This window comes from Bacillus sp. FAU18, from assembly GCF_056033885.1.
In genome coordinates this window covers 92672-149558 of record NZ_JBVYHZ010000004.1, presented here as the reverse complement: position 1 = coordinate 149558, position 56887 = coordinate 92672, and the positions used below count along the sequence as shown (strand labels likewise).

The window sequence follows — 56887 nt, the reverse complement described above, 5'->3', positions numbered from 1 at the left end:
GTTTGCCAAGCGTGATCATTTTTTCAACTACAGAGCGAAGTTCTTTCGCACGTGTTTCAGTTGTTTCGATTCTTTCGTTGATGATCAAATCAGTTGTAAGATCACGAAGCATAGCTTTACGCTGTGCACTCGTACGTCCTAGTTTTCTGTATGACATGTGATGTCCCCTCCTTTATTGGAATGCTGTTTCTGAATAAAAAACACACGAAAATCCTAGTTCACAAGGGAAACTAGTCAATCGTCTTTGCGAAGTCCGAGTCCAAGTTCTTCTAGTTTCGCTTTCACTTCTTCAAGTGATTTGCGTCCTAGATTTCGAACTTTCATCATATCTTCTTCCGTCTTGTTCGCAAGCTCTTGAACCGTGTTAATACCCGCACGCTTTAAGCAGTTGTAAGAACGAACAGAAAGATCCAATTCTTCAATTGTCATTTCAAGAACTTTCTCTTTTTGATCTTCTTCTTTTTCAACCATGATTTCAGCATGTTGAGCTTCGTCAGTTAAACCAACGAATATATTAAGGTGTTCAGTTAAAATCTTTGAACCAAGCGCAATTGCTTCTTTCGGTCCAGTGCTTCCATCAGTCCAAACATCAAGTGTAAGTTTATCATAGTTTGCAACTTGGCCTACACGAGTGTTCTCTACCTGATAAGATACACGAGAAACTGGCGTATAGATAGAATCGATCGGAATCACGCCGATTGGCTGATCGTCTCTCTTGTTTGCGTCAGCAGGCGTATACCCACGTCCTCTTTGAGCAGTAAGGCGAACTCGGAAACTCGCATTCTCACCAAGAGTCGCGATATGAAGATCAGGATTTAAGATCTCTACATCACTATCGTGTGTAATATCAGCTGCCGTTACAGTTCCTTCACCCTGTACATCAATTTCTAGCGTCTTCTCTTCATCAGAGTAGATTTTCAATGCAAGCTTTTTAATGTGTAAGATAATCGTTGTAACATCTTCCACAACGCCTTCAATTGTCGAGAATTCGTGCAGTACACCATCTATCTGGATTGATGTTACAGCGGCACCAGGGAGTGAGGATAAGAGGATACGACGTAAGGAGTTACCCAGAGTTGTACCATATCCACGCTCAAGTGGCTCTACGACAAACTTACCAAATTTGGCATCGTCGCTGATTTCAACCGTTTCGATTTTTGGTTTTTCAATCTCGATCATTACTTAAAACCCTCCTTCAAAACGTCGAAACCTCGAATAGAATCATATGAGATTCCATCCGAAATTCCCCATTGTTTAGTCCCGTATGTGCTCAGGCAACGAGTCGGTGCATTCGTTTCATAAATAACTGTATCATAACCCATTATTGACAGGGACACAAAATCTATACAAACAAATTACACGCGGCGACGTTTTGGTGGACGGCATCCGTTATGAGGAACAGGAGTTACGTCTCTGATAGCAGTGACTTCTAGTCCAGCAGCTTGAAGTGCACGGATTGCAGCTTCACGGCCTGAACCAGGTCCTTTAACAGTAACCTCTAGAGTTTTAAGACCATGTTCGATTGAACCTTTAGCAGCTGTTTCTGCAGCCATTTGCGCAGCAAAAGGAGTAGATTTACGAGAACCTCTGAATCCTAAAGCTCCGGCACTAGACCAAGAAATAGCATTACCATGAGTGTCAGTGATCGTAACGATCGTGTTATTGAAAGTTGAACGAATATGAGCAATTCCAGACTCAATATTCTTTTTCACGCGACGTTTACGCGTGTTAGATTTACGAGCAGCAGCCATTGTTTAAGAACCTCCCTTACTTATTTTTTCTTGTTAGCTACAGTACGACGCGGACCTTTACGAGTACGCGCGTTGTTTTTAGAGTTTTGTCCGCGAACAGGTAATCCTCTGCGATGACGGATTCCGCGGTAGCTTCCGATTTCGATCAGACGTTTGATATTAAGAGAAACTTCACGGCGAAGGTCACCTTCTACTTTCAGTTTGTCAATAATATCACGGATTTTACCAAGTTCTTCTTCAGTAAGATCGCGCACACGAGTATCTTCTGAAACTCCAGCTTCTTTTAAAACTTGCTGAGCCGTTGTGCGGCCAATTCCGAAGATGTATGTTAAAGAAATAACAACACGTTTGTCACGTGGGATATCTACACCAGCAATACGAGCCATTCTCTGGGCACCTCCTTATAAATTATCCTTGTTTTTGTTTATGCTTTGGATTTTCACAGATCACCATTACTTTTCCTTTTCTGCGAATAACTTTACATTTTTCGCAGATTGGTTTAACTGATGGTCTCACTTTCATGTGTTTCCAACCTCCTTCAGTTTCCGGAGTGCTTTATTTGTAACGGTACGTAATCCTGCCACGAGTTAAGTCATATGGAGATAATTCTACCGTAACTTTGTCTCCAGGTAAAATGCGAATGAAGTGCATGCGGATTTTACCAGATACATGAGCCAAAACAGTGTGGCCATTTTCAAGTTCAACTTTGAACATCGCGTTTGGCAGTGTTTCGACTATAGTACCTTCCACTTCAATTACATCGTCTTTCGCCATTCAAGTGTTCTCCCTTCTTCAAATCAGTAACTTGCTTTCTGACAAATTTCAAAAGAAGTTTGTCACACGCCCTGTTTCGTTTATACTGTTCTGAACTTCCGGAGATACGCAATCATAAAGGGTTAAATGATTGATATTCTTTTTCTTAGGAGAATGAAATGTACGCTTTTCTCCGTCTGCTGTTAGTACATTGATGATGGTTAAAATTCCAACGACAAGCAGCAAGATGAATTCGGTCTTGCCAATGTTCCCCCAAGCTTTCTGCCCTATCAAGCTTGAAAAACATCTGTCTTCGGAATTATTTTCATCATCTAGACTCTCGTCAGTATATCAAAACCCGTTTCCGTAATCGCAATCGTATGTTCAAAATGAGCACACTTTTTCCCATCTACCGTAACAACCGTCCAGTTATCAGCCAATGTTTTCACGTAGCGGCTGCCAGCGTTCACCATAGGTTCAATAGCGAGAACCATGCCAGGTTTAAGCCGTGGTCCTTTGTTGGGCGGACCGTAATGAGGAATTTGCGGGTCCTCATGCAAGTCTTGACCAACACCATGTCCGACATACTCCCTAACAACTGAAAACTGCTCATTTTCGACATACGTTTGTATTGCGTGGGAAATATTCGACAAACGTTCACCTGGTTTTGCTTCCTGCAAGCCTTTATATAAAGACTCCTCTGTCACTTCCAGAAGTTTTTTGTCATCATCGCTGATGTTTCCTACCGGATATGTCCATGCAGAGTCACCATGATAACCATTTAATTTAGCACCGATATCAATACTGATGATGTCACCGTCCTTCAGCACCCTGCTGCCAGGTATGCCGTGAACCAGTTCTTCATTAACTGATACGCAAATGCTCCCGCGAAACCCATTATACCCCTTAAAAGATGGGATTGCACCCTGCTTCTTAATAAAACGTTCGGCAATTTGATCCAATTCTTTTGTCGAGATTCCTGGTTTAATGTGCCTTTTTAACTCTTCATGAGTTAAAGCCACGATTCGCCCTGCTTCCCGCATGATACCAAGTTCACGTGGGGTTTTACAGATAATCATTTTTTTAATCCTCCAAGAAGATCCTTCACATCTGCATAAACGTCTTGAATGTCCTGTTGGCCATTCACGTTTGCAAGATAACCTTTCTCTGAATAGAAATCGAGTAAAGGCTGAGTTTGCTTCATGTTTACCTCAAGCCGTTTAGAGACGGTTTCCTCATTATCATCTGCCCGTTGATAGAGTTCGCCTCCGTCTTTATCACAAATACCCGGCGTTTTCGGCGGATTAAAGACTAAATGATAGGTTGTGCCGCAAACACTGCAAATTCTGCGTCCAGTCAGACGTTCCATAAGAGCGTCTTTGTCGACTTCAATGTTAATGACATAATCAATCGGCTTGCCGTATTCCTCAAGAATTTCTTCAAGAGCTTCGGCTTGAGCGACTGTTCGCGGAAATCCGTCCAGAAGAAAACCTCTTTCACAATCATCTTTGCCAAGTCTCTCTTTTACAATTCCGATTGTGACTTCGTCAGGTACGAGCTCTCCCTTATCAATATAAGATTTTGCTTCGAGTCCGAGTGGTGTTTCTTCTTTCATAGCAGCACGGAACATATCTCCTGTTGAGATATGAGGAATCCCATAATCCTCAACAATTCGTTCGCCCTGTGTGCCTTTACCGGCACCAGGAAGCCCCATTAAGACTAAGTTCATTCGGATTTCCCCCGTCCTCTCTTTATTAAGAGGGAATGGATAAATCCATTTCCTCTAGTTTTTCATAAATCCACGGTAGTTTCGTTTCACCAACTGGCTTTCTAGTTGTTTCATTGTCTCCAAGGCTACCCCGACAACAATTAACAAAGATGTTCCGCCAATTTGTGCACTTTGAGGCAATCCAGCGAATTGAATGAAAAAGATAGGAAGAATGGAAATCACGGCTAAGAATATAGAACCCACAAACGTAAGTCGATACAAAATGCTCGTAATTCTATCTTGAGTCATTTTCCCTGGACGAACCCCCGGGATATAGCCACCCTGTTTTTTAAGGTTATCAGCCATTTGTTCAGGGTTTACCTGTACAAAAGCATAAAAGTACGTAAAGGCAATAATCAACGCAACATATATCGCCATACCCACCGGATGCGTATTATCAAAGTTGTTTTGAATCCACTTTGTCACATCGTTTGTTCCAAAGAATGACGCGATCGTCCGCGGCGTTATCAAAAACGCAACCGCAAAGATTACCGGAATAACCCCTGCAGGATTCACTTTCAATGGAAGGTGTGTAGACTGACCTCCGCCAGCAGGTGAACGACCTGTGCCTTTAGCATATTGAATCGCAATTTTCCGTACGGCTTGCTGAATGAAAATAACTCCAACAATAACTGCTAAAATCGCAATCACAAGAAGTGCGATTTTCACAATATGAATAAACAACTGATCGTTGCTACCGACAAATTGAGTCTCATATATTTGCCCAATTGTTTTTGGAATACTAGACACAATCCCCGCGAAGATAATGATCGATATTCCGTTGCCTACTCCATGAGAAGTAATTTGTTCCCCAAGCCACATTAAAAAGGCAGTTCCGCCAGTGAGCACTAAAGCAATGATAAGATATGTCGATACACCGGATTTTTCGATCAGCATACCGTTTGCCAGATTGTTGAATCCATATGACATACCTAACGCTTGGATGAAACCAAGCACAATCGTAAAGTACCTTGTGAACTGAGCTAATTTACGGCGGCCAACTTCACCTTGCTTAGACCACTCGGTAAACTTCGGTACAACATCCATCTGAAGCAGCTGAATGATGATCGAAGCCGTGATATAAGGAGTAATTCCCATTGCGAAAATGGAAAATTGGTAAAGCGCACCGCCGCCAAATGTATTAAGGAGATCAAAAACACCCATTTGAGACTGCGCCTGTAACGCTTCAGCGTTAACATAAGGCACAGGAATAAACGCACCTATGCGAAAGACGATAAGCATGAGTAAAGTGAATATGATTTTATTCCTGATATCACTCACACGCATAAAGTTGGAGATTGTTTTAAACAAGTTAGATCACCTCAGCTGTACCGCCAGCAGCTTCAACAGCTTCTTTCGCAGAAGCAGAGAATTTATTGGCTTTTACAGTTAATTTTTTCTCTAATTTACCGTTGCCAAGAATCTTTACTCCTGCATTAAGTTTGCTAATAACACCAGTCTCTAGAAGAAGTTCAGGAGTGACTTCCGTTCCTTCTGCAAAACCGTTCAATTTGTCTAGGTTGACTACAGCGTATTCCTTGCGGTTGATGTTAGTGAAACCGCGTTTAGGAAGACGTTGGAATAAAGGCATTTGTCCCCCCTCGAATCCAGGGCGTACACCGCCGCCAGAACGAGCGTTTTGACCTTTGTGACCTTTACCAGCTGTTTTACCGTTGCCAGAACCAATACCACGACCTACGCGATTACGCGTTTTGCGTGAACCTTCTGAAGGTTTTAATTCATGAAGTTTCATTAGGACACCTCCTTATCCGATCAAATATTTTTATTGTTCTTTAACAGAAACTAAATGAGATACTTTATTAATCATACCACGGATCGCAGCGTTGTCTTCATGAACAACAGTTTGGTTTGTTTTCTTTAAACCAAGTGTTCTTACAGTAACGCGTTGGTCTTCCGGGCGACCGATTACACTTCGTTTGAGGGTAATTTCTAATTTAGCCATTAATGTTCCCTCCTTATCCTAACAGTTCTTCTACAGATTTTCCACGAAGCTTCGCAACGTCTTCAGCACGTTTAAGTTCACTTAAACCTTGAAGTGTTGCACGAATCATGTTGATCGGTGTGTTAGAACCTAAAGACTTAGAAAGGATATCAGCTACACCAGCTAGCTCAAGTACCGCACGTACAGGGCCTCCAGCGATAACTCCAGTACCTTCAGAAGCAGGTTTTAACAAGATGTTACCTGCACCGAAACGTCCGATGATTTCGTGTGGAATTGTAGTTCCAACCATTGGTACTTCAATCAAATTCTTTTTCGCATCTTCAACAGCTTTGCGGATCGCTTCTGGTACTTCTTGTGCTTTACCAGTACCGAATCCTACGTGTCCGTTTTTGTCACCGACAACGACTAGAGCTGCGAAGCGGAAACGACGACCACCTTTAACAACTTTCGCTACGCGGTTAACCGTAACTAAGCGTTCTTCTAACTCTAATTTGCTTGGGTCAATACGACGCATAATCATGTGTCCCTCCTTCTTTTATTAAAATTTAAGTCCAGCTTCACGAGCGGCATCAGCCAAAGCTTTTACACGTCCATGGTATAAGTATCCGCCACGGTCAAATACTACGTCAGAAATGCCTTTTTCAGCAGCGCGTTTTGCAACTAATTCTCCAACTTTAGTAGCAGCAGAAGTATCTCCAGTGCTTTCAACGTTCAAGTCTTTATCGAGAGTAGATGCACTAGCAAGTGTTACACCATTTACATCATCGATGATTTGAGCGTAAATGTGCTTGTTAGAACGGAAAACGTTCAGGCGCGGTCTTTCAGCAGTACCGGAAAGTTTAGCGCGAACACGAGCGTGTCTTTTAAGACGAGCAGCATTTTTGCTAGTTTTCGTAATCATCTAGGTCACTCCTTTCTTCACTTTAAGCGATCTTACTTAGCAGATTTACCTTCTTTACGGCGAACAACTTCACCTTCGTAGCGGATTCCTTTACCTTTGTAAGGCTCTGGAGAACGTACAGCGCGGATGTTAGCAGCAATAGCTCCTACGCGTTCTTTGTCTGTACCTTTTACAACTACTTTTGTTTGAGAAGGAACTTCGATTTCGATGCCTTCTTCAGGAACGATCTCAACAGGATGAGAGTATCCAACGTTTAAAACAAGTTTATTTCCGGATTTAGAAGCACGGTAACCGACACCGACTAATTCCAAACCTCTTTCAAATCCTTTAGATACACCTTCAACCATGTTGCCAAGCAGACTGCGAGTCGTACCATGCAGGGCACGGTGCTCTTTTTGATCAGAAGGACGAGCGACTGTAAGCACATTGTCCTCTACTTTAATCTCCATATCAGGGTGAAACGTACGAGTTAATTCTCCTTTTGGTCCTTTCACAGCTACAGTGTTGTTATCATTTAACGTTACTGTAACATCAGAAGGAATCTCAAGTAGCTTCTTACCTACACGAGACATACCAAACACCTCCATTCATGTTAAACTTCTTACCAAACGTATGCTAGAACTTCTCCACCAGCTTGTTTTGCACGGGCTTCTTTGTCCGTTAAAACACCTTGTGATGTAGAAATAATCGCGATTCCAAGACCGTTAAGTACGCGAGGTACTTCATTAGATTTAGCATAAACACGCAAACCAGGCTTGCTGATTCTTTTAAGACCAGTGATAACGCGCTCGTTGTTTTGTCCGTATTTCAAGAAAACGCGGATGATACCTTGTTTGCTGTCTTCTACGAACTCAACGTCACGAATGAAACCTTCACGCTTTAAAATTTCAGCAATTTCTCTTTTCAATTTAGAAGCAGGAATTTCAAGCTTCTCATGACGTACCATGTTTGCATTGCGAATACGAGTTAGCATATCTGCAATTGGATCTGTCATAACCATTATATAATTACCTCCTTCCCTTTCTTGGGGATTACCAGCTGGCTTTTTTCACGCCAGGAATTTGTCCTTTATATGCAAGCTCACGGAAACAAATACGGCAAAGTTTAAATTTACGAATGACTGAATGCGGACGTCCGCAGCGTTCACAGCGTGTGTACTCTTGTACTTTAAACTTTGGTGTACGTTGTTGTTTCGCAATCATAGACTTTTTAGCCACGATTTCGCCTCCCTTTCATTGATTATTTCTGGAACGGCATACCTACTTGAGTTAATAGCTCACGAGCTTCTTCGTCAGTATTAGCAGTTGTTACGATAACGATGTCCATTCCGCGAACCTTTGTTACTTTATCGTAGTCAATTTCAGGGAAGATTAACTGTTCTTTGATACCAAGTGTGTAGTTACCGCGACCGTCGAAAGATTTTTTAGAAACCCCGCGGAAGTCACGTACACGCGGTAAAGATACAGAAATAAGTTTATCAAGGAAATCATACATGCGCTCTCCGCGAAGAGTTACTTTCGCACCGATAGGCATTCCCTCACGAAGACGGAATCCAGCAATTGATTTCTTCGCACGAGTAACGACAGGTTTTTGACCTGCGATAAACGTTAATTCTTCAACAGCACTGTCGATTGCTTTGGCGTTTTGAACAGCGTCACCAACACCCATGTTGATTACGATTTTTTCGATTTTAGGCACTTGCATGACTGAATCATAGTTGAACTTAGTCATTAAAGCAGGTGCAATTTCTTTATTGTACTTTTCTTTAAGGCGGTTCATGAGATAGACCTCCCTTCCTTTTAATACTATTTATCTAGAACTTGCCCAGATTTTTTTGCTACACGAACTTTTTTGCCATCTTCCACTTTGTATCCTACGCGAGTCACTTCACCTGTTTTAGGATCGAGCGGCATAACGTTTGATACATGAATTGGCGCCTCTTGATTAGAAATACCGCCTTGAGGGTTAGCTTGAGTTGGTTTAGAGTGTTTCTTTACCATGTTAACACCTTCAACTAAAACGCGGTCCTTTTTAGGGAAAGCAGCAAGGATTGTTCCTTGTTTGCCTTTATCTTTACCAGAGATAACCATAACTTTATCGCCTTTTTTTACATGCATCCTGATCGCACCTCCTTGAGTAAGGCATTTATTTCATTAGATAACTTCTGGAGCTAGAGAAACAATTTTCATAAAGTTGTTTTCACGCAATTCACGAGCAACTGGTCCGAAGATACGAGTTCCGCGTGGGCTCTTGTCGTCACGGATGATAACACATGCATTCTCATCGAAGCTGATGTATGAACCGTCACTTCTGCGCGCTCCGCTTTTAGTGCGAACGATAACAGCTTTTACGACTTCACCTTTTTTGACAACGCCTCCTGGTGTTGCTTGTTTAACCGTGCAAACAATTACATCACCAATGTTAGCTGTTTTGCGTCCAGAACCACCAAGAACTTTAATAGTAAGTACTTCACGTGCGCCAGAGTTGTCAGCTACTTTTAAACGAGTCTCTTGTTGAATCATTATTTGTTACCTCCCTTCGGAAAAAGAATTCCGAACTTTATTAGATAATAACAGCTTCTTCGACAACTTCAACTAGACGGAAACGCTTAGTTGCAGACAATGGACGAGTTTCCATGATCTTAACGATGTCACCGATTTTAGCTTGATTATTTTCATCATGTGCTTTGAATTTTTTTGAGTATTTTACGCGTTTACCGTAAAGTGTATGTTTTTTGTATGTCTCAACAACAACAGTAATGGTTTTATCCATTTTGTCAGAAACAACACGGCCTTGGTAAACTTTGCGTTGGTTACGTTCGCTCATGCTCACGACCTCCCCTCAGTGATTATTTATTAGCAGCAATTTCTCTTTCACGAATCACAGTTTTCATGCGCGCGATAGCTTTGCGCACTTCACGAATGCGAGCAGTATTTTCAAGTTGTCCTGTCGCTAATTGAAAGCGAAGATTGAAAAGTTCTTCTTTAAGAGACTTTACTTTTTGTTCAATTTCAGCAGTGGTAAGGTCACGAATTTCATTAGCTTTCATTTGATTCACCACCAATTTCTTCACGTTTTACGAACTTCGTTTTAATTGGCAATTTGTGAGATGCAAGGCGAAGCGCTTCACGAGCAACCTCTTCAGACACACCAGAAATTTCAAATAAAACTTTGCCCGGTTTTACAACAGCTACCCAACCTTCAGGAGCCCCTTTACCGGATCCCATACGTACCTCAAGTGGTTTAGCAGTGTAAGGTTTAGAAGGGAAAATTTTGATCCAAACTTTACCGCCACGTTTCATGTAACGAGTCATCGCAATACGTGCAGCTTCGATTTGACGGTTAGTAATCCAAGAAGCTTCAAGAGCTTGGATACCGAATTCACCGAAATGTACTTCAGTACCGCCTTTCGCACGGCCACGCATTTTTCCGCGATGCTCTCTGCGATATTTAACGCGTTTTGGTAATAACATATTATTTTCCTCCTTCCTCAGTTTTCTTCTTAGTAGGAAGAACCTCTCCACGATAGATCCAGACTTTCACACCAAGCTTACCGTAAGTAGTATCAGCTTCAGATGTTGCATAGTCAATGTCCGCACGTAATGTGTGCAATGGAACAGTTCCTTCACTGTAGTATTCAGAACGAGCGATATCTGCACCGCCAAGACGACCAGAAACCATTGTTTTCACACCTTGTGCTCCAGCACGCATAGTACGTTGGATTTGTTGTTTCTGCGCACGGCGGAAAGAAACACGGTTTTCTAATTGACGAGCGATGTTGTCAGCAACTAACTGTGCATCAAGATCTGCTCTTTTGATTTCAAGAATGTTAATGTGTACACGCTTGCCAGTAAGGCTGTTAAGGGCTTTGCGAAGTGCTTCGACTTCAGAACCGCCTTTACCGATAACCATACCAGGCTTAGCTGTGTGGATCGTAATGTTAACGCGGTTTGCTGCACGCTCGATTTCTACTTTAGAAACAGAAGCGTCAGAAAGGCGTTTGCTAATGTATTCACGAATTTTTAAATCTTCGTGCAGGAAGTCAGCGTAATCTTTACCAGCGTACCACTTAGATTCCCAATCACGAATGACTCCGATACGAAGACCGACTGGATTTACCTTTTGACCCACTACTTATCCCTCCTTCTTTTCTGATACAACGATTGTAATGTGGCTCGTACGTTTGTTGATTTGGCTCGCACGTCCCATAGCACGTGGGCGAAATCTTTTTAACGTAGGGCCTTCGTCAACGAATGCTTGAGAAATAACCAGGTTGTTAGCGTCCATTTCATAGTTATGCTCAGCATTTGCAATAGCGGATTTTAATACTTTCTCGATAATTGGAGAAGCAGCTCTTGGTGTAAGGTTCAAGATTGATACTGCCTCACCTACTTGCTTGCCTCGAATCAGGTCCATTACTAGACGTGCTTTACGAGGAGCAATACGGACTGTTCTTGCAACAGCTTTAGCTTGCATTTAAAAGCCTCCTCTCTTAGCGTCTTGTTTTTTTGTCATCACTAGCATGACCTTTGTACGTACGAGTTGGAGCGAATTCACCCAACTTGTGCCCTACCATATCTTCAGAAATGAATACAGGCACGTGTTTACGTCCGTCATAGACTGCGATTGTGTGACCAATAAACTGTGGGAAAATAGTAGAACGACGAGACCAAGTTTTTACGACTTGTTTCTTGTCTGTTTCATTTAATTTCTCGATTTTAGTCATCAAGTGTCCATCGACAAATGGTCCTTTTTTTAAGCTGCGAGCCATTTTGGAACCTCCCTTCGTGATTGCACTACGGTCCGAAAAGAACCGTAGACAACCCCGTTATTTATTTTTACGACGACGTACGATAAATTTATCGGATTTGTTCTTTTTCTTACGAGTCTTGAATCCAAGAGTTGGTTTGCCCCATGGAGACATTGGTGATTTACGTCCGATTGGCGCACGTCCTTCACCACCACCGTGTGGGTGATCGTTAGGGTTCATTACAGAACCACGAACTGTAGGACGGATGCCTTTCCAGCGAGAACGTCCAGCTTTACCAATGTTGATAAGTTCGTGCTGTTCGTTACCTACTTGACCGATAGAAGCACGGCAAGCAGAAAGGATCATGCGAACTTCACCAGAGTTAAGACGTACAAGAACGTATTTACCTTCTTTACCAAGAACCTGAGCAGATGTACCAGCTGAACGTACAAGCTGTCCGCCTTTACCAGGTTTTAATTCAATGTTATGCACAACTGTACCAACAGGGATGTTGATAAGTGGAAGTGCATTACCTACTTTAATGTCAGCTTCAGGACCTGACATGATTTCAGTACCTACTTGAATTCCTTTAGGAGCAAGAATGTAACGTTTTTCTCCGTCTGCATAGTTGATTAGAGCGATGTTAGCTGAACGGTTTGGATCGTATTCAACTGTAGCAACGCGTCCAGGTATACCATCTTTATCGCGTTTGAAGTCGATAACACGGTATTGGCGTTTATGTCCGCCACCTTGGTGACGTACAGTCAATTTACCTTGGTTGTTACGTCCGCCTTTTTTGTGAAGGGGAGCAAGCAAGGATTTTTCCGGCTTGTCAGTCGTGATTTCAGCAAAATCTGAAGTTGTCATGCCACGACGTCCATTAGAGGTCGGTTTATACTTTTTAATCGCCATTTTGAATTTCCCTCCTTCTTTTTACAGATAATTAAGCTTCAAAAATTTCGATTTCTTTGCTGTCTGCAGTAAGTTTTACGATCGCTTTTCTGCGACGGCTAGTCATACCAGTGTAGCGTCCAACACGTTTTGATTTGCCTTTGTAGTTCATGATGTTGACTTTGTCAACTTTCACTCCAAAGATGCTTTCAACCGCGTCTTTCACTTCTGTTTTGTTAGCTCTTACATCAACTTCAAAAGTATATTTTTTTTCAGTCATTAAATCAGCAGAACGTTCAGTAATGACGGGGCGCTTTAGAACATCACGAGGATCTTTCATTATGCAAGCACCTCCTCTACTTTTTCAACCGCTGCTTTTGTAATCAGAAGCTTCTCGTGGTTGACAACGTCTAAAACGTTGATTCCGTTAGCTTCAACAACAGTAACTCCAGGAATGTTACGAGCAGATAATGCTACTGCTTCGTTTGCATCCGCAGTTACAATTAAAGCTTTTTTCTCAACAGATAATCCTTTAAGGATAGCTGCCATTTCTTTTGTTTTAGCCGTATCAAGAGTAAGATCTTCAAGAACGATGATGTTGTTGTCGATCACTTTAGAAGACAATACTGATTTGATTGCCAAGCGGCGAACTTTTTTAGGTAATTTATAAGAATAGCTGCGTGGTGTTGGGCCGAAAACGACACCACCTCCGCGCCATTGCGGTGAACGGATTGAACCTTGACGGGCACGTCCAGTACCTTTTTGACGCCATGGTTTACGACCTCCGCCGCGTACTTCAGAACGATTTTTTACTTTGTGAGTTCCTTGACGTAAGGAAGCTCTTTGCATAAGAATAGCGTCGAATACAACACTCTCATTTGGTTCGATACCAAATACAGAAGCGTTTAATTCGATGTCACCAGCAGTAGAACCGTTTTGGTTGTATAATGCTACTTTTGGCATAATCAATTTCCTCCTTTCCTAAGAGAATTATTTAGATTTAACAGCACTTTTAACAGTGATTAAAGATTTCTTCGCACCAGGTACGTTACCTTTGATCAAAAGAAGATTGCGTTCTGCATCAACTTTTACGATTTCAAGGTTTTGAACAGTGATTTGCTCTCCGCCCATACGTCCAGGTAATAATTTACCTTTGAATACACGGTTAGGATCTACAGGTCCCATTGAACCAGGACGACGGTGGTAGCGTGAACCGTGAGACATAGGTCCGCGAGATTGTCCGTGGCGCTTGATCGCACCTTGGAAACCTTTACCTTTAGATACTCCTGTTACATCTACGATTTCTCCAGCAGAGAAAATTTCAACCTTGACTTCCTGACCAACTTCATACGCATCCATTTCCACTCCGCGTAATTCTTTAACGAAGCGCTTAGGAGCAGTTTCCGCTTTTGCAACGTGTCCTTTTTCAGGTTTGTTAGAAAGCTTTTCACGCTTGTCGTCAAAACCAAGCTGGATTGCTTCGTAACCGTCGTTTTCAGCTGTTTTCTTTTGAAGAACAACGTTTGGAGCAGCCTCGATAACAGTTACCGGAATAAGATCACCATTCTCAGCGAATACTTGCGTCATACCAATTTTTCTTCCTAAGATTCCTTTGGTCATTCGTCACACCTCCTATTAAGATCATTCTATATTTTAGAATTAAAGTTTAATTTCGATATCGACACCAGATGGTAAGTCTAATCGCATAAGAGCATCAACAGTTTGTGGTGTTGGGTTCACAATGTCGATTAAACGTTTATGTGTACGCATTTCAAATTGCTCACGAGAATCTTTGTATTTGTGCACCGCACGAAGGATTGTGTAAACTGATTTTTCAGTTGGCAACGGAATCGGACCAGATACGCTGGCACCAGAACGTTTTGCCGTTTCAACAATCTTCTCTGCAGATTGATCAAGGATTCTATGATCATATGCTTTCAAACGAATACGAATTTTTTGTTTTGCCATTATTTTCCCTCCTTTTCGCCTACATCACGTTAGACAGTTCTCCGTGAGAAAAACCTGAACACCTTGCCATGGCAAAGCGGCCGGGTGTGTCAGCAACCTCTCACTTCATCGCAGTCAAAGACCAACATACACCATTATACAGAAAATAGGCGCATGTTGCAAGACTTATTTAAAATATGCATGGTTTGCACACTTTTTTTATTATACAGGGGTTTTTCTTATTTATCAAGGATCTATCATAAATGGTGTCGTGCATGTCGACTTAATATGTTCGCGAATAATGACGGCTCCTCAATATGCGGGGTGTGAGCTGAGTTCTCAAATTGAAACCAGCCCTTTTCGGGTGCCTCAAGTTCTTGATAATACTGTTTCGATATTTCAGCAGGAACAATTAAGTCATGTTTCCCTGAAATGAAAACACACGGTACTTTAATAGAAGGAACTGATGTAAAAGCATTAAACCGGTACAACTCATCAGTTAAATGTTTTTTACTGAAGCGCAATCCATTGAGGAAGCTGTGCATGTTCCGCACTCCATACTCATTGCCAGTAAGCATTTGAAATAATACAGCTAGAGATTGACGATGACGGCGAGTGAATCCTCCCCTGCTTAGCTCGACACAAAACCGATAGATAAGGTGCTGGATATCCTGCTTCCAAGGCGGAGCACCAATGAAACGTGTGAGGAAAGATAACATGCTGGCTTTTTTTGATTCAGAAATTTCACGAATATGTTGATAAGCAGTTGATTCTTCATCGTGAGGGTTAACAACCTGGCTGATTCCATAATACGCGTAAAATAAATCAGGACACTGCTGCAGCACATGAAGCGCCAATATTGACCCCCAAGAATGACCGGCTAGGTAAAGTTTTGATTTTGAAAAATGAGCTAAAAGCCATTGAGTGACTTGGATTGTATCTTTAATGAAGTGATTTATTGTCATAGAGTGATGCGAAATTCGCTTAGAATAAGAAAGCCCCGATCCTCTCTGATCCCAATGAACTACTGTAAAATACTGTTCCAGCTCTTTTTGATAATGTCTAACATATCCGATTTGCGGCGTTCCCGGCCCGCCATGTAAAAAAAGCAGCAATGGATTTTTCTCGTCAACTCCATTAATCATCAGCATTTGCTTTGTATTTCCAATGCTTAATTCTTTCATGATTGCGATTGATTTCTTTTCAGGAATCATAAATATTAACCCCTCGAATATGATAGATCCTATTATACAAGAAAAAGATAAGCAAACAAAAAACGAGACCCGCAGGGGTCTCGTTTAAAATCATACTATTACTCAGTGATTGTAGAAACAACGCCTGAACCAACAGTACGTCCGCCTTCACGAATAGAGAAACGAGTTCCTTCTTCGATAGCGATTGTAGAAATAAGTTCAACGTTCATTTCAGTGTTATCTCCAGGCATAACCATTTCTACGCCTTCTGGAAGATGGATGATACCAGTTACGTCAGTTGTACGGAAGTAGAACTGAGGACGGTAGTTAGAGAAGAATGGAGTATGACGTCCACCCTCTTCTTTAGAAAGAACGTAAACTTCAGCTTTGAATTTGCTGTGTGGAGTGATTGTACCTGGTTTAGCAAGTACTTGACCACGTTGGATTTCTTCACGAGATACACCGCGAAGAAGGGCACCAATGTTGTCACCAGCTTCAGCGTAATCAAGAAGCTTACGGAACATTTCAACACCTGTAACAGTTGTTTTCTTGTTCTCTTCTTGAAGACCGATGATTTCAACTTCGTCACCGACTTTAACTTGTCCGCGTTCTACACGGCCAGTAGCAACTGTACCACGACCAGTGATTGAGAATACGTCCTCAACTGGCATCATGAATGGTTTTTCAGTGTCGCGTTCTGGAGTTGGGATGTACTCATCAACCGCATCCATAAGTTCGAAGATTTTAGCTTCCCACTCAGCGTCTCCTTCAAGAGCTTTAAGAGCAGAACCTTTAACAACTGGTACATCATCACCAGGGAAGTCGTATTCGCTAAGAAGATCGCGAACTTCCATTTCAACTAGTTCAAGAAGCTCTTCGTCGTCTACCATGTCGCATTTGTTTAAGAATACAACGATGTATGGTACACCAACGTTTTTAGAAAGAAGGATGTGCTCACGAGTTTGTGGCATTGGGCCATCAGCAGCAGATACTACAAGGATAGCTCCGTCCATTTGCGCAGCACCAGTGATCATGTTTTTAACATAGTCAGCGTGTCCTGGGCAGTCAACGTGTGCATAGTGACGAGTTTCAGTTTCGTACTCAACGTGTGCAGTAGAGATTGTGATACCGCGCTCACGTTCTTCTGGAGCACCATCAATTTGATCGTACGCCATAGCTGTACCTTTACCAGATTTCTTATGAAGTACTGTTGTGATAGCAGCAGTTAAAGTTGTTTTACCATGGTCAACGTGTCCAATTGTACCAATATTGGCATGTGATTTGGAACGGTCGAATTTTTCTTTAGCCATTCTAAAATCCTCCTTAAGAGCTTTTAATTAGTAATGTATAGAGTGATAGGAAGTGAAAGAAAGCTTTCACTTCCTCATCTTACAATAGTAGTTATACTTGAGTTAAGCGGCAAAATCAATTATTCGCCTTTATTTTTTTTGATAATTTCTTCTGCGACGCTCTTCGGCACTTCTTCGTAGTGATCCATGTGCATAGTGAACGTACCGCGACCTTGCGTATTAGAACGAAGTGCAGTAGCGTAACCGAACATTTCAGCAAGAGGAACCATAGCGCGAACAACTTGAGCGTTACCGCGTGCTTCCATACCTTCTACGCGTCCGCGACGTGAAGTGATATCACCCATGATATCTCCCATGTATTCTTCTGGAATAACCACTTCTACTTTCATGATTGGTTCAAGAAGAACTGGGTTACATTTGCTGACTGCATTTTTCAATGCCATAGAAGCAGCAACTTTAAATGCCATTTCGTTTGAGTCAACATCATGGTAAGAACCGTCGAAAAGTTTAGCTTTAATGTCGATAAGCGGGAAGCCTGCTAGTACACCATTTTCAAGTGCATCTTCCAGACCTGCTTGAACAGCTGGGATGTATTCACGAGGAACAACCCCACCGACAATCGCATTTTCAAATTCAAAGCCAGCGCCTTCTTCGTTTGGTTCGAATTCGATCCAAACGTGTCCGAACTGACCGCGTCCACCAGACTGACGTACGAATTTACCTTCAACTTTTGCACCGGTACGGAATGTTTCACGGTACGCAACTTGAGGAGCACCAACATTGGCTTCTACTTTAAATTCGCGTTTCATACGGTCAACAATGATATCAAGGTGAAGTTCACCCATACCAGAGATGATCGTTTGGCCAGTTTCTGGGTTTGTTTGAGTACGGAATGTAGGATCTTCTTCAGCAAGTTTCGCTAAAGCGATACCCATTTTATCTTGGTCAGCTTTTGATTTAGGCTCAATAGCAACGTCGATAACTGGTTCTGGGAATTCCATTGACTCAAGGATAACAAGATCCTTCTCATCACATAGAGTATCTCCAGTAGTTGTATCTTTTAGACCTACAGCAGCTGCGATATCCCCTGCGTATACAGTAGAGATTTCTTCACGGCTGTTAGCGTGCATTTGAAGAATACGTCCAACACGCTCACGTTTGCCTTTAGTAGAGTTTTTCACGTATGAACCAGAATCAAGTGTTCCAGAGTACACACGGAAGAACGTCAACTTACCAACGTAAGGGTCAGTCATAACCTTAAATGCTAATGCAGAGAATGGCTCTTCGTCAGAAGAATGACGCTCAATCTCTTCATTTGTATCAGGACGTGTACCTTTGATTGCAGCAACATCAGTTGGTGCAGGAAGGTAGTCAAGAACAGCATCAAGTACTAGTTGAACACCTTTGTTTTTGAAGGCAGAACCAACAAGAACAGGGTAGAATTCAACATTTAATGTACCTTTACGAATTCCTGCTTTTAACTCGTCAATTGTGATTTCTTCACCCTCAAGGTACTTATCCATAAGCTCTTCATCAAGCTCACATACAGCTTCAATAAGGCTGTTGCGAAGCTCTTCAGCTTGCTCTTTGTACTCTTCAGGGATTTCTTTTGCATCAGAACGAGTTCCGAGGTCATCTTCGTAGAAATACGCAACGTTTTCTACAAGGTCAATGATACCTTCGAAGTTATCTTCAGCACCGATCGGCAATTGAATTGCATGAGCGTTTGCTTGAAGACGGTCTCTTAAAGTTCCTACAGAGTAAAGGAAGTCTGCACCGATTTTGTCCATTTTGTTAACAAAAACGATACGCGGTACTCCATAAGTTGTTGCCTGACGCCAAACAGTTTCTGTTTGAGGCTCAACGCCTGATTGCGCGTCAAGTACAGCAACAGCACCATCAAGTACACGAAGAGAACGTTCAACTTCAACTGTGAAGTCTACGTGTCCTGGAGTATCGATGATGTTTACGCGGTATCCTTTCCACTGAGCAGTTGTCGCAGCGGAAGTGATTGTGATACCACGTTCTTGTTCCTGCTCCATCCAGTCCATTTGTGAAGCTCCTTCATGAGTTTCACCAATTTTGTGGATACGACCAGTATAGAACAAGATACGTTCTGTAGTAGTCGTTTTACCGGCATCGATGTGAGCCATGATACCGATATTACGAGTTTTTTCTAAGGAGAACTCTCTTGCCATTGGGTAATTTCTCCTTCCTTATTAGGAAATTGTGTTTTGTTAATCTATAAATCCTACCAGCGATAGTGAGCAAATGCTTTGTTTGCTTCAGCCATCTTATGAGTGTCTTCACGTTTCTTAACAGCAGCACCAGTGTTGTTAGCTGCGTCAAGGATTTCGTTAGCTAAACGCTCTTCCATCGTTTTTTCTCCGCGAAGACGAGCGTAGTTAACTAACCAGCGAAGTCCAAGAGTCGTACGACGTTCAGGACGAACTTCTACAGGAACTTGGTAGTTCGCACCACCTACACGGCGTGCTTTTACTTCAAGTACAGGCATGATGTTTTTCAATGCTTGTTCGAAAACCTCCATTGCATCATTGCCAGTACGTTCTTTAATGATATCGAATGACTTGTATAGGATTGTTTGAGACTTACCTTTTTTACCATCGATCATCATTTTGTTGATTAGACGAGATACAAGCTTAGAGTTGTAAATCGGATCAGGTAAAACATCTCTTTTTGCTACAGGACCTTTACGTGGCATCTGAATATCCTCCCTTCATCAATTATGCGTATTTTCGTATATTATTTTGCTTTAGGTTTTTTCGTACCGTATTTAGAACGGCCTTGTGCACGGTTTTCAACTCCAGCAGTATCAAGCGCACCACGAACGATGTGGTAACGTACCCCTGGTAAGTCTTTTACACGTCCGCCGCGGATAAGTACAACACTGTGCTCTTGCAGGTTGTGACCGATACCAGGAATGTAAGCAGTAACCTCGATTCCGTTAGTCAAACGAACACGAGCATATTTACGAAGTGCTGAGTTCGGTTTTTTCGGTGTCATTGTACCAACACGAGTACATACCCCGCGTTTTTGTGGAGAAGATACGTTAGTGTGCTCTTTTTTAAAGCTGTTGTATCCTTTGTTAAGTGCAGGAGACTTTGAGTTTTCTACTTTACTCACGCGTCCTTTGCGAATTAGCTGATTAATTGTAGGCATGAATTTTTCCTCCCTTCATTACGTTTTATAACCCACATACCCAGGTGGTTCATCAAAAGGCAAAAAACAATGTCTTTACACAAGATGGAATCTTACGCAAAAACAAAAGTACGTTATAAAATAATGGCAACAGCGGCTGCTCCTACCTCAATTCCGCAGGCTTTGCCGAGCTTTTTCATGGATTCAACCATTGAGACAGAGATACCTTGATCTTCAGCAAGTGAAACAACACTTGACGTGAGTATCGGATCTGCGTCTTTTGCAACGACTACTTCCTTTACTGAACCTCGCTTTAGAGCTTTCACTGTTTGCTTCGTACCAATAATAATTGATTTGGCCTGTGATACTTTATCATAAGACATAAACATATCCTCCAAAGTAACAGGTTTATTTCGAGCACCTTGGTTATATTATCATTCTAGGAGACGAATGTCAACAAGGTATGACATTTTTTAGTTTCTATCTTCTCATAGAGTGACTTTTTCATAAATATATCTGCTGAAAGACCGCAAAAACAGTCTTTCAGCAGAATGAAATCAGTTATTCAACCGGAACCATATCGTCAGTCGGCTGAACATTTGATACTGGTTTTACTTTACGGTATTTCATCATTCCTGTACCAGCTGGAACAAGCTTACCGATGATAACATTCTCTTTCAAGCCGAGAAGCTCGTCACGCTTACCTTTGATCGCTGCATCTGTAAGGACACGTGTTGTTTCCTGGAAGGAAGCAGCAGATAAGAATGAATCAGTTTCAAGAGATGCTTTTGTAATACCGAGTAAGACAGGACGGCCTGTAGCAGGTCGATTGCCTTCAAGCAATACCTTTTTGTTCGCTTCAGTAAATTGGTGAATATCAAGCAATGTACCTGGAAGCACATCAGTGTCACCAGCATCAATTACGCGTACTTTGCGAAGCATCTGGCGAACCATTACTTCTACGTGTTTATCACCGATTTCAACACCCTGCATACGGTAAACCTTTTGAACCTCATGGAGAAGATACTCTTGAACAGTCGTCAGGTCAGTCACTTTAAGAAGTTCTTTCGGATCGATTGAACCTTCTGTCAGTACTTGGCCTCGAGTAATTTTATCTCCTTCCGCTACTTTCAGGCGGGAGTTGTAAGGTGCCGTATAAGAACGTGTTTCCACTGCGCCTTGAACCACAATTTCCTGTTGCTTATCACGAACTTCATTGATCTCAACGACTGTACCGTCGATTTCTGTAATTGTTGCCTGACCTTTCGGATTACGCGCTTCGAAAAGCTCTTGGATACGCGGAAGACCCTGTGTGATATCGTCTCCGGCAACCCCGCCTGTATGGAATGTACGCATTGTTAACTGTGTACCAGGCTCACCGATTGATTGGGCAGCAATGATTCCGACAGCTTCACCGACTTCAACATCGGAGCCAGTTGCAAGATTTCGGCCATAGCATCGTTTACATACACCATGAGGCGTATTACATGTGAAGGCAGAACGGATCCACACTTCTTCAATGCCGGCTTCGACAATCTCCAGTGCTTTATCTTCATCAATCAGTTCGTTTTCATTCACAAGCACTTCACCTGTTTCAGGGTGCTTCACTTGTTTTCTTGCAAAACGTCCGATTAAGCGTTCTTCTAAGCGCTCAATTGTTTCGGTTCCTTCTTTAAGAGGCTTAGCAAGAATGCCTCGGTCAGTTCCGCAATCAGTTTCACGAATGATAACATCCTGCGCAACGTCAACGAGACGGCGTGTAAGGTAACCTGAGTCAGCAGTTTTAAGAGCGGTATCGGCAAGACCTTTACGCGCACCGTGTGTGGAGATAAAGTACTCCAATACTGTCAGACCTTCACGGAAACTTGATTTGATCGGCAACTCAATGATACGTCCAGCCGGGTTAGCCATCAGGCCGCGCATTCCGGCAAGCTGCGTAAAGTTAGATGCGTTACCACGGGCACCAGAGTCACTCATCATGTAGATCGGGTTGAGTTCATCAAGTGATTTCATCAGTTTGCCTTGAATAACGTCTTTTGCAGCACTCCAGATAGAGATGACTCTCTCATAGCGTTCTTCTTCAGTGATAAGACCGCGGCGGAACTGCTTCATAACGTTGTCAACTTTGCTTTGCGCTTCTTCAAGAATTTCTTGTTTATCATCGAGTACGACGATGTCAGAAACCCCAACTGTAATACCAGCTTTTGTTGAATATTTGAAACCTAGGTTTTTCATGCGGTCAAGCATTTTAGACGTTTCCGTAATATGGAATCGTTTAAAGATTTCCGCGATGATTTTACCCAGAATGCCTTTTTTAAACGGCGCATTGATTGGCTGCTGTGCGATAACAGCTTTAACGTCAGCACCTTTTTCTAAGAAGAAACGATCAGGTGTTTTCTCTTCAATGTTGCTCTTCGTTGGTTCATTCATGTAAGGGAATGATTCCGGAAGAATTTCATTGAAGACAAGCTTACCGACAGTTGTAATTAACAATTTTGAGCGCTGTTCTTCGGTAAATGTCACATTCTTAAGTGAGTTAGCTGCAACAGCTACTCTCGTATGAAGGTGAACATATCCGTTTTGATAAGCAAGAAGCGCTTCGTCTGTATTCTTGAAGACCATACCTTCGCCGACAGCACCGGCACGCTCAAGTGTCAGATAATAGTTACCTAGTACCATATCCTGAGACGGTGTTACAACCGGTTTACCATCTTTAGGGTTCAAGATGTTTTGAGCAGCAAGCATCAAGATGCGTGCTTCAGCTTGTGCTTCAGCAGATAATGGTACGTGAACCGCCATTTGGTCACCGTCAAAGTCAGCGTTGTAAGCTGTACATACGAGCGGGTGAAGACGGATTGCGCGTCCTTCAACAAGCGTTGGTTCAAACGCCTGGATACCTAATCTGTGAAGTGTAGGGGCACGGTTCAGCAGTACCGGGTGCTCCTTAATAACTGATTCTAGTACATCCCAAACTTCAGGCTGTACGCGCTCAATTTTGCGTTTCGCACTCTTAATGTTGTGAGCAAGACCTTTTTCAACAAGTTCTTTCATAACGAAAGGTTTGAAAAGTTCAAGCGCCATTTCCTTCGGTAATCCGCATTGGTACATTTTCAAATGAGGACCAACAACGATTACAGAACGTCCGGAGTAATCGACACGTTTACCAAGAAGGTTTTGACGGAAACGGCCTTGCTTCCCTTTCAGCATGTGAGAAAGAGATTTTAACGGTCTGTTACCAGGACCTGTTACAGGGCGTCCGCGGCGGCCGTTGTCAATTAGAGCATCGACAGCCTCTTGAAGCATACGCTTTTCGTTTTGAACGATGATGCTAGGCGCACCAAGGTCCAAAAGGCGTTTCAAACGATTGTTACGGTTGATGACACGACGATAAAGGTCATTCAAATCAGAAGTCGCAAAACGTCCGCCATCTAGCTGAACCATCGGTCTAAGCTCCGGAGGAATAACAGGAAGCACATCAAGGATCATCCAAGAAGGCTTGTTTCCTGAGTTACGGAAGGCTTCTAAAACTTCAAGACGTTTGATCGCACGAGTACGGCGTTGTCCTTGTGAAGTTTTCAGCTCTTCTTTTAACATATCAACTTCTTTTACAAGATCGATATCTTGAAGAAGTTTATGAATTGCTTCAGCACCCATAGATGCTTGGAATTTATTACCGTATTTATCAAGATAAGCACGATATTCTTTCTCAGACAGAAGCTGTTTCTTTTCAAGCGGTGTATTCGCCGGATCAGTTACAACGTAAGAAGCAAAGTAAATGACTTCTTCTAAAGCACGAGGTGACATATCCAGCACAAGACCCATACGGCTTGGAATACCTTTGAAATACCAAATGTGGGAAACTGGGGCAGCCAGTTCAATGTGCCCCATTCTCTCACGACGGACTTTAGCCCGTGTTACTTCGACTCCGCAGCGGTCACAAACTACGCCTTTATAACGAACTCGCTTGTACTTCCCGCAATGACATTCCCAGTCCTTAGTCGGTCCGAAAATGCGTTCGCAGAATAGACCGTCCTTTTCAGGTTTTAACGTACGATAGTTTATCGTTTCAGGCTTTTTCACTTCACCAAAAGACCATGAACGGATTTTATCTGGTGAAGCAAGACCGATGTTCATATACTCAAAATTGTTCACATCTAGCAAGGGGCCTACCTCCCTTTTTATCTTCGGATTAACCGATGTCACTTGCCTTTATAACTAGAGATTATTCTTTTGTTACTACATCGCGTTCAACGTCTGCAGATGCTGTTTCTTCCGGCTCTTCATCACCTGATAATGCCAGGCCGTCAGCTTGTTTCGCATCTTCTTCGTCTTCTAAATCTCTCATTTCTATTTCTTCTTCATCACCAGAAAGGATTTTGACATCCATACCTAAGCTTTGAAGTTCTTTGATTAATACTTTGAATGATTCCGGAACACCTGGTTCAGGAACATTGTCGCCTTTAACGATGGCTTCGTATGTTTTCACACGTCCAACCACGTCATCAGACTTAACAGTCAGAATTTCTTGAAGAGTGTAAGCCGCACCGTAAGCTTCAAGTGCCCAAACCTCCATCTCACCAAAACGCTGTCCGCCAAATTGCGCTTTACCGCCAAGAGGCTGCTGCGTAACAAGTGAGTAAGGGCCTGTAGAGCGTGCATGAAGTTTATCGTCAACCATGTGAGCTAGTTTGATCATGTACATGATACCGACAGATACACGGTTATCAAACGGCTCTCCAGTACGTCCGTCGTAAAGCACTGTTTTGGCGTCACGAGACATGCCGGCTTCTTCAAGTGTTTCCCAGACATCCTCTTCTCGCGCTCCGTCAAATACAGGAGATGCAATGTGAATGCCAAGGTAACGAGCGGCCATACCCATGTGAAGTTCCAATACCTGCCCGATGTTCATACGTGATGGTACGCCCAGCGGGTTAAGCATGATATCAATTGGTGTGCCGTCAGGAAGGTAAGGCATATCTTCTTCAGGAAGAATCTTAGAGATAACACCTTTGTTACCGTGACGACCGGCCATTTTATCCCCTTCAGAAATCTTACGTTTCTGAACGATATATACGCGTACTAACTGGTTAACACCTGGAGGAAGTTCGTCTCCGTCTTCACGGTTGAAGACTTTAACGTCATGGATAATTCCGCCGCCGCCATGAGGCACACGAAGAGAAGTATCACGAACCTCGCGGGCTTTCTCGCCAAAGATGGCGTGAAGAAGGCGTTCTTCTGCAGTCAGTTCAGTTACGCCTTTAGGCGTTACTTTACCAACAAGAAGATCTCCGTCTTTTACTTCTGCCCCAATACGGATGATTCCGCGGTCATCAAGATTGCGAAGCGCATCTTCACCGACGTTTGGAATATCGCGAGTGATTTCTTCAGGTCCAAGTTTCGTATCACGTGCTTCTGATTCGTATTCTTCAATGTGGATAGATGTATAAACATCATCCTTCACTAGGCGTTCACTCATGATGATGGCATCCTCATAGTTGTAGCCATCCCATGTCATGAAGCCGACCATTACGTTACGGCCAAGTGCAAGTTCACCAAGCTCCATAGAAGGACCGTCAGCAAGGATTTCTCCTTTTACCACTTCATCGCCGACACTTACGATCGGACGCTGGTTGTAGCACGTACCTTGGTTAGAGCGGACAAATTTCAGCAGGCTGTATTTATCCAGGTTTCCTTTTACTTTTTGACCGTCTACTTCTTCATAACGGCGAACCCAAACGTTTTTCGCTTCTACGCGTTCAACGATACCAGGGTGTTTACAAATAACAGCGGCACCAGAGTCTTTTCCTGATACGTATTCCATACCAGTTCCAACAAATGGCGCTTCCGGCTGCATCAAAGGCACAGCCTGACGCTGCATGTTCGCTCCCATGAGGGCACGGTTGGAGTCATCGTTTTCTAAGAACGGGATACATGCTGTCGCAGCAGATACAACCTGCTTAGGCGATACATCCATGTAGTCTACACGATTTCTGGAAACAACAGTGTTCTCCCCGCGGAAACGAGCTACGATGCTGTCATCAATAAAGGCGCCTTCGTCATCAAGACGAGCATTCGCTTGAGCGACAACATAGTTATCCTCTTCATCAGCAGTTAAGTAATCGATTCTGCCCGTTACCTTCCCTGTTTCAGGGTCAACGCGGCGATATGGCGTTTCAATAAAGCCAAAACGGTTTACTTTTGCATAAGATGATAGTGAGTTGATCAAACCGATGTTCGGGCCCTCAGGCGTTTCAATCGGACACATACGGCCATAGTGGGAGTAGTGAACGTCACGCACTTCCATTCCGGCACGCTCACGTGTCAATCCGCCCGGTCCTAATGCTGACAGACGACGCTTGTGCGTTAATTCAGCAAGCGGGTTCGTCTGATCCATGAATTGAGAAAGCTGTGAGCTTCCAAAGAACTCTTTAATGGACGCAATAACAGGACGAATATTGATCAGTTGCTGAGGCGTAATTGTATTCGTATCTTGAATTGACATTCTCTCACGAACCACACGCTCCATACGGCTTAAACCGATACGGAATTGGTTCTGGAGAAGCTCGCCTACAGAACGTAAACGGCGGTTTCCAAGATGATCGATATCATCTGTGTCGCCTACTCCGTGCAGCAGGTTGAAGAAGTAGCTGATTGAAGAAATAATATCAGCAGGCGTGATGTTTTTAATCTCTTCTTCGATGTAAGCATTGCCGATTACATTAATAACCTGTTCTCCTTCTTGATCAGTCGGAGCAAAGATTTTAATTGATTGAAGAGTCACTTCATCTTCAACAACGCCGCCATTCGGATACAGCTTTCTGAAACCGATTCCGTTTTCTAAGTATGGCAGTACTTTATCAAGTGTTCTTCTATCAAGAATCTGGCCTTTTTCAGCAAGGATTTCTCCTGTTTCAGGATCAACAAGCGTTTCAGCAAGTCTCTGATTGAAGAGGCGATTCTTAATATGAAGTTTTTTATTAATTTTATAGCGTCCTACATTGGCAAGATCGTATCGTTTCGGATCAAAGAAACGAGAATCAAGCAAGCTTTTCGCATTTTCTACTGTAGGCGGCTCTCCAGGACGGAGACGCTCGTAAATTTCCAGCAACGCTTTGTCGCTGTTTTCTGTGTTATCTTTATCAAGCGTATTTCGTAAGTATTCGTTTTCTCCTATGAGATCAAGAATCTCTTGATCGGAGCCGAAGCCGAGAGCACGCAAAAGAACCGTAACCGGCAACTTACGTGTGCGATCAATGCGGACATAAACAACATCTTTCGCATCAGTTTCGTATTCTAACCATGCGCCACGGTTTGGAATGACAGTTGCGGTAAAACCTTTTTTACCGTTTTTGTCTACTTTACCACTGAAATATACACTTGGAGACCGAACAAGCTGGGAAACGATAACACGTTCCGCACCGTTAATGATAAAAGTACCTGTATCTGTCATAATAGGGAAATCACCCATGAAGACATCTTGGTCTTTTACCTCTCCAGTTTCTTTGTTAATTAAACGAACCTTCACTCTTAGCGGAGCTGAGTAAGTCACATCACGTTCTTTTGATTCCTCTACAGGATATTTAGGCTCACCTAAACTATAATCAATGAACTCAAGAGAGAGGTTACCAGTGAAATCCTCAATTGGTGATATGTCTTGAAACATCTCTCTAAGACCCTCATCAAGAAACCACTGATAAGAAGAGGTTTGAATTTCAATGAGATTTGGTAATTCTAACACTTCGCTAATGCGAGCATAGCTTCTGCGCTGGCGGTGTCGTCCATACTGAACTAGTTGACCTGTCAACTGATTCACCCCTCAAATCATGCGTATTATATGTGTAATAAGCATTTCTTCCAAAGAAAGAAAATACTTTTACAAGACAAAAGAAAAAAGGGTTTCTAATTAAGAAAACCACATCCAAAAACAAATACCGATTTTATTAGCATTTCCATACTTGTATAATTTATACATAGATATTGACAATTCATCATATCAAGCAAAATATATACATTGGCATTTTACAATATTAACATAGTTAAAATACCGAGTCAAACTTTTTTTGCTTTTATGATATAATAGCCTTTCTTTTTTTGAACGACAGAAACTTCATCGAACAGTTCCTCGAGCTTTTCAATGGCAGAAGGCGCGCCTTGCTTTTTCTGTATGACGATCCACAATTCACCTGAAGCTTTTAAGTGTTCAGCGCTTTTCTCAAAGATAGCATGGACAACTTTTTTTCCGGCTCGGATTGGGGGATTTGTAAGAATAGAAGCAAATGTTTGAGCAGAATCAACGTTTGAAAACAAATCGCTTTGATAAATCTTAACGTTTGTTATTCCGTTCTGTTCCGCATTTTCATTTGATAGTTCTACGGCTCTCTCATTAACGTCAATCATGTGGATAGTCCGGTCTTTAAAGTCGCTGGCGAGCGATAAACCAATCGGGCCGTATCCGCAGCCTACATCCAAAATGCCGCCCTCAACCTCAGGCTCTTCAAAAGAATCAATCAGCAGGCGGGAACCGAAATCAACTTCTTTTTTAGAAAAAACCCCGCTGTCGCTGGTAAACGTGAAATCTTTATTCCGAAGCCTAAAAGACCAGGTTTGCTTGTTGCTTTTCACTGAAGGTTTTTCTGAATAATAGTGCTCACTCATTATTAGAACCTCCTTTTTTCATGGCTTAAAGAATGGCAAAGAAAAAGCTCGCCTCATAAAAGCGAGCTTCCCCTACAGGTAAGTGAAGATTACTTAACTTCTACAGAAGCGCCAACTTCTTCAAGTTTAGCTTTAAGCTCTTCAGCTTCTTCTTTAGCAATACCTTCTTTAAGTGGTTTTGGAGTGTTGTCAACAAGTTCTTTAGCTTCTTTCAAGCCAAGACCAGTGATTTCACGTACAACTTTGATAACTTTGATTTTTTGAGATCCTGCACCAGCAAGGATAAGATCGAATTCGCTTTGCTCTTCAGCAGCTCCGCCTGCAGCAGCTCCGCCAGCTACAGCTACAGGAGCAGCAGCAGTTACGCCAAATTCTTCTTCGATTGCTTTTACTAGGTCGTTCAATTCAAGTACAGTTGCTTCTTTAACGGAAGCAATGATTTCTTCGATATTTAAAGCCATTTGTAATTCCTCCATTTTGTTTTAATTTATGAAAAACTGATTAGATTAAGCGCCTTGTTCTTCCTTTTGTTCTGCCACAGCTTTTGCAGCAAGAGCAAGGTTGCGAACTGGAGCTTGAAGTACGCTAAGCAACATAGAAAGCAAGCCTTCGCGTGATGGAAGTTCAGCAAGAGCTTTCACTTCTTCAACAGTAGAAACTTTACCTTCGATAACGCCAGCTTTGATTTCAAGAGCTTCGTGATTTTTAGCGAAGTCATTAAGAACTTTAGCCGGAGCGACAACATCTTCAGTGCTGAATGCGATCGCGTTCGGTCCAGTTAAGAAATCATTCAAACCATTAAGTTCAGCTTGTTCAACCGCACGGCGAGTCATCGTATTTTTGTAAACTTTGAACTCAACGTTAGCTTCGCGAAGCTGTTTACGAAGTTCAGTTACTTCAGAAACGTTAAGTCCGCGATAGTCAACGATGATCGTTGATTTACTTTCTTTCAGTTTAGAAGCAATTTCTTCAACAACAACTTTTTTTGTTTCAATTGCGCTGCTCATGGTTACACCTCCTGTAGATTCTTGTGTAACACTTATACCGTTAGGTGATCACGACTGAGACGACGGATTCCATATAAAAAGCCTCCATGAGACATGGAGGCTGTATATACAAGCATACGTAACGTAATAGCTGTGATAATATACACCTCGGTAGGATAATTAAGCGGTTAGGCCCCTACTGTCTACGGTATAAATGATATTCTATTTTACAACATTTTGAATAATATCAGAATGTTGATGTCATGTCAATATTATTTTACGTTAAAAGTTGAAGAGTCTACTTTGACACCAGGTCCCATAGTAGAAGTTACAGCAACGTTTTTCACGTAAACGCCTTTAGCTGCAGCAGGTTTAGCTTTAAGGATTGTATCGTACATTGTTGTGAAGTTCTCAACAAGTTTTTCATCCTCGAAAGAAACTTTACCGATAGGAACATGAATGTTTCCAGCTTTATCAACGCGGTATTCAACTTTACCAGCTTTGATTTCGCCGATCGCTTTTTCAACTTCGAAAGTAACTGTACCAGTTTTAGGGTTTGGCATTAAACCTTTTGGTCCAAGTACACGACCGATTTTACCAACTTCACCCATCATGTCAGGTGTAGCTACGATAACATCGAAATCGAACCAGCCTTGTTGAATTTTGTTGATGTAGTCAGTATCGCCTACGAAATCTGCACCAGCAGCTTCAGCTTCTTTCGCTTTTTCGCCTTTTGCGAAAACGAGAACGCGCTGAGTTTTACCAGTTCCGTTTGGAAGCACAACTGCTCCACGGATTTGCTGGTCGTTTTTACGAGGGTCAACCCCTAAACGGAAAGCCACTTCAACTGTAGCGTCGAATTTAGCTGTGTTTGTTTTTTTAACGAGAGCTACTGCTTCAGAGACGTCGTAAGCTTTAGAACGGTCTACAAGCTTAGCAGCTTCAACGTACTTTTTACCTTTTTTAGCCATTTTAAAATTTCCTCCTTATGTGGTTATAGCGGAATAACCTCCCACGAATAAGGGTTGCGAACTTGTTAAAACTCGCAACCCGACAAGAAACAAATTAATCCTCGATTACAATACCCATACTGCGGGCAGTACCTTCAACCATGCGCATTGCCGCTTCAACGTCTGCTGCGTTTAAGTCAGGCATTTTCGTTTCAGCGATTTCGCGTACTTTATCGCGCTTAACGGTTGCCACTTTATTACGGTTTGGTTCACCAGAACCAGACTCAATTCCAGCTGCTTTTTTAAGCAATACTGCAGCAGGTGGAGTTTTTGTAATAAATGTAAATGAACGGTCTTCGTAAACCGAAATTTCAACAGGAATGATTAAACCAGCTTGGTCAGCTGTACGAGCGTTAAACTCCTTACAGAATCCCATGATGTTAACACCGGCTTGACCAAGTGCAGGTCCAACTGGTGGTGCTGGGTTAGCTTTTCCAGCAGGAATTTGCAATTTTACAACTTTAACTACTTTTTTAGCCACGAGACACACCTCCTTAAGTCCGTGATGTGGTAATAGGGTAAACCCTCCCACTCAAGGTTTCATTCTTTATATGAATGACGAAATATCATGCTAGTTGCCTTGGATAAGTCCAAGACGTACCTTTGCTATATTATCATTTATATATAGCAATTTCAAGTTTTTTCACATTACAATTTATCGATTTGGGTAAATTCCAGCTCAACCGGCGTTTCACGGCCAAACATATTAACGAAAACTTTGACCTTGCTTTTATCATAATCAATCTCTTCAATTGATCCTGTAAAGTTAGCAAAAGGTCCGTCTATTACTTTCACTGTCTCTTTCAGTTCAAAGTCAATATCAGTTTTGCGTTCATCCATGCCCATTCTCTTCAGAATGGTTTCTGCTTCGCCCGGAAGAAGCGGCGTCGGTTTTGAACCTGATCCGGCGGATCCTACGAATCCCGTAACGCCCGGTGTGTTGCGGACAACATACCAAGAGTCGTCTGTCATTACAATTTCAACAAGCACATAACCAGGGAATACTTTCTTTTTCACAACTTTTTTCTTGCCGTTTTTGATATCCGTTTCTTCTTCTTCGGGTACGACTACACGGAAAATTTTATCCTGCATCCCCATTGATTCAACACGTTTTTCCAAGTTGGCTTTTACTTTATTCTCATAACCAGAGTACGTGTGAACAACATACCAATTCTTTTCCATTCTATTCAGGACTGTCCAGTCCTTCCCTCCCCGCATTTGGTTTTAATGAATTACCATAACGCTTCAAAAAATAGGCGGCAAGCCTATGATAACTATCATTTTAAGCCACAATAAAAAACCCGCTGAACGGGTTTTGGCAAGTAATATTATGATCTATTATAGCACGTATTGCTGATCATTATTCAACTATTAAACGAATTAATTGAGAAATTCCTGTGTCAAGGAGGGCAAAAAAGATAACAAAAAAGATAACTGTTGAAATTACCGTAATGGTATAACGCGTTAACTCTTTTCCTTTAGGCCAGCTTACCTTTTTCATTTCTTTCCCAACATCTTTAAAGAATTTCATAATACGCATGTAAAAGACCTCCACAATTTAAAAGCGCAAAAACTATTTTGTTTCAAGATGAGCTGTATGTGAATTGCAAGTACTGCAGTATTTCTTTACTTCTAATCGCTCAGCCGCTGATGCAGAGCTCTTCATTGTCGTATAATTACGGTTTCCGCATGTCTTGCATGCTAACGTAATCTTTTTTCTCATGTCATTACACCTTTTTCTAAATAGACATTAGTTCTTATCTTTAGTAACATATCATAGTCAGAAAAATACTGTCAATATAGCATAAATTCCTATTACAAACTGATTTCGCGAATTTCCAAGTACTTCTCCAGCTTGCGTTTCACACGCTGAAGGGCATTGTCGATCGATTTCACATGTCGGTTCAGTTCATCAGAAATCTCTTGGTAACTTCTCCCGTCGAGATATAAGACGAGTACTTTTCTCTCTAAATCACTTAATAGTTCTCCCATTTTCATTTCAATATCATCAAATTCTTCCTGATTAATGATCATTTCCTCAGGATTTAAGGTTTTCGCTCCTGAAATGACATCCAGCAGCGTTCGGTCTGATTCTTCATCAAAAATCGGTTTATCTAATGAGACGTAGGAATTCAAAGGAATGTGTTTCTGGCGAGTAGCTGTCTTTATTGCGGTAATAATTTGGCGGGTAATACATAATTCTGCGAAAGCTTTGAATGAGGTAAGCTTGTCCTCTTTGAAGTCACGAATAGACTTATAGAGGCCTATCATGCCTTCCTGAACAATATCCTCTCTGTCCGCCCCTATTAAGAAATAGGATCTTGCTTTTGCCCGAACAAAGTTTCGGTACTTCGTAATCAAGTAATCTAACGCATCACTGTCCCCAACATGAACCTTTTCAATGACCTGCTCGTCCTCCAACTGGCAAAACTGCTCTTTGTTGAATTTTCCCTTGTTGTTCTGTAGATTCACTCCGATCCCCCCGGCGCACGTAGATAGAAATATTATACAGTATTGGGCAAAAAAGCGTCAACTTAATCTAAGTCTCCCCGCCTCCACTTTTCAAACGTTTTCAAAACCTCTTCCGATAAAGCAATTTTACCCGCCGGCTTTTCGGAAGTGATTTTTCTTACCCGTCTCTCTATTCGCCTTTCAATCGTTTCTACCTCTCTCAAAAGCTCCCGGGCCGATTTCCGCAATGCCCCCTGTCCGAAAATCGCCCACTGCTCAGTATAGTCAGAGGTCGCAACGTGAATTTGAGTCGCAATATTATTCAAAGCCTGAGCGAGCTTTTCTATCCGCTCATCAGCCGTCTCATTTTCTTTTGTAAAAATTACTTCAACTCGATGGTTGGTCTGTTTTTTCTCAAGCCCTTTTACGAGATGCGCGTCAAAAACAACAATAACCCTGTTTCCTGTATACGATTGATATTCCGCCATTTTCTGAATCAGTACGTCTCTCGCCTCTTCAAAACTGTTCGCTTTTAAATCCTTCAGCTGCGGCCAGGCTCCAATCATGTTGTACCCGTCTACTAACAGGATATCCATGGGTCTTTATTCTCCCAGAGGGTTTCGTTTCCGGTAGACTTCATACATCAAAAGACCAGCCGCGACAGATGCATTTAGTGAAGTTACCTTTCCGGCCATCGGGAGTTTAATGAGAAAATCGCACTTTTCCTTCACAAGGCGGCCCATCCCTTTTCCTTCACTTCCGATGACTAGAGCCAAAGGCATATTGCCGTCCATATTGCGGTAATCCTCACGCGCGGACGCATCCGTTCCGACAACCCAGATTCCCCGCTCTTTCATCTCTTCTAACGTCCGTGCCAAATTGGTGACTCTTGCTACAGGAATGTGCTCAATTGCTCCTGTTGAAGCTTTTGCTACTGTTGTTGTCAGCCCGACAGCTCTCCGTTTTGGAATAACGATGCCATGAGCGCCGACCGCATCTGCTGTCCTCATAATGGAACCCAGATTATGAGGGTCTTCAAGCTCGTCCAGAATGAGGAAGAAAGGCTGTTCATTTTTTTCTTCAGCTGCTTTATATAAATCGTCCAGTTCTGCATATTCATACGCTGCAACCTGTGCCACTACGCCCTGATGCTGTCCTGTCACCATTTGATCGAGTTTTTTTCTCGGGACGTATTGAATCGTGATTCCCTGCTTTTTGGCAAGCTCAATCACTTGCTGTGCTTGTCCCTTTACGGTGTTTTCCGCCATCCACAGCTTATACAGCTTCCGATCAGATTTTAACGTCTCGATCACTGCATTTTTCCCTATGACGTAATCATGTTGCTGACTCATTTGTTTTCCTCCCTGACGTCCCGAATTGTATAGCTTCGGCTACGAGCTGACTAAGTCGTTCCTCTTTTTTCTCTAGAAAAAGGTAGCCCAGAAGCGCTTCAAATGCTGTACTGTAGCGGTACGTCTGAACATCTGTATTTTTAGGTGTTGTCCCTGACTTGGCATTTCTGCCTCTTTTCAGCACCGCTTCCTCTTCTTCCGTAAAAAATGATTGATTCTGCAGAAAAAATAGGATCTCAGCCTGTGACTTTGCTGAAACAATCCGGCTTGATTTCTTATGAAGATCATTTGGTTTGGTAAAGCCCTGCTTAAGCAGGTGATGCCTGACATACACTTCAAAAATGGCATCACCTATATAAGCAAGCGCAAGACCGTTAAGCTGCTTAGAATCTTTTATCGTATCAAATTCAAGCATCTGTTATTCTCCCCGTTTCCAGCGAGTGCCTTGAGCCGTATCTTCAAGAATGATATTCATGCTTTTCAGCTGGTCGCGGATCTGGTCTGACAATGCAAAATCGCGATTCCGGCGCGCTTCATTTCGCTTTTCGATTAAGTCTTCAATCTCTTGATCGAGAAGTTCCTGCTCACCCAACGAAAAACCGAGGACAGAAACAATGCGGTCAAACATCTCAATAAACGCCGTAATCACATGATCAGCCGTATGATCTTTCTGAAGATAATAATTGGCGTGTTTCGCTAAGTCAAACAAGACTGAAATGGCATTCGCCGTATTAAAATCATCGTCCATCGCTTCTTCGAATGCTTTGCGGTGTTCTTCAACTTTTTCAATCCATTGATCGTCATCTTCGGTTAAATTCGTACTGCTGTTCAGACGGTGCTGAAGATTGCTGTACGCTGTTTTTAAGCGGTTGAACGCGCTTTTCGTATTCTCCAGAAGCTCTTCTGAATAGTTAATCGGATGGCGATAATGAACAGATAGCATAAAGAATCTTAAAAGCTGCGGATCATGCTGTTTAATGATGTCATGGACAAGCACAAAGTTGCCTAGTGATTTTGACATTTTTTCATTATCAATATTGATATAACCATTATGAAGCCAGTACTTCGCAAACGTTTTGCCTGTCAGCGCCTCAGATTGCGCAATTTCGTTTTCATGGTGAGGGAATGTTAAATCCTGTCCGCCCGCATGGATATCAATCTGGTCACCGAGATACTTTTTCACCATTGCTGAGCATTCAATGTGCCAGCCCGGACGTCCTTTCCCCCAAGGGCTATCCCAAGAGATTTCTCCTTCTTTTGCCGCTTTCCACAGTGCGAAATCAAGAGCATCTTCTTTTTTCTCGCCGACTCGGATGCGTGCACCTGATCTAAGTTCATCAATTGATTGCTGAGAAAGCTTTCCGTACCCTTCAAATGCTCTGGTTTTGAAATATACGTCACCTTCTGATTCATATGCGTAGCCCTTTTTCACGAGCTGATCTACGAATTCGATAATGGCATCCATGTTCTCCATTACTCGCGGATGAAGGTCGGCTTTTCGGCAGCCGAGCGCACCTACGTCTTCAAAGTATGCTTTAATAAAACGCTCTGAAATGGTGGGTACATCCTCACCGAGTTCATTTGCCGCTTTAATTAATTTATCGTCTACGTCTGTGAAGTTAGAGACATACTGCACATCATAGCCTTTATACTCTAAATAGTTTCGAACCGTATCGTAAACGATTGCCGGACGCGCGTTCCCGATATGAATGTAATTGTAAACCGTGGGTCCGCATACATACATTTTCACTTTTCCCTCTTCAAGAGGAACGAATGTTTCCTTCTGTCTAGTCAATGTATTATAAAGTGTGATTGTCATTTTTGATTGATCCTTTCTTTTCTGTCTTCAAGTTCTGCCTTCAGCTCTAAAATCTGCTGTTCCAAAGACTTAAAGCGGTCAGCAACCGGATCGGGCAAATCCTGGTGGTTTAAATCGCGTCTTACTTTCTTGCCATTTTGTACAACGACCCGTCCAGGGATACCGACAACTGTTGAAAAATCAGGAACATCATGCAGCACTACTGAACCAGCGCCAATCTTTGAGCCTTCTCCGACCGTAATAGAACCGAGCACTTTAGCACCTGTGGCTATCAATGCGTCATCTTTAATCGTTGGGTGCCTTTTTCCCTTTTCTTTCCCCGTTCCCCCGAGGGTAACCCCCTGAAAAACGGTTACGTTATTGCCGATTTCACATGTCTCCCCAATGACAACCCCCATGCCGTGGTCTATGAAAAATCTTCTCCCGATTGTAGCGCCGGGGTGGATTTCTATCCCGGTAAAAAATCGGCTTACTTGAGATATAAGGCGTGCAAGGAAATAAAATTTTCGTTTATATAAAGCATGTGCAATCCGATGCGCCCATATAGCATGTAAACCGGAATAAGTTAAAATCACTTCAAAATAGCTTCTTGCTGCGGGATCTTGATCGAACACAGTATCAATGTCTTCTTTGAGCATTCTAAAAAACACATGCTTCCCCCCGTTTCTCTATCTGATTTCCTCTACCCAATAAAAAAAGCGTCTCTGCATGTAAACATGACAGAGACGCTTTAACCGCGCGGTTCCACTCTGTTTGAAAAGCAGACTTCTGCTCTCCCAACTTCAGCCTGTAACGGCGGCGGCCGCCTTTGAATACTGATTTCAAAAAACGTTCTTCAAAGGTCTTAAGGGCGCACTTCTAAAACCCGGCTCATGGATCTCTCTCAGCCAATGGAGATCCTTTCTGTAATGGCCTAAAGCTTTATACTCTTCCCTGTCAACAATCATTTATTTAGATATTTTTCAAACGCTGAATTGCAGTCTCTTTACCGATCAATTCAATTGATTGCGGCAGTTCCGGACCGTGAGTTTGCCCTGTTACAGCAACACGAATCGGCATAAACAGTTTTTTTCCTTTATGGCCAGTTTCTTTCTGCACTGCTTTGATCGATGCTTTGATGTTATCCGGAGTGAACTCCTCAAGCTCTTCAAGCTTCGCTGCGAATGTGCTGAGCACTTCAGGAACCTGTTCTTCTTCCAGAACAGCTTTCGCTTCTTGATTATACTCGATCTCATCCGTAAAGAACAAATCAGTCAGCTCAACAATTTCCGCACCGTAGCTTAATTGCTCATGATACAGGGAAATCAGTTTACGAACCCATTCTTGTTCTTCAGCAGAAAGCTCAGTGCCAACTTTGCCGGCTTTTTGCAAATGCGGAAGCGTCAATTCAACAACCTGATCAAGATCCAGCTTCTTCACATATTGGTTGTTAACCCATTTTAGCTTATGCATATCAAACAAAGCTGGTGATTTAGATAAACGATTTACATCAAAAATTTCAATAAACTGTTCTTTTGTGAAAAGCTCTTCTTCTCCAACAGGTGACCAGCCTAACAGGCCGATAAAGTTGAACAGTGCTTCTGGCAGGTAGCCAAGCTCTTTGTACTGCTCGATGAATTGAATAATGGATTCATCACGTTTGCTGAGCTTTTTACGGCTTTCGTTTACGATCAGCGTCATGTGTCCGAACTGAGGAATATCCCATCCGAATGCTTGATAAATCATAATCTGTTTCGGTGTGTTAGAAATATGATCCTCACCACGCAGCACGTGTGTCATTTTCATTAAGTAGTCATCAATCGCTACCGCGAAGTTGTAAGTCGGCGTTCCGTCCTTTTTCACAATAACAAAGTCGCCGATGCCATCTGATTCAAAAGAAATTTCACCTTTTACGATATCATTGAAGGCGATGATTTTCCCTTCCGGCACTCGGAAACGAATACTCGGTTTTCTGCCTTCAGCGATAAATTTCTCCTGTTCTTCCTGAGTCAGGTCTCTGTGTTTTCCGGAATAACGAGGCATTTCTCCGCGGGCAATCTGTTCTTCACGCTCTTTTTCAAGCTCTTCTTCCGTACAGTAACATTTATAAGCAAGCCCTTTTTCAAGAAGCTCTTCATAGTACACTTTATAGATATCGTTACGCTCTGACTGACGGTATGGGCCGTACTCTCCTCCGACATCCACACTCTCATCCCAGTCAATACCTAGCCACTTCAGATAATTCAGCTGGCTTTGTTCTCCGCCCTCAATATTGCGCTTTTTATCAGTATCCTCAACTCGAATGATAAACTTACCGCCTTGATTGCGGGCAAATAAATAATTAAAAAGCGCCGTTCTGGCATTTCCAATATGCAAATGTCCGGTTGGACTCGGTGCATAACGGACGCGTACTTCGTTTCCCATTTTCAAATACTTCCTTTCATGTCATGTATGGCCTCAGGCAAAAATGTATGAATCTATTCTACCACCAAATAGACCCGGCATCAAAACAAGTTAGCCTTTTTGTATCAGTACTGTCGCCTGAGCCGCTATTCCTTCCGCCCGGCCTGTAAATCCAAGCTTTTCTGTCGTTGTTGCTTTTACATTTACTTGAGAAACATCTGCCTCAAGGCCTTCAGCAATTCTTTTTCTCATATCTTCTATGTACGGCAGCATCTTCGGCTTTTGCGCTATGATGGTGCAATCAATGTTCCCAAGGACATACCCCTTCTGTTTCACGATTCCCCAGACATGCTGAAGTAATTTGAAAGAATCTGCGTCCTTGAACTCGGGATCTGTGTCAGGAAAATGCTTGCCGATGTCTCCTTCACCCACAGCTCCCAGGCAGGCGTCAGCGACGGTATGCAGCAATACGTCTGCATCAGAATGGCCAAGCAGCCCTTTTTCGTACGGGATTTCAATTCCGCCAATAATGAGAGGACGGCCCTCCACTAATTGATGCACATCAAATCCTTGTCCAATTCTAAACATGTTTATTCCCACTTTCTGATTCCATGATAGCTTCAGCTGACGTCAAATCGTCTGGCGTCGTCAGCTTAATATTTGTATAGCTGCCTTCTACAACACGGACCGAACCGCCCTCCATCTGTTCAACGAGGCTGGCGTCATCCGTCCCTAAAAATCCCTTGCGCTCGGCCTCAGCGTGAGCCTTCATCAATAAAGAAAGACGAAAAGCTTGTGGCGTTTGGACAGCCCACAAGCTTGAACGTTCAATCGTCTCACTGACTTGTAAATCTTGAACGCGTTTAATCGTATCTTTTACCGGAACAGCAAGGATGGCCGCTCCTGTCTGTTCCGCCTCTGCGATCAGTTCGTCAATTTGTTCATGTTTTATAAATGGGCGGGCACCGTCATGTACAAGGACAATCTTTTCCTGCTTTACGGCTTTCAGCCCCTTATACACACTGTGCTGACGCTCTTCTCCGCCTGCAACAAGCTCAATCGAAGTTTGAAACGGGTAATCGGACAGCAATTGCTGAAAGTGCTCCCGCTCCTGCTCGTTAATCACCAAAATGATTTTATCGCACTGCCGGTGGCTGTCAAACACTCTTAACGTGTGTATGATCACCGGGTCTCCTTTCAGCTCAATGAACAGTTTATTTCTCCCTGCCTTCATCCGCTTTCCCTGTCCGGCTGCAGGAATCACCACTTCATAACTCATTGTTTCTTCTCCCTTTACAGCGCCTTCTCCAACAGCTTAGGCTTCGCAAAAATCATTCGTCCCGCTGCTGTCTGCAGCACACTTGTGACGAGTACATCAATATGCTTGCCGATATAATTCCGTCCTTCTTCAACGACAATCATCGTACCGTCATCCAAGTAGGCAACTCCCTGATTATGCTCTTTCCCGTCCTTAATGACCTGAACATTCATTTCCTCGCCAGGAAGCACAACAGGCTTGACCGCATTGGCAAGGTCATTAATGTTTAATACTGCTACCTTCTGAAGCTCGCACACTTTATTTAAATTAAAATCATTCGTCACGACGACCCCGGATGTCAGCTTAGCAAGTTTGACGAGCTTGCTGTCAACCTCCTGAATATCTTCAAAGTCGCCTTCGTAAATTTCAACTTCAATGTCTAATTCTTTCTGAATGCGGTTCAGGATATCAAGACCGCGGCGTCCTCTGTTTCGTTTTAAAACATCTGAAGAGTCTGCAATATGCTGCAATTCCTCAAGAACAAACTGCGGAATCACGATAACTCCCTCTAAAAAACCAGTCTGACAAATATCTGCTATTCTCCCATCAATAATAACACTAGTGTCCAAAATTTTCAGCTTCTTGTCTTGAACCTCATGTTCTTCATCAGCTGTTCCTTTTTTCTTTTGCATTCTGGCGGAAATGGAAAACAGGCTGATCAATTCATCCTTTTTCTTAAAGCCCACCTGGAAGCCGAGATAACCGAGGAAGAAAGCCAAAAATACAGGAATTATTGTGCTGAATATGCGGTAAGGTATATTGTCTAAAGGAATAACATTTACGATAAGATAAGCAATTATAAGTCCAAAAACTAAGCCAAGACTTCCAAATAACAAATCTGGAACCGGCGCTTTTAACAATGAATCCTCTATCCACTTCACCCAGTTCACAACGTATTCTGTACCCCATATACTGATGAGAAAAAAGATAATTGCTCCTATTGCCGCAGACGTATATGCGTTTGTTATTAAAGGTATGTCCTGTATATTTAACAGTACAAACAATTCAGGTATCAAAAATATACCAACAACGCCGCCAAAAATAATGAAGAACGCCTGAACTATTCGTTTTAACATACCCCCACCTCCTTTTTTAACATTTTAATTTCACAAAGTCTTATGCATCCTACGAATATCAGAATAAACAAAAACCAACATTAATATACCCGTATTCATAAGGTTTTAACCGAAATCACAGTTGTCTGTCTAAATAATGCTTCTCTTGCAGGCGTTTTAATCCTTTTTTGATTTTTTGGGCTCGTACTTCACCGATTCCCTCTACTTCATCTAATTCTTCTGCACTCGCCTCAATAATCCTTGGTAGGACTCCAAATGCTTCTACAACATTTTCAACAATCGGCATCGGAAGACGCGGTATCTTATTTAACAGCCTGTATCCTCTCGGCAATACATAATCATCAAGATTAGTAGAAGCAGGGTAACCGAGAAGCTTATACACAATGGAATCATCCAGCAGATCATAACTGGACATATCCTGCAGCTCCTTCAAGAGAACAAACGGATCTTTAATCTTTTCTTTTACATAGTCCTTAATAAATAAAGCGGCCTCTTCTTCCATATCCGTAATCAATTCAATGACTTGCAGTTTGATCAGATGTCCTTCTGTCCCCAGCTCTTTGATATACATATTAATTTCGTTTTTGATTCTCAGTACCATTTCATAACGATGCATGACAGACAAGACATCACTGAAGGTAACAAGTTCCTCAAACTCTAACGCGTTCAGTGCATTAATCGTTTTATCGAGAATTGTCTTATATTTTTCAAGTGTTTGAATGGCTTGGTTCGCCTTGGTTAAAATAAATCCTATGTCTTTTAGTGTATACTTCATGTTTTCCTGATATAACGTTATGACATTTCTTCTTTCAGAAATAGCGATTACAAGACAGCCAGTTTGCTTAGCTACTCTTTCGGCAGTTCTGTGCCGCATTCCTGTTTCTGATGAAGAAATTGTGGCATCCGGCATCAGCTGAGTATTTGCGTAGAGGATTTTTTGACCCGAATCACTTAAAATGATCGCTCCATCCATTTTAGCCAGCTCATATAAATGCGCCGGAGAAAAAGCCGTGTTTATGTGAAAGCCGCCGTCCACCACTTCTTTTACTTTATCATTATATCCAACAACAATCAGACCGCCTGTATTTGCTCTCAAGACGTTTTCCATCCCCGCTCTGAGCGGTGTACCCGGAGCAACAAACTGCAATATAGATGACAGGTCTAACTCGTGTTTCGCCCCTTTTTTCTCTTTTTCCATCTATTATCCTCCTAATGAAGTACGAAGCGCTTCTGCAACATTTGCTACTCCGATAACCTCAATCCCTTTTGGTTTTGTCCATCCATCCAGATTTGCCGCGGGTATGATCATGCGTTTAAAACCAAGCTTTGCCGCTTCTTTCACACGCTGTTCAATTCTTGAAACCCGCCGGACTTCTCCGGTTAATCCCACTTCTCCAATAAAACAATCTGCAGGATTTGGAGGTGTGTCTCTAAAGCTTGATGCGATACTAATCACAATGGCAAGATCAATTGCCGGTTCATCAAGCTTAACGCCGCCAGCCACTTTCAAATAAGCATCCTGATTTTGCAGCAGCAGCCCTACTCTTTTTTCTAACACAGCCATTAACAGAGAAACCCTGTTATGGTCTATTCCCGTTGCCATACGCCTTGGGTTGCCAAAGCTTGTTGGCGAGATAAGCGCCTGAATTTCAACAAGAATCGGTCTAGTGCCCTCCATAGAGGCAGTGATACTCGAGCCTGCGGAACCAGCAGAGCGTTCTTCTAAGAAAATTTCTGAAGGATTCAAAACCTCAGTGAGCCCCTCTTCCCGCATTTCAAAAATGCCCATTTCGTTTGTAGATCCGAAACGGTTTTTTACAGCCCGCAAAATACGGAAAGTATGGTGGCGTTCTCCCTCAAAATATAAAACAGTGTCAACCATATGCTCCAACAGTCTCGGACCTGCAATAGACCCTTCTTTCGTCACGTGCCCTACGATAAAAATCGGAATACCTTTTGTTTTTGCAATTTTCATCAGCTCAGCGGTACATTCTCTGACTTGTGACACACTGCCTGGAGCCGATGTAATATCGCTTTGGTAAACCGTCTGAATAGAGTCAACAACGACAAACGCTGGATTCATCTCTTGTATAGCAGACGAAATATACTCCATATCGGTTTCAGATAAAACATGCAGTGACGGATTATTAATGCCGAGCCGGTCTGCTCGCAGCTTCGTTTGCTTTACAGATTCTTCTCCCGAAATATACAGCACACTGTTTGATGAGCCTGATAATTGAGCGGAAACCTGCAGTAATAGCGTTGACTTTCCGATACCAGGATCACCGCCGATTAAAACGAGGGAGCCTTTAACGACACCTCCGCCGAGTACTCTGTTAAACTCGCCAAGCTGTGTTTTGACGCGGGGTTCTTCTGATGTTTCGATTGATGTAATAGGTGAAGGTTTCTGTACAGTTTGAACAGAATGAGAAAAAGCCGCTCTCCGATTGGCCGGTGCTTTTTTAATCATTTCTTCCACCATTGTATTCCAAGCACCGCAGCCCGGACATTTCCCCATCCATTTTGGAGACTCGTAGCCGCAGGATTGGCAGATGAATTTCGATTTTGTTTTAGCCATATATAGTGTAAGACCTCTCCCTTGTTCTATTTCTTGATATGAAAGTGAGGCATACACTTACATGCTGTATGCCTCATTTCCGTCTTCTATATTAATTCGTTTTAGCAGTCGTTTTTACGACAAATTCGCCATCTTCTACATCAAGAACAATATGCTGTCCTTTATGAATATTTCCTCTGAGGAGTTCTTCAGATAAACGATCCTCGACATGTTTTTGGATCGCTCTTCTTAACGGACGGGCACCGTATTCCAGGTCAACGCCCTCTTCCGCGACTTTCGCTTTTGCAGCATCTGTCAATTCGATAGAAAGATCTTGTTCTTTCAGGCGTTTCGTTAATTGATCAGACATTAATGACACAATTTCAGTAAGATGTTTTTTCTCAAGTGAATGGAAGACAATGATTTCATCAATACGGTTGATGAACTCAGGTCTGAACGCTCGTTTCAATTCACCCATCACTTTATCTTTCATGTCTTTATGATTTTGAGTTTCATCCTGAACGTTAAAGCCGACATATTTATTGCGTTTCAGCTCACTTGCTCCGACGTTTGATGTCATGATCAGAATGGTATTGCGGAAATCGACTGTGCGTCCTTTAGAATCAGTCAATCGTCCGTCTTCAAGAACTTGCAGAAGGATATTGAAGACATCAGGGTGCGCTTTCTCGATCTCATCAAGAAGCACGACAGAGTAAGGTTTTCTTCTGACTTTCTCTGTCAATTGACCGCCTTCATCATATCCCACATATCCCGGAGGTGAACCAACAAGTCTTGAAGTTGAGTGTTTTTCCATGTATTCAGACATATCAATTCTGATCATGGATTCTTCATCGCCAAAAATGGATTCAGCGAGTGCTCGTGCAAGCTCTGTTTTACCTACACCTGTAGGGCCTAAGAAAATGAATGAGCCGATTGGGCGTTTAGGATCTTTCAACCCTGCTCTCGCACGTCTGACGGCTTTTGCAACAGCTACAACTGCCTCATCCTGGCCGATGACGCGGGAATGAAGAATGTTTTCCATATTGAGAAGCTTATCAGTTTCAGTTTGGGCGATTTTAGATACAGGCACACCGGTCCAGCTGGATACAACCATCGCAATATCATCCACAGTAACCTCTGAGTTTTCCTGCCCTTGCTTCTCTTTCCATGATTTCTTCGTATCCTCTACTTGCTCGCGCAGGCGTTGTTCAGTATCACGCAAGGAAGCAGCTTTTTCAAACTCTTGGCTTTGCACTGCCGCATCCTTCTCTTTACGAACCTCATCAAGCTTCTGCTCAAGCTCTTTTAAGTTAGGAGGCGTTGTAAATGAGCGCAGTCTCACCTTTGAACCTGCTTCATCGATCAAGTCAATTGCTTTATCCGGAAGGAAGCGGTCAGAAATATATCTGTCAGAAAGCTTAACCGCAGCTTCAATGGCATCATCAGTGATAGAAACGCGGTGGTGGGCTTCGTATCTGTCACGCAGACCTTGTAAAATTTGAATACTTTCATCTACAGATGGCTGATCAACCTGAATCGGCTGAAAACGGCGTTCCAGTGCTGCATCTTTTTCAATATATTTACGGTACTCATCAAGAGTCGTTGCACCAATACATTGGAGTTCGCCGCGAGCAAGTGATGGTTTTAAAATATTAGATGCATCAATAGCACCTTCTGCTCCGCCTGCCCCGATTAGTGTATGGAGCTCATCGATGAATAGAATGATATTTCCTGCCTGGCGAATTTCATCCATGACCTTCTTCAGGCGATCCTCAAATTCTCCACGGTATTTTGTGCCGGCAACAACTGTTCCCATGTCTAATGTCATCACACGTTTATCACGCAAAATTTCGGGTACTTCATTATTGATAATTTGCTGTGCCAAACCTTCTGCGATAGCCGTTTTACCTACACCTGGTTCCCCTATGAGAACAGGGTTGTTTTTCGTTCTGCGGCTTAACACTTCAATGACACGCTGGATCTCCTTGCTTCTGCCGATTACAGGGTCAAGACTGTCTTCCTTCGCAATAGCAGTTAAGTCTCTTGCCAAGCTGTCAAGCGTAGGCGTATTCGCATTGCTGTTTGTTCCTGCCGCTGATGATCCTGTTTCATTACTTCCTAGAAGCTGGAGCACCTGCTGTCTTGCTTTATTTAAGCTGACACCGAGATTATTCAGAACTCTCGCAGCAACACCTTCTCCTTCACGAATCAGACCAAGAAGAATATGTTCTGTTCCAACATAAGAATGACCGAGTTTTCTTGCTTCATCCATTGAAAGCTCAATGACTTTTTTAGCTCTAGGAGTATAATGAATCGTTTGAGACATTTCCTGCCCGCGCCCGATCAAACTTTCTACTTCTTTCTGAATTTTATCTGAACCGAGTCCAAGCGCTTGAAGAGCTTTAGCAGCAATGCCCTCTCCTTCTCTTACCAGTCCTAATAAAATATGCTCAGTGCCAATGTTATTATGACCTAACCGAAGTGCTTCTTCCTGTGCTAGCGCCAGTACTTTTTGAGCTCGTTCTGTAAATCTTCCAAACATCATATCGATTCATCCTCCTGTCTTTTCCCATTCATTTCTAAGTGAAGCCGTTCTCTGATGAGAGCCGCTCTTCGAATGTCCCTTTCGTTCGGACGCAAAGCGCCTCCCGAGTATTGCTGTAAAAATCCTGGCTGCGTCAAAATCATAAGTTCGTTAAGTATGTTGCTTGAAAGTCCTTTTATAATGCCTAGGTCTATGCCTAACCGAACATCTGAAAGGCACTTTGCAGTTTCTTTCGATTCTATCATCCGGCAATTAGACAAGACCCCATAAGACCGATATACCCGATCCTCAAGTTCGATTTTAGAAGTTTGATAAATCGCTTCTCGGGCAGATCGTTCTTGTTCAATCAACTGAGCAGCAACACTGTTAAGATCCTCTACAATATCCTGCTCTGACTTACCAAGCGTGATCTGATTTGAAATTTGAAAGATATTCCCTACTGCTTCGCTGCCTTCCCCATAAATTCCTCTAACAACTAAGCCTAATTGATTAATTGCCGGTATAATTCGATTTATTTGCCTAGTTAAAACTAGTGCCGGCAGATGCATCATGACCGAAGCCCTTAAACCTGTACCTACGTTTGTAGGACAGCTGGTTAAGTATCCTCTTTGCTCATTGAATGCATAATCAACTTTTTCTTCGATCCAGTCGTCGACCTGGTTTGCGGCTTTCATTGCTTCTAAAAGCTGAAATCCAGGGAAAAGACACTGAATTCTAATATGGTCCTCTTCATTTAGCATGACGCTTACTTCCTCATTTTCAGAAAGCAAACAGCCGCCAAAAGGAGACTCTGTCAGATTCGGACTGATTAGATGTTTTTCAACAAGTACACGCTTCTCTAAAGGCTGTGCATCATTCATTCTAATCAAAACAAATTTGCCGATTCCGGGAATTTCTTGCTCTGAAAACTGATCTTCAAATTGCTGTATGATGGATGAGGCTTCTTCATTGGAATACCGCGTAGGGAACCGAATATGCTCAAAGTTCCTTGCTAAACGTATGCGGCTGCTGAGTACAATGTCACTTTCAGGTCCTTTCTGCTTCATCCAACTGCTTAGTGCGTCCTGAATAAAATGCTTTAGCGACATTACTCCTGTTCCTCCTCACTATCTGTACTTTTGAGTGATTGTTCTAATGAACGAATTTGATCTCTTACATGAGCTGCATTTTCAAATTCTTCTTGATGGATTAAGGATTCTAATTCCTTTTTTAGCATATCAATCTGCCGTCTGACATGAAGATTGCCGCCTATTCGTTTCGGTATCTTACCTGCATGCACAGTGTTTCCGCTGTGCACTTTACGTAGGATTGGTGTAATGTTGCTATGAAATGTTTTGTAACATTCAGAACATCCAAAACGGCCAATTTTTCTGAATTGCTGAAAAGTCATTCCGCATTTCGGACAAGCAGATATTTGCTCCGAGTGACTGAACATTTGAGTTCCTGCATTTTGAAATGAAGAATCCATGTTCAGTAAACCCGAAAGTAAATTATGAATAGAGAAACCCTGATTTGCACTTATACCATATGAATCACTATTTTCTTTGGCACATTGTTCACAAATATGAACTTCTATTTTTTCTCCGTTAACAACCTTTGTAAAGTGAAAAGTGGCTGGTCTCTCGTGGCACTCTTGACAAATCAATCTTTTCACCCGCTTATTTTAATTTTAAAGAAGTCAGCATTGCCTTCATCATTCTCGCTCTTAATTCATCACGTTCAGGCAAGTCAATGTGTAAAACTGAGCGGTCCATTACGCTGACCATCATTTTTGCTTCTCTTTCTGAAATTACCTTGTCTTCTAATAGCCTTAAAATAATGTCATCAGAGGCTGCTTGAGACAAATGGGTATTAATTTGAGAAATAATATTATTGATCAGGACAACTTCATTGTTCATTTTAATTTTAATGATTCTGATGTAACCGCCGCCCCCGCGTTTGCTCTCAACAATATATCCTCTTTCGCTTGTAAATCTGGTGTTGATGACATAATTTATTTGGGAAGGAACGCATTGAAATTTATCTGCAATTTCACTTCGTTTAATCTCTAAAATTTCCTTGCCATTTTGATCTAACACTCGTTTTAAATATTGTTCAATGATGTCAGAAATATTATGTCCCACTCAACCCCCTCCTTTACTGACTTTGACTATATTTGACTTTAATCTTACTATAAGCCGTTTCTCGAGAATTTTCAACTTTCTCGCTCTATCCTTTATTATTTCCATTTTCCCGGTCCACAAAACCTGATTGCTGATTTAAAATTCGGTATAAAGTTATTATATTATACAGTTAAGTGGAATTTTATGATACCAATAAACCAAAATACAAAAAACCCAGCTCAATGAGCTGGGTTTAAGCTTGCTTGGCGGCGTCCTACTCTCACAGGGGGAAACCCCCGACTACCATCGGCGCTGAAGAGCTTAACTTCCGTGTTCGGTATGGGAACGGGTGTGACCTCTTCGCTATCGCCACCAAACAAATTGAGAGTGTTCTCTCAAAACTAGATAACAGGTGTGACATCATTCAAAATATGGTTAAGTCCTCGATCGATTAGTATCTGTCAGCTCCATGTGTCGCCACACTTCCACCTCAGACCTATCAACCTGATCATCTTTCAGGGATCTTACTTCCTTGCGGAATGGGAAATCTCATCTTGAGGGGGGCTTCATGCTTAGATGCTTTCAGCACTTATCCCGTCCGCACATAGCTACCCAGCGATGCCCTTGGCAGAACAACTGGTACACCAGCGGTGCGTCCATCCCGGTCCTCTCGTACTAAGGACAGCTCCTCTCAAATTTCCTGCGCCCGCGACGGATAGGGACCGAACTGTCTCACGACGTTCTGAACCCAGCTCGCGTACCGCTTTAATGGGCGAACAGCCCAACCCTTGGGACCGACTACAGCCCCAGGATGCGATGAGCCGACATCGAGGTGCCAAACCTCCCCGTCGATGTGGACTCTTGGGGGAGATAAGCCTGTTATCCCCGGGGTAGCTTTTATCCGTTGAGCGATGGCCCTTCCATGCGGAACCACCGGATCACTAAGCCCGACTTTCGTCCCTGCTCGACTTGTAGGTCTCGCAGTCAAGCTCCCTTGTGCCTTTACACTCTGCGAATGATTTCCAACCATTCTGAGGGAACCTTTGGGCGCCTCCGTTACCTTTTAGGAGGCGACCGCCCCAGTCAAACTGCCCACCTGACACTGTCTCCCCGCCCGATAAGGGCGGCGGGTTAGAAGGTCAATACAGCCAGGGTAGTATCCCACCGATGCCTCCACCGAAGCTGGCGCTCCGGTTTCCAAGGCTCCTACCTATCCTGTACAAGCTGTACCAACATTCAATATCAGGCTGCAGTAAAGCTCCACGGGGTCTTTCCGTCCTGTCGCGGGTAACCTGCATCTTCACAGGTACTATAATTTCACCGAGTCTCTCGTTGAGACAGTGCCCAGATCGTTGCGCCTTTCGTGCGGGTCGGAACTTACCCGACAAGGAATTTCGCTACCTTAGGACCGTTATAGTTACGGCCGCCGTTTACTGGGGCTTCAATTCGCACCTTCGCTTACGCTAAGCGCTCCTCTTAACCTTCCAGCACCGGGCAGGCGTCAGCCCCTATACTTCGCCTTACGGCTTCGCAGAGACCTGTGTTTTTGCTAAACAGTCGCCTGGGCCTATTCACTGCGGCTCTCTCGGGCTTGCACCCTAACAGAGCACCCCTTCTCCCGAAGTTACGGGGTCATTTTGCCGAGTTCCTTAACGAGAGTTCTCTCGATCACCTTAGGATTCTCTCCTCGCCTACCTGTGTCGGTTTGCGGTACGGGCACCTCTCACCTCGCTAGAGGCTTTTCTTGGCAGTGTGGAATCAGGAACTTCGCTACTATATTTCGCTCGCCATCACAGCTCAGCCTTATGGGAAACGGATTTGCCTATTTCCCAGCCTAACTGCTTGGACGCGGATATCCAATACCGCGCTTACCCTATCCTCCTGCGTCCCCCCATTGCTCAAATGGTGAGGAGGTGGTACAGGAATATCAACCTGTTGTCCATCGCCTACGCCTTTCGGCCTCGGCTTAGGTCCCGACTAACCCTGAGCGGACGAGCCTTCCTCAGGAAACCTTAGGCATTCGGTGGAGGGGATTCTCACCCCTCTTTCGCTACTCATACCGGCATTCTCACTTCTAAGCGCTCCACCAGTCCTTCCGGTCTGGCTTCACAGCCCTTAGAACGCTCTCCTACCACTGTTCGAAGAACAGTCCGCAGCTTCGGTGATACGTTTAGCCCCGGTACATTTTCGGCGCAGAGTCACTCGACCAGTGAGCTATTACGCACTCTTTAAATGGTGGCTGCTTCTAAGCCAACATCCTGGTTGTCTAAGCAACTCCACATCCTTTTCCACTTAACGTATACTTTGGGACCTTAGCTGGCGGTCTGGGCTGTTTCCCTTTCGACTACGGATCTTATCACTCGCAGTCTGACTCCCAAGGATAAGTCATTGGCATTCGGAGTTTGACTGAATTCGGTAACCCGGTAGGGGCCCCTAGTCCAATCAGTGCTCTACCTCCAAGACTCTTACCTTGAGGCTAGCCCTAAAGCTATTTCGGAGAGAACCAGCTATCTCCAGGTTCGATTGGCATTTCACCCCTACCCACACCTCATCCCCGCACTTTTCAACGTGCGTGGGTTCGGGCCTCCATTCAGTGTTACCTGAACTTCACCCTGGACATGGGTAGATCACCTGGTTTCGGGTCTACGACCACGTACTCATGCGCCCTATTCAGACTCGCTTTCGCTGCGGCTCCGCATCTTCTGCTTAACCTTGCACGGGATCGTAACTCGCCGGTTCATTCTACAAAAGGCACGCCATCACCCGTTAACGGGCTCTGACTACTTGTAGGCACACGGTTTCAGGATCTCTTTCACTCCCCTTCCGGGGTGCTTTTCACCTTTCCCTCACGGTACTGGTTCACTATCGGTCACTAGGGAGTATTTAGCCTTGGGAGATGGTCCTCCCGGATTCCGACGGAATTTCACGTGTTCCGCCGTACTCAGGATCCACTCAGGAGAGAACGAAGTTTTGACTACAGGGCTGTTACCTCCTATGGCGGGCCTTTCCAGACCTCTTCATCTACCTCGTTCTTTTGTAACTCCGTACAGAGTGTCCTACAACCCCAAGAGGCAAGCCTCTTGGTTTGGGCTAATCCCGTTTCGCTCGCCGCTACTCAGGGAATCGCATTTGCTTTCTCTTCCTCCGGGTACTTAGATGTTTCAGTTCCCCGGGTCTGCCTTCTCATATCCTATGAATTCAGATATGGATACCACTCCATTACGAGTGGTGGGTTTCCCCATTCGGAAATCTCCGGATCAAAGCTTGCTTACAGCTCCCCGAAGCATATCGGTGTTCGTCCCGTCCTTCATCGGCTCCTAGTGCCAAGGCATCCACCGTGCGCCCTTTCTAACTTAACCGTTAAAAAGAATCACTATGTGATATCTTGTGTTACTAATTGAATGTGATGTCTACTGTTATCTAGTTTTCAAAGAACACGTTTCGAAGGAATGATCCTTCAAAACTAAACAAGACAGGGAACGTTCTGTTTATAAGACCCAAGGTCTTATATTCCGTATAATATCCTTAGAAAGGAGGTGATCCAGCCGCACCTTCCGATACGGCTACCTTGTTACGACTTCACCCCAATCATCTGTCCCACCTTCGGCGGCTGGCTCCTAAAAGGTTACCTCACCGACTTCGGGTGTTACAAACTCTCGTGGTGTGACGGGCGGTGTGTACAAGGCCCGGGAACGTATTCACCGCGGCATGCTGATCCGCGATTACTAGCGATTCCAGCTTCACGCAGTCGAGTTGCAGACTGCGATCCGAACTGAGAACAGATTTGTGGGATTGGCTTAACCTCGCGGTTTCGCTGCCCTTTGTTCTGTCCATTGTAGCACGTGTGTAGCCCAGGTCATAAGGGGCATGATGATTTGACGTCATCCCCACCTTCCTCCGGTTTGTCACCGGCAGTCACCTTAGAGTGCCCAACTGAATGCTGGCAACTAAGATCAAGGGTTGCGCTCGTTGCGGGACTTAACCCAACATCTCACGACACGAGCTGACGACAACCATGCACCACCTGTCACTCTGCCCCCGAAGGGGACGTCCTATCTCTAGGATTGTCAGAGGATGTCAAGACCTGGTAAGGTTCTTCGCGTTGCTTCGAATTAAACCACATGCTCCACCGCTTGTGCGGGCCCCCGTCAATTCCTTTGAGTTTCAGTCTTGCGACCGTACTCCCCAGGCGGAGTGCTTAATGCGTTAGCTGCAGCACTAAGGGGCGGAAACCCCCTAACACTTAGCACTCATCGTTTACGGCGTGGACTACCAGGGTATCTAATCCTGTTCGCTCCCCACGCTTTCGCTCCTCAGCGTCAGTTACAGACCAGAGAGTCGCCTTCGCCACTGGTGTTCCTCCACATCTCTACGCATTTCACCGCTACACGTGGAATTCCACTCTCCTCTTCTGCACTCAAGTTCCCCAGTTTCCAATGACCCTCCCCGGTTGAGCCGGGGGCTTTCACATCAGACTTAAGAAACCGCCTGCGAGCCCTTTACGCCCAATAATTCCGGACAACGCTTGCCACCTACGTATTACCGCGGCTGCTGGCACGTAGTTAGCCGTGGCTTTCTGGTTAGGTACCGTCAAGGTACCGCCCTATTTGAACGGTACTTGTTCTTCCCTAACAACAGAGCTTTACGATCCGAAAACCTTCATCACTCACGCGGCGTTGCTCCGTCAGACTTTCGTCCATTGCGGAAGATTCCCTACTGCTGCCTCCCGTAGGAGTCTGGGCCGTGTCTCAGTCCCAGTGTGGCCGATCACCCTCTCAGGTCGGCTACGCATCGTAGCCTTGGTGAGCCATTACCTCACCAACTAGCTAATGCGCCGCGGGTCCATCTGTAAGTGGTAGCCGAAGCCACCTTTTATGTTTGAACCATGCGGTTCAAACAACCATCCGGTATTAGCCCCGGTTTCCCGGAGTTATCCCAGTCTTACAGGCAGGTTACCCACGTGTTACTCACCCGTCCGCCGCTAACATCAGGGAGCAAGCTCCCATCTGTCCGCTCGACTTGCATGTATTAGGCACGCCGCCAGCGTTCGTCCTGAGCCAGGATCAAACTCTCCGATAAAGTAGTTTGACTGACTACGCACATCGCTGTGCGATTTTTAAAAACTGAATTAACAGGTACGTTTTGTCTTGTTTAGTTTTCAAAGATCATTTTTTGTCCGCTTTGTTAAAGCAACTTTGTTAGTATACAATATCACTTCTTCAAAGTCAACAACTTTTTTAAAAAACTTTTGGTGGAGCCTAGCGGGATCGAACCGCTGACCTCCTGCGTGCAAAGCAGGCGCTCTCCCAGCTGAGCTAAGGCCCCATAAAAATGGTCGGGAAGACAGGATTCGAACCTGCGACCCCATGGTCCCAAACCATGTGCTCTACCAAGCTGAGCTACTTCCCGATTTCCCATCTATTCTATTAAAAGATATGGCGCGCCCGAGAGGAGTCGAACCCCTAACCTTTTGATCCGTAGTCAAACGCTCTATCCAATTGAGCTACGGGCGCAAAACATAATGCCGAGGGCCGGACTTGAACCGGCACGGTAGTCACCTACCGCAGGATTTTAAGTCCTGTGTGTCTGCCAATTCCACCACCCCGGCGTGGATGGTATAGTTGGAGCGGAAGACGGGATTCGAACCCGCGACCCCCACCTTGGCAAGGTGGTGTTCTACCACTGAACTACTTCCGCAGACAGGATGTCCAGTTTTTCTAACTGTTATCCTATATAATGCGGGTGAAGGGACTTGAACCCCCACGTCATAAAGACACTAGATCCTAAGTCTAGCGCGTCTGCCAATTCCGCCACACCCGCGTAAAATGGTGAGCCATGAAGGACTCGAACCTTCGACCCTCTGATTAAAAGTCAGATGCTCTACCAACTGAGCTAATGGCTCTTCTACAAGAGACTTGAGTATTATATCATATAAAAGTGGTGCCGGCAAGAGGACTTGAACCCCCAACCTACTGATTACAAGTCAGTTGCTCTACCAATTGAGCTACACCGGCATAATGGTGGAGGATGACGGGCTCGAACCGCCGACCCTCTGCTTGTAAGGCAGATGCTCTCCCAGCTGAGCTAATCCTCCATAATTGCACTAACGTGCAATTGCTTGGCGGCGTCCTACTCTCACAGGGGGAAACCCCCGACTACCATCGGCGCTGAAGAGCTTAACTTCCGTGTTCGGTATGGGAACGGGTGTGACCTCTTCGCTATCGCCACCAAACAAATTGAGAGTGTTCTCTCAAAACTAGATAACAGGTGTGACATCATTCAAAATATGGTTAAGTCCTCGATCGATTAGTATCTGTCAGCTCCATGTGTCGCCACACTTCCACCTCAGACCTATCAACCTGATCATCTTTCAGGGATCTTACTTCCTTGCGGAATGGGAAATCTCATCTTGAGGGGGGCTTCATGCTTAGATGCTTTCAGCACTTATCCCGTCCGCACATAGCTACCCAGCGATGCCCTTGGCAGAACAACTGGTACACCAGCGGTGCGTCCATCCCGGTCCTCTCGTACTAAGGACAGCTCCTCTCAAATTTCCTGCGCCCGCGACGGATAGGGACCGAACTGTCTCACGACGTTCTGAACCCAGCTCGCGTACCGCTTTAATGGGCGAACAGCCCAACCCTTGGGACCGACTACAGCCCCAGGATGCGATGAGCCGACATCGAGGTGCCAAACCTCCCCGTCGATGTGGACTCTTGGGGGAGATAAGCCTGTTATCCCCGGGGTAGCTTTTATCCGTTGAGCGATGGCCCTTCCATGCGGAACCACCGGATCACTAAGCCCGACTTTCGTCCCTGCTCGACTTGTAGGTCTCGCAGTCAAGCTCCCTTGTGCCTTTACACTCTGCGAATGATTTCCAACCATTCTGAGGGAACCTTTGGGCGCCTCCGTTACCTTTTAGGAGGCGACCGCCCCAGTCAAACTGCCCACCTGACACTGTCTCCCCGCCCGATAAGGGCGGCGGGTTAGAAGGTCAATACAGCCAGGGTAGTATCCCACCGATGCCTCCACCGAAGCTGGCGCTCCGGTTTCCAAGGCTCCTACCTATCCTGTACAAGCTGTACCAACATTCAATATCAGGCTGCAGTAAAGCTCCACGGGGTCTTTCCGTCCTGTCGCGGGTAACCTGCATCTTCACAGGTACTATAATTTCACCGAGTCTCTCGTTGAGACAGTGCCCAGATCGTTGCGCCTTTCGTGCGGGTCGGAACTTACCCGACAAGGAATTTCGCTACCTTAGGACCGTTATAGTTACGGCCGCCGTTTACTGGGGCTTCAATTCGCACCTTCGCTTACGCTAAGCGCTCCTCTTAACCTTCCAGCACCGGGCAGGCGTCAGCCCCTATACTTCGCCTTACGGCTTCGCAGAGACCTGTGTTTTTGCTAAACAGTCGCCTGGGCCTATTCACTGCGGCTCTCTCGGGCTTGCACCCTAACAGAGCACCCCTTCTCCCGAAGTTACGGGGTCATTTTGCCGAGTTCCTTAACGAGAGTTCTCTCGATCACCTTAGGATTCTCTCCTCGCCTACCTGTGTCGGTTTGCGGTACGGGCACCTCTCACCTCGCTAGAGGCTTTTCTTGGCAGTGTGGAATCAGGAACTTCGCTACTATATTTCGCTCGCCATCACAGCTCAGCCTTATGGGAAACGGATTTGCCTATTTCCCAGCCTAACTGCTTGGACGCGGATATCCAATACCGCGCTTACCCTATCCTCCTGCGTCCCCCCATTGCTCAAATGGTGAGGAGGTGGTACAGGAATATCAACCTGTTGTCCATCGCCTACGCCTTTCGGCCTCGGCTTAGGTCCCGACTAACCCTGAGCGGACGAGCCTTCCTCAGGAAACCTTAGGCATTCGGTGGAGGGGATTCTCACCCCTCTTTCGCTACTCATACCGGCATTCTCACTTCTAAGCGCTCCACCAGTCCTTCCGGTCTGGCTTCACAGCCCTTAGAACGCTCTCCTACCACTGTTCGAAGAACAGTCCGCAGCTTCGGTGATACGTTTAGCCCCGGTACATTTTCGGCGCAGAGTCACTCGACCAGTGAGCTATTACGCACTCTTTAAATGGTGGCTGCTTCTAAGCCAACATCCTGGTTGTCTAAGCAACTCCACATCCTTTTCCACTTAACGTATACTTTGGGACCTTAGCTGGCGGTCTGGGCTGTTTCCCTTTCGACTACGGATCTTATCACTCGCAGTCTGACTCCCAAGGATAAGTCATTGGC

The 56887-nt window shown here is 43.9% G+C and carries 62 protein-coding genes, 9 tRNA genes, 5 rRNA genes, 1 pseudogene and 2 other annotated features (2 of these 79 cut by a window edge); all 77 genes and pseudogenes read right to left on the bottom strand.

Annotated elements, in window-relative coordinates; all coding sequences use genetic code 11:
- Positions 1-157, bottom strand: partial view of a 50S ribosomal protein L17 gene (rplQ, locus tag AC0OMU_RS11870; protein WP_003225836.1) — the 5' portion only. It extends 206 nt beyond the left edge of the window; only the first 157 of its 363 coding nucleotides appear in the window; it begins with the start codon at positions 155-157; its stop codon lies beyond the left edge, outside the window.
- Positions 158-234: 77 nt separating this feature from the next.
- On the bottom strand, positions 235-1179 hold the full coding sequence (locus AC0OMU_RS11865; protein WP_003225835.1) for a DNA-directed RNA polymerase subunit alpha: 945 nt from the start codon (positions 1177-1179) through the stop codon (positions 235-237).
- A 176-nt stretch (positions 1180-1355) separates the two neighbouring features.
- Positions 1356-1751: a 30S ribosomal protein S11 gene (gene rpsK, locus AC0OMU_RS11860; protein WP_009966385.1), complete on the bottom strand. Its 396-nt coding sequence runs from the start codon at positions 1749-1751 to the stop codon at positions 1356-1358.
- A gap of 20 nt (positions 1752-1771) precedes the next feature.
- Entirely contained in the window at positions 1772-2137 is a 366-nt protein-coding gene (rpsM, locus tag AC0OMU_RS11855) for a 30S ribosomal protein S13 (protein ID WP_003235095.1), read from the bottom strand.
- A 22-nt stretch (positions 2138-2159) separates the two neighbouring features.
- Positions 2160-2273, bottom strand: coding sequence for a 50S ribosomal protein L36 (gene rpmJ / locus AC0OMU_RS11850; protein ID WP_003156543.1), 114 nt, complete (start codon positions 2271-2273; stop codon positions 2160-2162).
- 33 nt (positions 2274-2306) lie between these two features.
- On the bottom strand, positions 2307-2525 hold the full coding sequence (gene infA, locus AC0OMU_RS11845) for a translation initiation factor IF-1 (protein ID WP_003156508.1): 219 nt from the start codon (positions 2523-2525) through the stop codon (positions 2307-2309).
- Positions 2503-2771: pseudogene (locus tag AC0OMU_RS11840) on the bottom strand (ribosome-binding protein ybzG). Before AC0OMU_RS11840 ends, infA begins: the two are co-directional and overlap by 23 nt.
- Before the next feature lie 65 nt (positions 2772-2836).
- Complete coding sequence (map, locus tag AC0OMU_RS11835; protein ID WP_015482707.1) at positions 2837-3583, bottom strand: type I methionyl aminopeptidase; 747 nt, start codon at positions 3581-3583, stop codon at positions 2837-2839.
- Positions 3580-4233, bottom strand: coding sequence for an adenylate kinase (locus AC0OMU_RS11830; protein WP_003241987.1), 654 nt, complete (start codon positions 4231-4233; stop codon positions 3580-3582). Before AC0OMU_RS11830 ends, map begins: the two co-directional genes overlap by 4 nt.
- Before the next feature lie 54 nt (positions 4234-4287).
- A complete protein-coding gene (gene secY / locus AC0OMU_RS11825; RefSeq protein WP_024571501.1) occupies positions 4288-5583 on the bottom strand; it encodes a preprotein translocase subunit SecY in 1296 nt (431 codons plus the stop codon).
- Position 5584: 1 nt separating this feature from the next.
- Positions 5585-6025: a 50S ribosomal protein L15 gene (rplO, locus tag AC0OMU_RS11820; RefSeq protein ID WP_003225819.1), complete on the bottom strand. Its 441-nt coding sequence runs from the start codon at positions 6023-6025 to the stop codon at positions 5585-5587.
- A 30-nt stretch (positions 6026-6055) separates the two neighbouring features.
- The gene (gene rpmD / locus AC0OMU_RS11815; protein WP_003156497.1) at positions 6056-6235 is read right to left on the bottom strand and encodes a 50S ribosomal protein L30; all 180 of its coding nucleotides are present in this window, start codon (positions 6233-6235) and stop codon (positions 6056-6058) included.
- A 13-nt stretch (positions 6236-6248) separates the two neighbouring features.
- Complete coding sequence (gene rpsE / locus AC0OMU_RS11810; RefSeq protein WP_003328273.1) at positions 6249-6749, bottom strand: 30S ribosomal protein S5; 501 nt, start codon at positions 6747-6749, stop codon at positions 6249-6251.
- A gap of 24 nt (positions 6750-6773) precedes the next feature.
- On the bottom strand, positions 6774-7136 hold the full coding sequence (gene rplR, locus AC0OMU_RS11805) for a 50S ribosomal protein L18 (protein WP_003225816.1): 363 nt from the start codon (positions 7134-7136) through the stop codon (positions 6774-6776).
- A gap of 32 nt (positions 7137-7168) precedes the next feature.
- Positions 7169-7708 carry a 50S ribosomal protein L6 gene (gene rplF, locus AC0OMU_RS11800; protein ID WP_004399690.1) on the bottom strand — a complete coding sequence of 180 codons (540 nt, stop codon included), beginning with the start codon at positions 7706-7708 and terminating at the stop codon, positions 7169-7171.
- 29 nt (positions 7709-7737) lie between these two features.
- Positions 7738-8136: a 30S ribosomal protein S8 gene (rpsH, locus tag AC0OMU_RS11795; RefSeq protein WP_003241998.1), complete on the bottom strand. Its 399-nt coding sequence runs from the start codon at positions 8134-8136 to the stop codon at positions 7738-7740.
- A gap of 31 nt (positions 8137-8167) precedes the next feature.
- The gene (gene rpsN, locus AC0OMU_RS11790) at positions 8168-8353 is read right to left on the bottom strand and encodes a 30S ribosomal protein S14 (protein ID WP_003156488.1); all 186 of its coding nucleotides are present in this window, start codon (positions 8351-8353) and stop codon (positions 8168-8170) included.
- A 22-nt stretch (positions 8354-8375) separates the two neighbouring features.
- On the bottom strand, positions 8376-8915 hold the full coding sequence (gene rplE / locus AC0OMU_RS11785; RefSeq protein ID WP_003225809.1) for a 50S ribosomal protein L5: 540 nt from the start codon (positions 8913-8915) through the stop codon (positions 8376-8378).
- Positions 8916-8941: 26 nt separating this feature from the next.
- The gene (gene rplX, locus AC0OMU_RS11780) at positions 8942-9253 is read right to left on the bottom strand and encodes a 50S ribosomal protein L24 (protein ID WP_003156486.1); all 312 of its coding nucleotides are present in this window, start codon (positions 9251-9253) and stop codon (positions 8942-8944) included.
- A gap of 36 nt (positions 9254-9289) precedes the next feature.
- Positions 9290-9658: a 50S ribosomal protein L14 gene (gene rplN / locus AC0OMU_RS11775; protein WP_003225805.1), complete on the bottom strand. Its 369-nt coding sequence runs from the start codon at positions 9656-9658 to the stop codon at positions 9290-9292.
- 40 nt (positions 9659-9698) lie between these two features.
- Positions 9699-9962: a 30S ribosomal protein S17 gene (rpsQ, locus tag AC0OMU_RS11770; protein ID WP_003225804.1), complete on the bottom strand. Its 264-nt coding sequence runs from the start codon at positions 9960-9962 to the stop codon at positions 9699-9701.
- A gap of 22 nt (positions 9963-9984) precedes the next feature.
- Positions 9985-10185: a 50S ribosomal protein L29 gene (gene rpmC, locus AC0OMU_RS11765; RefSeq protein WP_003156482.1), complete on the bottom strand. Its 201-nt coding sequence runs from the start codon at positions 10183-10185 to the stop codon at positions 9985-9987.
- A complete protein-coding gene (gene rplP, locus AC0OMU_RS11760) occupies positions 10175-10609 on the bottom strand; it encodes a 50S ribosomal protein L16 (RefSeq protein ID WP_003225801.1) in 435 nt (144 codons plus the stop codon). The genes rpmC and rplP overlap by 11 nt, the downstream gene beginning before the upstream one ends.
- A 1-nt stretch (position 10610) precedes the next feature.
- Entirely contained in the window at positions 10611-11267 is a 657-nt protein-coding gene (rpsC, locus tag AC0OMU_RS11755; RefSeq protein ID WP_003242001.1) for a 30S ribosomal protein S3, read from the bottom strand.
- Between the two features lie 3 nt (positions 11268-11270).
- Entirely contained in the window at positions 11271-11612 is a 342-nt protein-coding gene (gene rplV, locus AC0OMU_RS11750; protein ID WP_003156475.1) for a 50S ribosomal protein L22, read from the bottom strand.
- A gap of 16 nt (positions 11613-11628) precedes the next feature.
- Positions 11629-11907 (bottom strand): 30S ribosomal protein S19, encoded by a 279-nt coding sequence (gene rpsS / locus AC0OMU_RS11745; RefSeq protein ID WP_003156472.1) that lies wholly within the window; start codon positions 11905-11907, stop codon positions 11629-11631.
- Between the two features lie 57 nt (positions 11908-11964).
- A complete protein-coding gene (gene rplB / locus AC0OMU_RS11740; RefSeq protein WP_003225795.1) occupies positions 11965-12798 on the bottom strand; it encodes a 50S ribosomal protein L2 in 834 nt (277 codons plus the stop codon).
- 31 nt (positions 12799-12829) lie between these two features.
- On the bottom strand, positions 12830-13117 hold the full coding sequence (gene rplW, locus AC0OMU_RS11735; RefSeq protein ID WP_003156467.1) for a 50S ribosomal protein L23: 288 nt from the start codon (positions 13115-13117) through the stop codon (positions 12830-12832).
- Positions 13117-13740: a 50S ribosomal protein L4 gene (gene rplD / locus AC0OMU_RS11730; RefSeq protein ID WP_004399658.1), complete on the bottom strand. Its 624-nt coding sequence runs from the start codon at positions 13738-13740 to the stop codon at positions 13117-13119. The genes rplW and rplD overlap by 1 nt, the downstream gene beginning before the upstream one ends.
- A 27-nt stretch (positions 13741-13767) precedes the next feature.
- The gene (gene rplC / locus AC0OMU_RS11725; protein WP_004399671.1) at positions 13768-14397 is read right to left on the bottom strand and encodes a 50S ribosomal protein L3; all 630 of its coding nucleotides are present in this window, start codon (positions 14395-14397) and stop codon (positions 13768-13770) included.
- A gap of 39 nt (positions 14398-14436) precedes the next feature.
- The gene (gene rpsJ, locus AC0OMU_RS11720; RefSeq protein WP_003156464.1) at positions 14437-14745 is read right to left on the bottom strand and encodes a 30S ribosomal protein S10; all 309 of its coding nucleotides are present in this window, start codon (positions 14743-14745) and stop codon (positions 14437-14439) included.
- Positions 14746-14981: 236 nt separating this feature from the next.
- The gene (locus AC0OMU_RS11715; protein ID WP_474241196.1) at positions 14982-15938 is read right to left on the bottom strand and encodes an alpha/beta fold hydrolase; all 957 of its coding nucleotides are present in this window, start codon (positions 15936-15938) and stop codon (positions 14982-14984) included.
- Positions 15939-16036: 98 nt separating this feature from the next.
- Positions 16037-17227, bottom strand: a complete 1191-nt coding sequence (tuf, locus tag AC0OMU_RS11710) for an elongation factor Tu (RefSeq protein WP_003235058.1) — start codon at positions 17225-17227, stop codon at positions 16037-16039.
- A gap of 119 nt (positions 17228-17346) precedes the next feature.
- The gene (gene fusA / locus AC0OMU_RS11705) at positions 17347-19425 is read right to left on the bottom strand and encodes an elongation factor G (protein ID WP_003235056.1); all 2079 of its coding nucleotides are present in this window, start codon (positions 19423-19425) and stop codon (positions 17347-17349) included.
- 53 nt (positions 19426-19478) lie between these two features.
- Entirely contained in the window at positions 19479-19949 is a 471-nt protein-coding gene (rpsG, locus tag AC0OMU_RS11700; RefSeq protein WP_003225784.1) for a 30S ribosomal protein S7, read from the bottom strand.
- A 41-nt stretch (positions 19950-19990) separates the two neighbouring features.
- Complete coding sequence (gene rpsL, locus AC0OMU_RS11695) at positions 19991-20407, bottom strand: 30S ribosomal protein S12 (protein ID WP_003225781.1); 417 nt, start codon at positions 20405-20407, stop codon at positions 19991-19993.
- A gap of 113 nt (positions 20408-20520) precedes the next feature.
- A complete protein-coding gene (locus tag AC0OMU_RS11690; RefSeq protein WP_003225778.1) occupies positions 20521-20769 on the bottom strand; it encodes a 50S ribosomal protein L7ae-like protein in 249 nt (82 codons plus the stop codon).
- A 178-nt stretch (positions 20770-20947) separates the two neighbouring features.
- Positions 20948-24547, bottom strand: coding sequence for a DNA-directed RNA polymerase subunit beta' (gene rpoC, locus AC0OMU_RS11685; protein WP_004399688.1), 3600 nt, complete (start codon positions 24545-24547; stop codon positions 20948-20950).
- Positions 24548-24608: 61 nt separating this feature from the next.
- Entirely contained in the window at positions 24609-28190 is a 3582-nt protein-coding gene (gene rpoB, locus AC0OMU_RS11680; RefSeq protein ID WP_009966326.1) for a DNA-directed RNA polymerase subunit beta, read from the bottom strand.
- Positions 28191-28435: 245 nt separating this feature from the next.
- Positions 28436-29041 carry a class I SAM-dependent methyltransferase gene (locus AC0OMU_RS11675; RefSeq protein ID WP_003235045.1) on the bottom strand — a complete coding sequence of 202 codons (606 nt, stop codon included), beginning with the start codon at positions 29039-29041 and terminating at the stop codon, positions 28436-28438.
- A gap of 89 nt (positions 29042-29130) precedes the next feature.
- The gene (gene rplL, locus AC0OMU_RS11670) at positions 29131-29502 is read right to left on the bottom strand and encodes a 50S ribosomal protein L7/L12 (protein ID WP_003156436.1); all 372 of its coding nucleotides are present in this window, start codon (positions 29500-29502) and stop codon (positions 29131-29133) included.
- A 45-nt stretch (positions 29503-29547) separates the two neighbouring features.
- On the bottom strand, positions 29548-30048 hold the full coding sequence (gene rplJ / locus AC0OMU_RS11665) for a 50S ribosomal protein L10 (RefSeq protein ID WP_003235042.1): 501 nt from the start codon (positions 30046-30048) through the stop codon (positions 29548-29550).
- Positions 30049-30113: 65 nt separating this feature from the next.
- Positions 30114-30254 (bottom strand) — a sequence feature (ribosomal protein L10 leader region).
- A gap of 45 nt (positions 30255-30299) precedes the next feature.
- Positions 30300-30998, bottom strand: a complete 699-nt coding sequence (rplA, locus tag AC0OMU_RS11660; RefSeq protein ID WP_003235040.1) for a 50S ribosomal protein L1 — start codon at positions 30996-30998, stop codon at positions 30300-30302.
- A 94-nt stretch (positions 30999-31092) separates the two neighbouring features.
- On the bottom strand, positions 31093-31518 hold the full coding sequence (gene rplK / locus AC0OMU_RS11655) for a 50S ribosomal protein L11 (RefSeq protein WP_003156430.1): 426 nt from the start codon (positions 31516-31518) through the stop codon (positions 31093-31095).
- Positions 31519-31685: 167 nt separating this feature from the next.
- Entirely contained in the window at positions 31686-32219 is a 534-nt protein-coding gene (gene nusG / locus AC0OMU_RS11650; RefSeq protein ID WP_003225764.1) for a transcription termination/antitermination protein NusG, read from the bottom strand.
- Positions 32220-32397: 178 nt separating this feature from the next.
- Complete coding sequence (gene secE / locus AC0OMU_RS11645; RefSeq protein WP_004399676.1) at positions 32398-32577, bottom strand: preprotein translocase subunit SecE; 180 nt, start codon at positions 32575-32577, stop codon at positions 32398-32400.
- A gap of 33 nt (positions 32578-32610) precedes the next feature.
- Positions 32611-32760: a 50S ribosomal protein L33 gene (gene rpmG / locus AC0OMU_RS11640; protein ID WP_003156421.1), complete on the bottom strand. Its 150-nt coding sequence runs from the start codon at positions 32758-32760 to the stop codon at positions 32611-32613.
- Positions 32761-32852: 92 nt separating this feature from the next.
- Positions 32853-33509, bottom strand: coding sequence for an RNA polymerase sporulation sigma factor SigH (sigH, locus tag AC0OMU_RS11635; protein WP_003225758.1), 657 nt, complete (start codon positions 33507-33509; stop codon positions 32853-32855).
- Between the two features lie 62 nt (positions 33510-33571).
- Positions 33572-34084 (bottom strand): ribosome-dependent mRNA decay endonuclease Rae1/YacP, encoded by a 513-nt coding sequence (gene rae1, locus AC0OMU_RS11630; RefSeq protein WP_003235032.1) that lies wholly within the window; start codon positions 34082-34084, stop codon positions 33572-33574.
- Between the two features lie 6 nt (positions 34085-34090).
- Positions 34091-34840: a 23S rRNA (guanosine(2251)-2'-O)-methyltransferase RlmB gene (gene rlmB / locus AC0OMU_RS11625; protein WP_014475598.1), complete on the bottom strand. Its 750-nt coding sequence runs from the start codon at positions 34838-34840 to the stop codon at positions 34091-34093.
- Positions 34824-35255: a mini-ribonuclease 3 gene (locus AC0OMU_RS11620; RefSeq protein ID WP_004399685.1), complete on the bottom strand. Its 432-nt coding sequence runs from the start codon at positions 35253-35255 to the stop codon at positions 34824-34826. Before AC0OMU_RS11620 ends, rlmB begins: the two co-directional genes overlap by 17 nt.
- 3 nt (positions 35256-35258) lie before the next feature.
- A complete protein-coding gene (cysS, locus tag AC0OMU_RS11615) occupies positions 35259-36659 on the bottom strand; it encodes a cysteine--tRNA ligase (RefSeq protein WP_015482703.1) in 1401 nt (466 codons plus the stop codon).
- Positions 36656-37309 (bottom strand): serine O-acetyltransferase, encoded by a 654-nt coding sequence (gene cysE / locus AC0OMU_RS11610; RefSeq protein WP_003225749.1) that lies wholly within the window; start codon positions 37307-37309, stop codon positions 36656-36658. The genes cysS and cysE overlap by 4 nt, the downstream gene beginning before the upstream one ends.
- Before the next feature lie 68 nt (positions 37310-37377).
- Positions 37378-37608 (bottom strand) — a binding site (T-box leader).
- A 2-nt stretch (positions 37609-37610) separates the two neighbouring features.
- Positions 37611-39062, bottom strand: a complete 1452-nt coding sequence (gene gltX / locus AC0OMU_RS11605; protein ID WP_014478617.1) for a glutamate--tRNA ligase — start codon at positions 39060-39062, stop codon at positions 37611-37613.
- 90 nt (positions 39063-39152) lie between these two features.
- A complete protein-coding gene (ispF, locus tag AC0OMU_RS11600; RefSeq protein ID WP_003225745.1) occupies positions 39153-39629 on the bottom strand; it encodes a 2-C-methyl-D-erythritol 2,4-cyclodiphosphate synthase in 477 nt (158 codons plus the stop codon).
- Entirely contained in the window at positions 39622-40320 is a 699-nt protein-coding gene (ispD, locus tag AC0OMU_RS11595) for a 2-C-methyl-D-erythritol 4-phosphate cytidylyltransferase (protein WP_015382584.1), read from the bottom strand. Before ispD ends, ispF begins: the two co-directional genes overlap by 8 nt.
- A gap of 14 nt (positions 40321-40334) precedes the next feature.
- Complete coding sequence (locus tag AC0OMU_RS11590) at positions 40335-41435, bottom strand: PIN/TRAM domain-containing protein (RefSeq protein WP_003235014.1); 1101 nt, start codon at positions 41433-41435, stop codon at positions 40335-40337.
- A gap of 115 nt (positions 41436-41550) precedes the next feature.
- Entirely contained in the window at positions 41551-42633 is a 1083-nt protein-coding gene (gene disA / locus AC0OMU_RS11585) for a DNA integrity scanning diadenylate cyclase DisA (protein WP_003225736.1), read from the bottom strand.
- A gap of 3 nt (positions 42634-42636) precedes the next feature.
- Positions 42637-44013 carry a DNA repair protein RadA gene (gene radA, locus AC0OMU_RS11580; RefSeq protein ID WP_014475593.1) on the bottom strand — a complete coding sequence of 459 codons (1377 nt, stop codon included), beginning with the start codon at positions 44011-44013 and terminating at the stop codon, positions 42637-42639.
- 91 nt (positions 44014-44104) lie between these two features.
- On the bottom strand, positions 44105-46537 hold the full coding sequence (clpC, locus tag AC0OMU_RS11575) for an ATP-dependent protease ATP-binding subunit ClpC (protein ID WP_014475592.1): 2433 nt from the start codon (positions 46535-46537) through the stop codon (positions 44105-44107).
- A complete protein-coding gene (locus tag AC0OMU_RS11570) occupies positions 46534-47625 on the bottom strand; it encodes a protein arginine kinase (protein ID WP_003235007.1) in 1092 nt (363 codons plus the stop codon). The genes clpC and AC0OMU_RS11570 overlap by 4 nt, the downstream gene beginning before the upstream one ends.
- A complete protein-coding gene (gene mcsA / locus AC0OMU_RS11565) occupies positions 47625-48182 on the bottom strand; it encodes a protein-arginine kinase activator protein McsA (protein WP_015252993.1) in 558 nt (185 codons plus the stop codon). The genes AC0OMU_RS11570 and mcsA overlap by 1 nt, the downstream gene beginning before the upstream one ends.
- A gap of 13 nt (positions 48183-48195) precedes the next feature.
- On the bottom strand, positions 48196-48660 hold the full coding sequence (ctsR, locus tag AC0OMU_RS11560) for a transcriptional regulator CtsR (RefSeq protein ID WP_003225724.1): 465 nt from the start codon (positions 48658-48660) through the stop codon (positions 48196-48198).
- Positions 48661-48900: 240 nt separating this feature from the next.
- A 5S ribosomal RNA gene (gene rrf, locus AC0OMU_RS11555) occupies positions 48901-49016 on the bottom strand.
- 54 nt (positions 49017-49070) lie between these two features.
- Positions 49071-51998, bottom strand: a 23S ribosomal RNA gene (locus AC0OMU_RS11550).
- Between the two features lie 170 nt (positions 51999-52168).
- Positions 52169-53718: ribosomal RNA gene (locus AC0OMU_RS11545) — 16S ribosomal RNA — on the bottom strand.
- 170 nt (positions 53719-53888) lie between these two features.
- A tRNA-Ala gene (locus AC0OMU_RS11540) sits at positions 53889-53964 on the bottom strand.
- 7 nt (positions 53965-53971) lie between these two features.
- A tRNA-Pro gene (locus AC0OMU_RS11535) sits at positions 53972-54048 on the bottom strand.
- A 27-nt stretch (positions 54049-54075) separates the two neighbouring features.
- Positions 54076-54152, bottom strand: a tRNA-Arg gene (locus AC0OMU_RS11530).
- Between the two features lie 9 nt (positions 54153-54161).
- Positions 54162-54247, bottom strand: a tRNA-Leu gene (locus AC0OMU_RS11525).
- 14 nt (positions 54248-54261) lie between these two features.
- A tRNA-Gly gene (locus tag AC0OMU_RS11520) sits at positions 54262-54336 on the bottom strand.
- A 40-nt stretch (positions 54337-54376) separates the two neighbouring features.
- Positions 54377-54459 (bottom strand) — tRNA-Leu (locus AC0OMU_RS11515).
- Positions 54460-54465: 6 nt separating this feature from the next.
- Positions 54466-54541: transfer RNA gene (locus tag AC0OMU_RS11510), tRNA-Lys, on the bottom strand.
- 36 nt (positions 54542-54577) lie between these two features.
- Positions 54578-54653 (bottom strand) — tRNA-Thr (locus tag AC0OMU_RS11505).
- A gap of 4 nt (positions 54654-54657) precedes the next feature.
- Positions 54658-54733, bottom strand: a tRNA-Val gene (locus AC0OMU_RS11500).
- Between the two features lie 22 nt (positions 54734-54755).
- Positions 54756-54871: ribosomal RNA gene (gene rrf / locus AC0OMU_RS11495) — 5S ribosomal RNA — on the bottom strand.
- Positions 54872-54925: 54 nt separating this feature from the next.
- A 23S ribosomal RNA gene (locus AC0OMU_RS11490) occupies positions 54926-56887 on the bottom strand (it continues 966 nt past the right edge of the window).
- Together the 16S, 23S and 5S rRNA genes with 9 tRNA genes alongside form the textbook arrangement of a ribosomal RNA operon.

Excerpts from the sequence above, each read along its gene's own strand:
- rpsL (WP_003225781.1), bottom strand. The coding sequence starts at position 20,407 with ATGCCTACAATTAATCAGCTAATTCGCAAAGGACGCGTGAGTAAAGTA.
- disA (WP_003225736.1), bottom strand. The coding sequence starts at position 42,633 with ATGGAAAAAGAGAAAAAAGGGGCGAAACACGAGTTAGACCTGTCATCT.
- AC0OMU_RS11830 (WP_003241987.1), bottom strand. The coding sequence starts at position 4,233 with ATGAACTTAGTCTTAATGGGGCTTCCTGGTGCCGGTAAAGGCACACAG.
- AC0OMU_RS11570 (WP_003235007.1), bottom strand. The coding sequence starts at position 47,625 with ATGTCGCTAAAGCATTTTATTCAGGACGCACTAAGCAGTTGGATGAAG.
- AC0OMU_RS11715 (WP_474241196.1), bottom strand. The coding sequence starts at position 15,938 with ATGATTCCTGAAAAGAAATCAATCGCAATCATGAAAGAATTAAGCATT.
- rpsG (WP_003225784.1), bottom strand. The coding sequence starts at position 19,949 with ATGCCACGTAAAGGTCCTGTAGCAAAAAGAGATGTTTTACCTGATCCG.
- rpmJ (WP_003156543.1), bottom strand. The coding sequence starts at position 2,273 with ATGAAAGTGAGACCATCAGTTAAACCAATCTGCGAAAAATGTAAAGTT.
- AC0OMU_RS11690 (WP_003225778.1), bottom strand. The coding sequence starts at position 20,769 with ATGTCTTATGATAAAGTATCACAGGCCAAATCAATTATTATTGGTACG.
- rplR (WP_003225816.1), bottom strand. The coding sequence starts at position 7,136 with ATGATTACGAAAACTAGCAAAAATGCTGCTCGTCTTAAAAGACACGCT.
- gltX (WP_014478617.1), bottom strand. The coding sequence starts at position 39,062 with ATGGGAAACGAAGTACGCGTCCGTTATGCACCGAGTCCAACCGGACAT.
- cysS (WP_015482703.1), bottom strand. The coding sequence starts at position 36,659 with ATGACAATCACACTTTATAATACATTGACTAGACAGAAGGAAACATTC.
- rplB (WP_003225795.1), bottom strand. The coding sequence starts at position 12,798 with ATGGCGATTAAAAAGTATAAACCGACCTCTAATGGACGTCGTGGCATG.
- rplV (WP_003156475.1), bottom strand. The coding sequence starts at position 11,612 with ATGCAAGCTAAAGCTGTTGCAAGAACAGTCCGTATTGCTCCTCGTAAA.
- rplA (WP_003235040.1), bottom strand. The coding sequence starts at position 30,998 with ATGGCTAAAAAAGGTAAAAAGTACGTTGAAGCTGCTAAGCTTGTAGAC.
- rplP (WP_003225801.1), bottom strand. The coding sequence starts at position 10,609 with ATGTTATTACCAAAACGCGTTAAATATCGCAGAGAGCATCGCGGAAAA.
- map (WP_015482707.1), bottom strand. The coding sequence starts at position 3,583 with ATGATTATCTGTAAAACCCCACGTGAACTTGGTATCATGCGGGAAGCA.
- ispF (WP_003225745.1), bottom strand. The coding sequence starts at position 39,629 with ATGTTTAGAATTGGACAAGGATTTGATGTGCATCAATTAGTGGAGGGC.
- rpsH (WP_003241998.1), bottom strand. The coding sequence starts at position 8,136 with ATGGTTATGACAGATCCAATTGCAGATATGCTAACTCGTATTCGCAAT.
- fusA (WP_003235056.1), bottom strand. The coding sequence starts at position 19,425 with ATGGCAAGAGAGTTCTCCTTAGAAAAAACTCGTAATATCGGTATCATG.
- rpmG (WP_003156421.1), bottom strand. The coding sequence starts at position 32,760 with ATGAGAAAAAAGATTACGTTAGCATGCAAGACATGCGGAAACCGTAAT.
- AC0OMU_RS11620 (WP_004399685.1), bottom strand. The coding sequence starts at position 35,255 with ATGCTTGAATTTGATACGATAAAAGATTCTAAGCAGCTTAACGGTCTT.
- AC0OMU_RS11865 (WP_003225835.1), bottom strand. The coding sequence starts at position 1,179 with ATGATCGAGATTGAAAAACCAAAAATCGAAACGGTTGAAATCAGCGAC.
- rplL (WP_003156436.1), bottom strand. The coding sequence starts at position 29,502 with ATGGCTTTAAATATCGAAGAAATCATTGCTTCCGTTAAAGAAGCAACT.
- rpsM (WP_003235095.1), bottom strand. The coding sequence starts at position 2,137 with ATGGCTCGTATTGCTGGTGTAGATATCCCACGTGACAAACGTGTTGTT.
- ispD (WP_015382584.1), bottom strand. The coding sequence starts at position 40,320 with ATGAGTTATGAAGTGGTGATTCCTGCAGCCGGACAGGGAAAGCGGATG.
- radA (WP_014475593.1), bottom strand. The coding sequence starts at position 44,013 with ATGGCTAAAACAAAATCGAAATTCATCTGCCAATCCTGCGGCTACGAG.
- rpmC (WP_003156482.1), bottom strand. The coding sequence starts at position 10,185 with ATGAAAGCTAATGAAATTCGTGACCTTACCACTGCTGAAATTGAACAA.
- rplJ (WP_003235042.1), bottom strand. The coding sequence starts at position 30,048 with ATGAGCAGCGCAATTGAAACAAAAAAAGTTGTTGTTGAAGAAATTGCT.
- nusG (WP_003225764.1), bottom strand. The coding sequence starts at position 32,219 with ATGGAAAAGAATTGGTATGTTGTTCACACGTACTCTGGTTATGAGAAT.
- rplF (WP_004399690.1), bottom strand. The coding sequence starts at position 7,708 with ATGTCTCGTGTAGGTAAGAAGCTACTTGAGATTCCTTCTGATGTTACA.
- rplX (WP_003156486.1), bottom strand. The coding sequence starts at position 9,253 with ATGCATGTAAAAAAAGGCGATAAAGTTATGGTTATCTCTGGTAAAGAT.
- rplD (WP_004399658.1), bottom strand. The coding sequence starts at position 13,740 with ATGCCAAAAGTAGCATTATACAACCAAAACGGTTCTACTGCTGGTGAC.
- rpsJ (WP_003156464.1), bottom strand. The coding sequence starts at position 14,745 with ATGGCAAAACAAAAAATTCGTATTCGTTTGAAAGCATATGATCATAGA.
- rpsK (WP_009966385.1), bottom strand. The coding sequence starts at position 1,751 with ATGGCTGCTGCTCGTAAATCTAACACGCGTAAACGTCGCGTGAAAAAG.
- secE (WP_004399676.1), bottom strand. The coding sequence starts at position 32,577 with ATGCGTATTATGAAATTCTTTAAAGATGTTGGGAAAGAAATGAAAAAG.
- rpmD (WP_003156497.1), bottom strand. The coding sequence starts at position 6,235 with ATGGCTAAATTAGAAATTACCCTCAAACGAAGTGTAATCGGTCGCCCG.
- tuf (WP_003235058.1), bottom strand. The coding sequence starts at position 17,227 with ATGGCTAAAGAAAAATTCGACCGTTCCAAATCACATGCCAATATTGGT.
- AC0OMU_RS11590 (WP_003235014.1), bottom strand. The coding sequence starts at position 41,435 with ATGTTAAAACGAATAGTTCAGGCGTTCTTCATTATTTTTGGCGGCGTT.
- rpsE (WP_003328273.1), bottom strand. The coding sequence starts at position 6,749 with ATGCGTCGTATTGACCCAAGCAAATTAGAGTTAGAAGAACGCTTAGTT.
- rpsQ (WP_003225804.1), bottom strand. The coding sequence starts at position 9,962 with ATGAGCGAACGTAACCAACGCAAAGTTTACCAAGGCCGTGTTGTTTCT.
- rplO (WP_003225819.1), bottom strand. The coding sequence starts at position 6,025 with ATGAAACTTCATGAATTAAAACCTTCAGAAGGTTCACGCAAAACGCGT.
- clpC (WP_014475592.1), bottom strand. The coding sequence starts at position 46,537 with ATGATGTTTGGAAGATTTACAGAACGAGCTCAAAAAGTACTGGCGCTA.
- AC0OMU_RS11675 (WP_003235045.1), bottom strand. The coding sequence starts at position 29,041 with ATGAGTGAGCACTATTATTCAGAAAAACCTTCAGTGAAAAGCAACAAG.
- rplC (WP_004399671.1), bottom strand. The coding sequence starts at position 14,397 with ATGACCAAAGGAATCTTAGGAAGAAAAATTGGTATGACGCAAGTATTC.
- rae1 (WP_003235032.1), bottom strand. The coding sequence starts at position 34,084 with ATGGATATCCTGTTAGTAGACGGGTACAACATGATTGGAGCCTGGCCG.
- rpsS (WP_003156472.1), bottom strand. The coding sequence starts at position 11,907 with ATGGCTCGCAGCTTAAAAAAAGGACCATTTGTCGATGGACACTTGATG.
- rplE (WP_003225809.1), bottom strand. The coding sequence starts at position 8,915 with ATGAACCGCCTTAAAGAAAAGTACAATAAAGAAATTGCACCTGCTTTA.
- rlmB (WP_014475598.1), bottom strand. The coding sequence starts at position 34,840 with ATGAGTCAGCAACATGATTACGTCATAGGGAAAAATGCAGTGATCGAG.
- rplN (WP_003225805.1), bottom strand. The coding sequence starts at position 9,658 with ATGATTCAACAAGAGACTCGTTTAAAAGTAGCTGACAACTCTGGCGCA.
- rplW (WP_003156467.1), bottom strand. The coding sequence starts at position 13,117 with ATGAAAGATCCTCGTGATGTTCTAAAGCGCCCCGTCATTACTGAACGT.
- infA (WP_003156508.1), bottom strand. The coding sequence starts at position 2,525 with ATGGCGAAAGACGATGTAATTGAAGTGGAAGGTACTATAGTCGAAACA.